This is a genomic window from Mesorhizobium sp. CNPSo 4671 (assembly GCF_057784245.1).
The window spans coordinates 222654-278160 of record NZ_JBWLUW010000006.1; the positions used below are offsets into that span (position 1 = coordinate 222654).

The 55507-nt window shown below is 61.8% G+C and carries 58 protein-coding genes, 1 tRNA gene and 1 pseudogene (2 of these 60 only partly in view); 22 read left to right on the plus strand and 38 right to left on the minus strand.

Translation table 11 applies throughout. The features are described from left to right. A protein-coding gene (gene dprA / locus AC04SF_RS19170) for a DNA-processing protein DprA (protein ID WP_488479185.1) crosses the window boundary here: on the plus strand, positions 1 to 960 show its 3' portion. It extends 129 nt beyond the left edge of the window; 960 of the gene's 1089 nt are visible here — the last part of the coding sequence; its start codon lies off the left edge, out of view; the stop codon is at positions 958 to 960. A 9-nt stretch (positions 961 to 969) separates the two neighbouring features. On the opposite strand, the gene AC04SF_RS19175 is transcribed toward dprA, so the two are convergent. From AC04SF_RS19175 to AC04SF_RS19195, 5 genes are all read right to left on the minus strand, one after another. Further along, positions 970 to 1182, minus strand: a complete 213-nt coding sequence (locus AC04SF_RS19175) for a hypothetical protein (RefSeq protein ID WP_488479098.1) — start codon at positions 1180 to 1182, stop codon at positions 970 to 972. Between the two features lie 53 nt (positions 1183 to 1235). After that, positions 1236 to 2024, minus strand: coding sequence for a trehalose-phosphatase (gene otsB / locus AC04SF_RS19180; protein WP_488479099.1), 789 nt, complete (start codon positions 2022 to 2024; stop codon positions 1236 to 1238). Continuing rightward, positions 2024 to 3793: an alpha,alpha-trehalose-phosphate synthase (UDP-forming) gene (locus AC04SF_RS19185; protein WP_488479100.1), complete on the minus strand. Its 1770-nt coding sequence runs from the start codon at positions 3791 to 3793 to the stop codon at positions 2024 to 2026. Before AC04SF_RS19185 ends, otsB begins: the two co-directional genes overlap by 1 nt. Before the next feature lie 108 nt (positions 3794 to 3901). Continuing rightward, positions 3902 to 6064, minus strand: a complete 2163-nt coding sequence (locus AC04SF_RS19190) for an amylo-alpha-1,6-glucosidase (protein WP_488479186.1) — start codon at positions 6062 to 6064, stop codon at positions 3902 to 3904. Positions 6065 to 6109: 45 nt separating this feature from the next. After that, on the minus strand, positions 6110 to 7171 hold the full coding sequence (locus AC04SF_RS19195) for a glycosyltransferase family 4 protein (protein WP_488479101.1): 1062 nt from the start codon (positions 7169 to 7171) through the stop codon (positions 6110 to 6112). 169 nt (positions 7172 to 7340) lie between these two features. Between AC04SF_RS19195 and AC04SF_RS19200 the strand changes: the two genes are divergently transcribed. The 3 genes from AC04SF_RS19200 (at position 7341) to AC04SF_RS19210 (ending at position 8572) form a co-directional block, all read left to right on the plus strand. After that, positions 7341 to 7838: a hypothetical protein gene (locus tag AC04SF_RS19200; protein WP_488479102.1), complete on the plus strand. Its 498-nt coding sequence runs from the start codon at positions 7341 to 7343 to the stop codon at positions 7836 to 7838. A 258-nt stretch (positions 7839 to 8096) separates the two neighbouring features. Further along, a complete protein-coding gene (locus tag AC04SF_RS19205) occupies positions 8097 to 8285 on the plus strand; it encodes a hypothetical protein (protein WP_488479190.1) in 189 nt (62 codons plus the stop codon). A 77-nt stretch (positions 8286 to 8362) separates the two neighbouring features. Continuing rightward, entirely contained in the window at positions 8363 to 8572 is a 210-nt protein-coding gene (locus tag AC04SF_RS19210) for a TOBE domain-containing protein (protein ID WP_488479187.1), read from the plus strand. Here the strand turns inward: AC04SF_RS19210 and AC04SF_RS19215 are convergent. The 3 genes from AC04SF_RS19215 to AC04SF_RS19225 all read right to left on the minus strand — a co-directional run bounded on the left by AC04SF_RS19215 (position 8471) and on the right by AC04SF_RS19225 (position 11958). Continuing rightward, positions 8471 to 8854 carry a hypothetical protein gene (locus tag AC04SF_RS19215; protein ID WP_488479191.1) on the minus strand — a complete coding sequence of 128 codons (384 nt, stop codon included), beginning with the start codon at positions 8852 to 8854 and terminating at the stop codon, positions 8471 to 8473. The genes AC04SF_RS19210 and AC04SF_RS19215 overlap by 102 nt on opposite strands. Positions 8855 to 8935: 81 nt before the next feature. Beyond that, the gene (locus tag AC04SF_RS19220; RefSeq protein WP_488479103.1) at positions 8936 to 10543 is read right to left on the minus strand and encodes an MBL fold metallo-hydrolase RNA specificity domain-containing protein; all 1608 of its coding nucleotides are present in this window, start codon (positions 10541 to 10543) and stop codon (positions 8936 to 8938) included. A gap of 389 nt (positions 10544 to 10932) precedes the next feature. Next, complete coding sequence (locus AC04SF_RS19225; RefSeq protein WP_488479104.1) at positions 10933 to 11958, minus strand: ABC transporter ATP-binding protein; 1026 nt, start codon at positions 11956 to 11958, stop codon at positions 10933 to 10935. A gap of 249 nt (positions 11959 to 12207) precedes the next feature. On the opposite strand from AC04SF_RS19225, the gene AC04SF_RS19230 reads away from it, so the two are divergent. After that, positions 12208 to 12486, plus strand: a complete 279-nt coding sequence (locus AC04SF_RS19230; protein ID WP_488479105.1) for a hypothetical protein — start codon at positions 12208 to 12210, stop codon at positions 12484 to 12486. 127 nt (positions 12487 to 12613) lie between these two features. On the opposite strand, the gene AC04SF_RS19235 is transcribed toward AC04SF_RS19230, so the two are convergent. Beyond that, positions 12614 to 12689, minus strand: a tRNA-Lys gene (locus AC04SF_RS19235). Between the two features lie 306 nt (positions 12690 to 12995). Between AC04SF_RS19235 and AC04SF_RS19240 the strand changes: the two genes are divergently transcribed. Continuing rightward, positions 12996 to 13502, plus strand: coding sequence for a BA14K family protein (locus tag AC04SF_RS19240; RefSeq protein ID WP_488479106.1), 507 nt, complete (start codon positions 12996 to 12998; stop codon positions 13500 to 13502). A 112-nt stretch (positions 13503 to 13614) separates the two neighbouring features. Here the strand turns inward: AC04SF_RS19240 and AC04SF_RS19245 are convergent. From AC04SF_RS19245 to AC04SF_RS19325, 17 genes and pseudogenes are all read right to left on the minus strand, one after another. Beyond that, a pseudogene (locus AC04SF_RS19245) lies at positions 13615 to 14091 on the minus strand (DUF6882 domain-containing protein). Between the two features lie 34 nt (positions 14092 to 14125). Next, a complete protein-coding gene (glpK, locus tag AC04SF_RS19250) occupies positions 14126 to 15619 on the minus strand; it encodes a glycerol kinase GlpK (RefSeq protein ID WP_488479107.1) in 1494 nt (497 codons plus the stop codon). Positions 15620 to 15630: 11 nt separating this feature from the next. Further along, positions 15631 to 16155: a hypothetical protein gene (locus tag AC04SF_RS19255; RefSeq protein ID WP_488479108.1), complete on the minus strand. Its 525-nt coding sequence runs from the start codon at positions 16153 to 16155 to the stop codon at positions 15631 to 15633. Positions 16156 to 16213: 58 nt separating this feature from the next. After that, positions 16214 to 17938: an ABC transporter substrate-binding protein gene (locus AC04SF_RS19260; protein WP_096446342.1), complete on the minus strand. Its 1725-nt coding sequence runs from the start codon at positions 17936 to 17938 to the stop codon at positions 16214 to 16216. Positions 17939 to 18017: 79 nt separating this feature from the next. After that, complete coding sequence (locus AC04SF_RS19265; RefSeq protein ID WP_432421219.1) at positions 18018 to 18305, minus strand: DUF2160 domain-containing protein; 288 nt, start codon at positions 18303 to 18305, stop codon at positions 18018 to 18020. Positions 18306 to 18307: 2 nt separating this feature from the next. After that, positions 18308 to 19228 carry a carbohydrate ABC transporter permease gene (locus AC04SF_RS19270; protein ID WP_096446344.1) on the minus strand — a complete coding sequence of 307 codons (921 nt, stop codon included), beginning with the start codon at positions 19226 to 19228 and terminating at the stop codon, positions 18308 to 18310. 1 nt (position 19229) lies between these two features. Next, on the minus strand, positions 19230 to 20096 hold the full coding sequence (locus AC04SF_RS19275) for a carbohydrate ABC transporter permease (RefSeq protein ID WP_488479109.1): 867 nt from the start codon (positions 20094 to 20096) through the stop codon (positions 19230 to 19232). Continuing rightward, positions 20097 to 21161 (minus strand): ABC transporter ATP-binding protein, encoded by a 1065-nt coding sequence (locus AC04SF_RS19280; RefSeq protein ID WP_488479110.1) that lies wholly within the window; start codon positions 21159 to 21161, stop codon positions 20097 to 20099. It lies immediately after the preceding gene. A 10-nt stretch (positions 21162 to 21171) separates the two neighbouring features. Then, the gene (locus tag AC04SF_RS19285; protein WP_488479111.1) at positions 21172 to 22251 is read right to left on the minus strand and encodes an ABC transporter ATP-binding protein; all 1080 of its coding nucleotides are present in this window, start codon (positions 22249 to 22251) and stop codon (positions 21172 to 21174) included. A 42-nt stretch (positions 22252 to 22293) separates the two neighbouring features. Next, complete coding sequence (glpD, locus tag AC04SF_RS19290) at positions 22294 to 23820, minus strand: glycerol-3-phosphate dehydrogenase (RefSeq protein WP_488479112.1); 1527 nt, start codon at positions 23818 to 23820, stop codon at positions 22294 to 22296. A gap of 127 nt (positions 23821 to 23947) precedes the next feature. After that, on the minus strand, positions 23948 to 24715 hold the full coding sequence (locus tag AC04SF_RS19295; protein ID WP_010909603.1) for a DeoR/GlpR family DNA-binding transcription regulator: 768 nt from the start codon (positions 24713 to 24715) through the stop codon (positions 23948 to 23950). A 126-nt stretch (positions 24716 to 24841) separates the two neighbouring features. Next, the gene (locus AC04SF_RS19300; RefSeq protein ID WP_488479113.1) at positions 24842 to 26254 is read right to left on the minus strand and encodes a pyridoxal phosphate-dependent decarboxylase family protein; all 1413 of its coding nucleotides are present in this window, start codon (positions 26252 to 26254) and stop codon (positions 24842 to 24844) included. 110 nt (positions 26255 to 26364) lie between these two features. Continuing rightward, entirely contained in the window at positions 26365 to 27096 is a 732-nt protein-coding gene (locus AC04SF_RS19305) for a proteasome-type protease (RefSeq protein ID WP_095200110.1), read from the minus strand. A 30-nt stretch (positions 27097 to 27126) separates the two neighbouring features. Further along, positions 27127 to 27918: a transglutaminase family protein gene (locus AC04SF_RS19310; RefSeq protein WP_095200109.1), complete on the minus strand. Its 792-nt coding sequence runs from the start codon at positions 27916 to 27918 to the stop codon at positions 27127 to 27129. 7 nt (positions 27919 to 27925) lie between these two features. Continuing rightward, positions 27926 to 28867: an alpha-E domain-containing protein gene (locus AC04SF_RS19315; protein WP_038646939.1), complete on the minus strand. Its 942-nt coding sequence runs from the start codon at positions 28865 to 28867 to the stop codon at positions 27926 to 27928. Between the two features lie 21 nt (positions 28868 to 28888). Continuing rightward, positions 28889 to 30301: a circularly permuted type 2 ATP-grasp protein gene (locus AC04SF_RS19320; RefSeq protein ID WP_032933458.1), complete on the minus strand. Its 1413-nt coding sequence runs from the start codon at positions 30299 to 30301 to the stop codon at positions 28889 to 28891. A gap of 170 nt (positions 30302 to 30471) precedes the next feature. Continuing rightward, complete coding sequence (locus tag AC04SF_RS19325) at positions 30472 to 30708, minus strand: Lrp/AsnC family transcriptional regulator (RefSeq protein ID WP_488479114.1); 237 nt, start codon at positions 30706 to 30708, stop codon at positions 30472 to 30474. Between the two features lie 254 nt (positions 30709 to 30962). Here AC04SF_RS19325 and AC04SF_RS19330 point away from each other — a divergent pair, with 254 nt between their 5' ends. Then, positions 30963 to 31382, plus strand: a complete 420-nt coding sequence (locus tag AC04SF_RS19330) for a DUF4864 domain-containing protein (RefSeq protein ID WP_488479115.1) — start codon at positions 30963 to 30965, stop codon at positions 31380 to 31382. 4 nt (positions 31383 to 31386) lie between these two features. Here the strand turns inward: AC04SF_RS19330 and tgt are convergent, their stop codons facing one another. The 7 genes from tgt to coaD are packed head-to-tail and all read right to left on the minus strand — an operon-like array spanning position 31387 to position 35967. Further along, positions 31387 to 32517, minus strand: coding sequence for a tRNA guanosine(34) transglycosylase Tgt (gene tgt / locus AC04SF_RS19335; protein ID WP_488479116.1), 1131 nt, complete (start codon positions 32515 to 32517; stop codon positions 31387 to 31389). Further along, the gene (locus AC04SF_RS19340) at positions 32510 to 32779 is read right to left on the minus strand and encodes a hypothetical protein (RefSeq protein WP_488479117.1); all 270 of its coding nucleotides are present in this window, start codon (positions 32777 to 32779) and stop codon (positions 32510 to 32512) included. The genes tgt and AC04SF_RS19340 overlap by 8 nt, the downstream gene beginning before the upstream one ends. Next, a complete protein-coding gene (queA, locus tag AC04SF_RS19345; protein WP_488479118.1) occupies positions 32769 to 33857 on the minus strand; it encodes a tRNA preQ1(34) S-adenosylmethionine ribosyltransferase-isomerase QueA in 1089 nt (362 codons plus the stop codon). Before queA ends, AC04SF_RS19340 begins: the two co-directional genes overlap by 11 nt. Continuing rightward, positions 33857 to 34306 carry a DMT family transporter gene (locus tag AC04SF_RS19350; RefSeq protein ID WP_096446365.1) on the minus strand — a complete coding sequence of 150 codons (450 nt, stop codon included), beginning with the start codon at positions 34304 to 34306 and terminating at the stop codon, positions 33857 to 33859. Before AC04SF_RS19350 ends, queA begins: the two co-directional genes overlap by 1 nt. A 12-nt stretch (positions 34307 to 34318) precedes the next feature. Further along, positions 34319 to 34831: a peptidylprolyl isomerase gene (locus AC04SF_RS19355; protein ID WP_488479119.1), complete on the minus strand. Its 513-nt coding sequence runs from the start codon at positions 34829 to 34831 to the stop codon at positions 34319 to 34321. Positions 34832 to 34861: 30 nt separating this feature from the next. Then, a complete protein-coding gene (locus tag AC04SF_RS19360; protein ID WP_488479120.1) occupies positions 34862 to 35449 on the minus strand; it encodes a peptidylprolyl isomerase in 588 nt (195 codons plus the stop codon). A gap of 17 nt (positions 35450 to 35466) precedes the next feature. Beyond that, positions 35467 to 35967 (minus strand): pantetheine-phosphate adenylyltransferase, encoded by a 501-nt coding sequence (gene coaD / locus AC04SF_RS19365; RefSeq protein ID WP_027044617.1) that lies wholly within the window; start codon positions 35965 to 35967, stop codon positions 35467 to 35469. A 321-nt stretch (positions 35968 to 36288) separates the two neighbouring features. On the opposite strand from coaD, the gene AC04SF_RS19370 reads away from it, so the two are divergent. Further along, positions 36289 to 36441 carry a hypothetical protein gene (locus tag AC04SF_RS19370; RefSeq protein WP_019858284.1) on the plus strand — a complete coding sequence of 51 codons (153 nt, stop codon included), beginning with the start codon at positions 36289 to 36291 and terminating at the stop codon, positions 36439 to 36441. 68 nt (positions 36442 to 36509) lie between these two features. On the opposite strand, the gene gyrA is transcribed toward AC04SF_RS19370, so the two are convergent. Further along, positions 36510 to 39311 carry a DNA gyrase subunit A gene (gene gyrA, locus AC04SF_RS19375; protein ID WP_488479121.1) on the minus strand — a complete coding sequence of 934 codons (2802 nt, stop codon included), beginning with the start codon at positions 39309 to 39311 and terminating at the stop codon, positions 36510 to 36512. A gap of 24 nt (positions 39312 to 39335) precedes the next feature. Continuing rightward, positions 39336 to 39524 (minus strand): hypothetical protein, encoded by a 189-nt coding sequence (locus tag AC04SF_RS19380; RefSeq protein WP_488479122.1) that lies wholly within the window; start codon positions 39522 to 39524, stop codon positions 39336 to 39338. On the opposite strand from AC04SF_RS19380, the gene AC04SF_RS19385 reads away from it, so the two are divergent. Continuing rightward, the gene (locus tag AC04SF_RS19385) at positions 39523 to 41223 is read left to right on the plus strand and encodes a SulP family inorganic anion transporter (protein WP_488479123.1); all 1701 of its coding nucleotides are present in this window, start codon (positions 39523 to 39525) and stop codon (positions 41221 to 41223) included. The genes AC04SF_RS19380 and AC04SF_RS19385 overlap by 2 nt on opposite strands. Continuing rightward, positions 41220 to 41843, plus strand: a complete 624-nt coding sequence (locus AC04SF_RS19390; RefSeq protein WP_488479124.1) for a ParB-like protein — start codon at positions 41220 to 41222, stop codon at positions 41841 to 41843. The genes AC04SF_RS19385 and AC04SF_RS19390 overlap by 4 nt, the downstream gene beginning before the upstream one ends. Here AC04SF_RS19390 and AC04SF_RS19395 read toward each other — a convergent pair. Then, positions 41807 to 42694 carry a helix-turn-helix transcriptional regulator gene (locus AC04SF_RS19395; protein ID WP_488479125.1) on the minus strand — a complete coding sequence of 296 codons (888 nt, stop codon included), beginning with the start codon at positions 42692 to 42694 and terminating at the stop codon, positions 41807 to 41809. The two genes, AC04SF_RS19390 and AC04SF_RS19395, sit on opposite strands and share 37 nt — an antisense overlap. Positions 42695 to 42780: 86 nt before the next feature. On the opposite strand from AC04SF_RS19395, the gene AC04SF_RS19400 reads away from it, so the two are divergent. From AC04SF_RS19400 to AC04SF_RS19410, 3 genes are all read left to right on the plus strand, one after another. After that, positions 42781 to 43326 carry a hypothetical protein gene (locus AC04SF_RS19400; protein ID WP_488479126.1) on the plus strand — a complete coding sequence of 182 codons (546 nt, stop codon included), beginning with the start codon at positions 42781 to 42783 and terminating at the stop codon, positions 43324 to 43326. Between the two features lie 14 nt (positions 43327 to 43340). Continuing rightward, complete coding sequence (locus tag AC04SF_RS19405; protein ID WP_488479127.1) at positions 43341 to 43718, plus strand: VOC family protein; 378 nt, start codon at positions 43341 to 43343, stop codon at positions 43716 to 43718. 93 nt (positions 43719 to 43811) lie between these two features. After that, on the plus strand, positions 43812 to 44441 hold the full coding sequence (locus AC04SF_RS19410) for a MarC family protein (protein WP_010909625.1): 630 nt from the start codon (positions 43812 to 43814) through the stop codon (positions 44439 to 44441). Between the two features lie 34 nt (positions 44442 to 44475). Here AC04SF_RS19410 and AC04SF_RS19415 read toward each other — a convergent pair whose 3' ends face one another. Together AC04SF_RS19415 and AC04SF_RS19420 are read right to left on the minus strand one after the other, a co-directional pair. Beyond that, positions 44476 to 44901 carry an OsmC family protein gene (locus tag AC04SF_RS19415; protein ID WP_488479128.1) on the minus strand — a complete coding sequence of 142 codons (426 nt, stop codon included), beginning with the start codon at positions 44899 to 44901 and terminating at the stop codon, positions 44476 to 44478. Between the two features lie 148 nt (positions 44902 to 45049). Then, positions 45050 to 45568, minus strand: coding sequence for a single-stranded DNA-binding protein (locus tag AC04SF_RS19420; RefSeq protein ID WP_096446383.1), 519 nt, complete (start codon positions 45566 to 45568; stop codon positions 45050 to 45052). 227 nt (positions 45569 to 45795) lie between these two features. Here AC04SF_RS19420 and AC04SF_RS19425 point away from each other — a divergent pair, with 227 nt between their 5' ends. From AC04SF_RS19425 to AC04SF_RS19465, 9 genes are all read left to right on the plus strand, one after another. Beyond that, positions 45796 to 46110, plus strand: a complete 315-nt coding sequence (locus AC04SF_RS19425; RefSeq protein WP_010909628.1) for an ArsR/SmtB family transcription factor — start codon at positions 45796 to 45798, stop codon at positions 46108 to 46110. Positions 46111 to 46142: 32 nt separating this feature from the next. Next, on the plus strand, positions 46143 to 46619 hold the full coding sequence (locus AC04SF_RS19430; protein WP_488479129.1) for an SRPBCC family protein: 477 nt from the start codon (positions 46143 to 46145) through the stop codon (positions 46617 to 46619). 22 nt (positions 46620 to 46641) lie between these two features. Beyond that, positions 46642 to 47247, plus strand: a complete 606-nt coding sequence (locus AC04SF_RS19435; RefSeq protein WP_096446387.1) for an ATP-dependent Clp protease proteolytic subunit — start codon at positions 46642 to 46644, stop codon at positions 47245 to 47247. Between the two features lie 474 nt (positions 47248 to 47721). Then, complete coding sequence (locus tag AC04SF_RS19440; protein ID WP_202353892.1) at positions 47722 to 47976, plus strand: hypothetical protein; 255 nt, start codon at positions 47722 to 47724, stop codon at positions 47974 to 47976. Between the two features lie 696 nt (positions 47977 to 48672). Next, positions 48673 to 51594: an excinuclease ABC subunit UvrA gene (gene uvrA / locus AC04SF_RS19445; RefSeq protein WP_488479130.1), complete on the plus strand. Its 2922-nt coding sequence runs from the start codon at positions 48673 to 48675 to the stop codon at positions 51592 to 51594. Between the two features lie 37 nt (positions 51595 to 51631). Further along, positions 51632 to 52102, plus strand: coding sequence for a GNAT family N-acetyltransferase (locus AC04SF_RS19450; RefSeq protein WP_488479131.1), 471 nt, complete (start codon positions 51632 to 51634; stop codon positions 52100 to 52102). A gap of 126 nt (positions 52103 to 52228) precedes the next feature. Continuing rightward, positions 52229 to 53617, plus strand: a complete 1389-nt coding sequence (locus tag AC04SF_RS19455) for a hypothetical protein (RefSeq protein ID WP_488479132.1) — start codon at positions 52229 to 52231, stop codon at positions 53615 to 53617. 46 nt (positions 53618 to 53663) lie between these two features. Continuing rightward, positions 53664 to 54470: a DUF72 domain-containing protein gene (locus AC04SF_RS19460; RefSeq protein WP_488479133.1), complete on the plus strand. Its 807-nt coding sequence runs from the start codon at positions 53664 to 53666 to the stop codon at positions 54468 to 54470. A gap of 169 nt (positions 54471 to 54639) precedes the next feature. Further along, a protein-coding gene (locus AC04SF_RS19465) for a GGDEF domain-containing protein (protein ID WP_488479134.1) crosses the window boundary here: on the plus strand, positions 54640 to 55507 show its 5' portion. Its footprint extends 281 nt past the window's final position; the window shows 868 of its 1149 coding nt (coding positions 1-868); its start codon is at positions 54640 to 54642; its stop codon lies beyond the right edge, outside the window.

Here is a 55507-nt window from a genome sequence, read left to right on the forward strand (position 1 = left end):
AGCCGGATCGCCCGCATTCCGTCAATCGCCGAAGCCGAAGCAGAGTTGGAGGCAGCCCGCCGGGTTGGCGCACGTTTTGTCGGCATCGGCGAGCCCGACTATCCCCAGTTGCTGAGAAGCATGGACAATCCGCCGCCGCTGCTGGCGGTCAAGGGCAATGCCGCTGTCTTCCGGTTGCCGGGCGTCGCCATTGTCGGCGCCCGCAACGCATCGCTGGCCGGGATCAAGATGGCACGCATGCTGGCGGCCGATCTTGGCGGCGACGGCTATGGCATAGTCTCCGGCCTGGCGCGCGGCATCGACACGGCGGCGCATCAAGGGAGTCTCTCGACCGGCACGATCGGAGTGCTGGCCGGAGGGCTCGACCTGCCCTACCCGCCTGAAAATGCCGGCCTGTGCTCGGAGATCGCCGAGCGCGGCGCTGTCATCTCGGAAATGCCATTCGGCTGGCAGCCGCGCGCCCAGGATTTTCCACGCCGCAACCGTCTTGTCGCGGGCGCTGCTCTTGGGCTGGTGGTGGTCGAGGCAGCGCAGCGTTCGGGCTCGCTGATCAGCGCCAGGCTTGCCGGCGAAATGGGCCGGCTGGTCTTTGCCGTGCCAGGCTCGCCGCTGGACCCACGCGCGGCCGGCACCAACGGCCTGCTCAAGGACGGCGCCACGCTGGTCACCGAGGCGTCGGACATTTCCAGGGCGATCGCGCCGCTGACCGGCATGCGGGCGCCTGATGTGCCGCCATTCGACGACCCGCCGGATTTCTCGGCCACGCCGCCGCCGGGCGAGAGCGACCGCGCCAAGGTCATCGAGGCGCTCGGTCCGACGCCGGTGCCGGTCGACGAGATAATCCGCCACACCGCCCTGCATCCGGCCCAGGTCTTCATGGTGCTTTTGGAACTCGACCTCGCCGGCCGGCTCGAGCGCCATGCCGGCGGCAATGTTTCGCTGGTTTTCGGGGAAGGCTAGCCGCAGCCGTCAATGGCGTTTGGGTTCCTTCTCCCCGGTCTCGGCGTAGTCCGGCGTGTTGGCTCCAAACAAATCCTTCTCGACAGCCTTGCGCCAGACCGCATCGGCGTCTTCGGGACGCAACGGCTCAACTGCCGTCCTGGCATCACCGCTGTGCGGCTCGGATCGCCGCCGAAGCCAGGCGGGCATGATTTCCCCGATGAGGCTGGTCAGTTGGGTCATTGCAAACTCCTTCCATGCAGGTGAACCGGGAGCGGTTTAGAGGCAAAACCGGTTCATTTGGCCGTTGCGGCCAGCGTCGCCGCTTTCACAGTCTCCCGTCTGCTCATCTCGTCCAGCCAGGCCAGGGCCGCATCCACGCCGGCCAGCGCAAAAGGTGCCACGGTCGGCCCGTGCGGCTTTATGCGGACCGAGATGCCGTCCAATTCGTTGACGGTCTCGAAGCCGTTCTCGTCAGATGTATCGTCACCAAGGAACACCGGGCGGCGTCCCCTGAAAGCCGGAGTTTGCATGAAGCGTCGGATCGCTGCTCCCTTGGCCGCTTCCAGTGGCATCAGCTCCACACCGGCATTTCCGGCCAAGACCCGATATCCCCTGGGTAATTTGTCCAGTGCCTGTTCGACCAGCTCCGTCGCACGCTGCAGCAAATGCGGGGCCGCGCGTGTATGAATGGCCAGGATCGGTCCCTTGCGTTCGATGTAGACATCCGCATTGTCCAGTTCCGTCGCGATTTCGTTGGCAAGTGCGGCGATGTCCGCCGGTTCGACGGCCGCTTCGACCGGACCATCGCGTGCCAGCCTGTGCTCGAGGCCATAGAGCCCCGCGGCGCGCAATCTGAGGGGTTGGAAGAGATGGTCGACGGCGGCGATCGACCGTCCCGTGATGAACGCCAGCGCCCCATCCAATTGCGCTTCGAGCCGTGTCAACAGCATGCGCAACTCATCACTGACGACCACCGCATCGGGATGTGCGGCATGTTCGAGAAGCGTGCCATCGATATCGAGGAACAGGCTCCATGGCCCTTGCGGGACAACGGGTTCCGGCGGGTTTGGTAATATCGACATCACAGCGCCGCCACCCGTCTGCGATCAAGCAGCGATATCACATTGGCTGGGGCCGCTGGGGCAGCACCCACGGCACGATCGACTGCATCACGCTTGCGCAAGCGCGCAGCATCGAGAAGCATGCTGCCCGCCCACCGATAGACATTGTTTTCGCGCACGATCTCGCGCATGCGTCGCATGCGCTGGCGTTGCTCCTCCTCGGACATGGTCAAGGCCTGCAGCAAGGCGTCGCCCATCATCGCCGCGTCATAGGGATTGACGATCAGGGCTTCCAGCAGCTCCTTCGAGGCGCCGGCGAACATGCTGAGCAGCAGCACACCCTGTTCATCCTCGCGCGCCGCGACAAATTCCTTGGCAACCAGGTTCATGCCGTCATGCAGGCTGGTGACCATGCAAACGTCGGCGGCACGGTAGATTTCGTAGACCTGCTGCTGCGAGTGATGCTCCGTCACCATCAGGACGGGGGTGTAGCCTTCGCGACCATAGCGCTGATTGATATCCTCGGCATGGCTCAGGCACTCCTCGTACAATTGTTGATAGGCAGGCAGAGTGCCGCGGCTGGGCGCCGCGATCTGCAGGAACGCCACCTTGCCGATCCATTCCGGATGCAGCGTCAGCAGTTCATCGAGTGCGTTGAAGCGATCAAGGATGCCCTTGGTGTAGTCGAGACGCTCAACGCCCACGCACAGTTTGACATGTTCCGCCAGACCGAATTTCTCGCGAACCTGCCGACGGCATTGGGCGACATCTGGCAGTTTGTCCAGGTGCGGCGGCGACCACTCGATTGAAATCGGATAGGCGTGCACCAAGCTGATCTCGCCGCCATAGGAAATGGCCGAATCCTCGCGCTCGATCCGGCTTTCCAGGAAACGGTCGACGCTGTCGATGAAGTTGTTGCAATGGAACTGGGTATGAAAGCCGACTATTGAACTGCCGAGCAGGCCGTCGAGAATCTTCTCGCGCCACGGGCAGATACTGAACACTTCCGAATTCGGCCAGGGAATGTGCCAGAAGGTGATGATGATCGCCTCGGGCAGGCGCTCCCGGATCATCCGCGGCAACAGCGCGAAATGGTAATCCTGGACCAGCACGATCGGCCGCTTATTGCGGGCTTCCGCGACGACGGTGTCGGCGAATTTACGGTTGACCGCCTCATAGGCTTCCCAATCGGAGGCGCGGAATATCGGCCGGGTGAAGGCGATATGGCAAAGCGGCCACAGACCTTCATTGGCAAAGCCGAGGTAATAGCCTTGCTGTTCCTCCTCGCTCAGCCAGACACGGCGCAGTGTGTAGAAAGGATTGTCAGGCGGCACCTCGATCCGGTCGTTCTTGTCGACCACCAGCTTGTCGGCCGAACCACCGCCATAGGCGATCCACGTGCCCGCACAGGCGCGCGTGATCGGCTCCAGGGCGGAGACGAGCCCACTGGCGGGTACGACCAGCTGGATGTCATCGCCCTCGCGGTTGTGGATATACGGCTCACGATTTGAAACGACGATCACCTGGGCATCAGGCAATTCCGTTGCCAGGATATGACGCAGCGTTTCAGGCGACCACTGCACCAGCGCGGCAACGGCCGACTGCCCATTCTTCTCGAATTCCGGCAATGGGCTGTGAGCAGGGCTGGCCCCCACGACGGCAATCCGTGCGCCTCTGCGCGCCCGCACCATCATCGTCACCAGCGCGATGACCAGGACGCCGACGGCTGCAAGGGTGAAGAGCCATAATGCGAATGAAGGAACAACCAGATACGAACTGTCGTCGGGCATTGAAACCGATTACCTTTCAATGGGATACCGTAACCACTTCCTTTGGCTGGGAGTTTCGGCGCCCATGGTGGTGATCCAACGCCCGTGGCGCGAGATGGTTCCGATTTTTCAGCTCCTGACCACCAGAGGCACCAGCCCCTCTTGCGGTTCCGCAAGGAAGGCGCCGACACGATCTCCGACACGCTGGAATGTCAGATCCACCGCCGCCTGCCCAACCGAAAGATGGCGAATGACGAGGCTGTCGATGCCGATCGGCAGGCGCGGCCGGGTCACATGGATCTCGCCTGTCCAGCCATCGATCTGAAGGCCGAGGCACGATTGCATGAGCATGAAGGCCGAGCCGGCGGACCAGGCTTGCGGCAGGCAGGCCACCGGATAGGCAATCGGTGCCTCGCCGGCCGCGCGCGTAAAGCCGCAAAACAGTTCGGGCAGCCGCATGTTGAAATGAACGGCGGATTCGAAGGTCCCGCTCATCAGCCGCACCACGCTGTCGCGGATGCCGTATCGCGCCAGTCCGGCCGCGCAGATGGCGGTGTCGTGCGGCCAGATGGACCCGTTGTGATAGGACATCGGATTGAAGAAGATCGCGTCGTCCGCCAGCGTCCGCAGTCCCCAGCCGGAATGGAACGAGGCCGACAGCAGCTGGTCGGCGACCATGCGCGCGCGATCCGGGCTGGGCAGGCCGACATAAAGCAGGTGGCCGGCATTGGACGTGCGCACCTTGCAGGGCTGGCCCTCACCGTCTAGCGCCAGCGCATAGTAGCCGAGGTCTTCGATCCAGAAATGACGTTCGACTTGCTGGCGAATGGTGTCGGCGCGTATTTCCCAAGTCTCCGCCCGCTCCGTTTCGCCACGCAGCCGTGCCAGTTTCGCCAACCCTTGGAACGCCGCGAAGACGTAGCCCTGCACCTCGACCAGCGCGATCGGTCCCTTCGGAATGCGGCCATCGGCGTGAAAGACGGAATCGAAACTATCTTTCCATCCCTGGTTGGCAAGGCCGGATTCTGCCGCGCGCTGGTAAGTGAGGAATCCCGTCGAGCGGCTCGCCGTTTCGATCCACTCGGCCGCGGCGCACAGCGATGGCCACAGAGTATCGATGAAGGCCGTGTCGCCCGTGCGGTCCGCATAGGCGCAGGCAAGATGAATATAGAGCGGCGTCGTGTCGACACCGCCATAATAGCGCCCGAACGGCAGTTCGCTCAGCGCCACCATCTCGCCCTTGCGGGTCTCGTGCATGATCTTGCCGGGTTCGGAATCGCTGAAAGGCGAGGTCTCGGTCGCCTGGTGCTGGGCGAGAAACGCCAGGACGCCGCGCGCCAAGCCAGGATTGAGCCAAAGCATCTGCAAGGCCGAGATCACGCCATCCCGGCCGAAGGCGGTGGAGAACCACGGTATACCGGCATAGGGATAGGGCCCGGTCGGCAGTTCCGTCGTGAGCAGCGCGACATCAGCGCGAGCCCGCGCCATCCAGTCGTTGAAAACGCGGCCCGAACTGTGCAGCGTCGCACCATGCCGGCGTTTGGCGCGCATGCCGAAACGGGCACGGGCAGCGGCCGCGCGAAACCGGTCGCTTTCGGGACGATCATCCGTCTCGTTGCCCACTTCCACGTAAAGCGTCTGGCTGCTGCGCTTGGTGACGGCGATGACGAAATCGGCCCGCTCGGAGGTCAGTTGGTCGGGCGTCTGCGAAAAAGAAATCGCCGATGTCCGCACCACCTTGTCCAGGCCTTCGTAGCGGAGCACCACCGCGTTCCCTGCAATCTCCGCCGTATGGGCGGTTCCACGCTTCGAGCGGGTCGAGCCCCGGACCTCGAACATGTCGCGGAAATCGGCGGCAAAACGCAGCGACAGCAGGATCGTCGAATGCTCCTGGCTGTAGTTGGACAGCGTTATGCGCTCATACAGCCTTTCCTCCCACAGCAGCCTGACGCGCTCGATATGGACAGCGCCTTGCGGAATCTGACGACCCGCGGCGCTCTCGATCGGCAGATTGGTCAGATTGGTGGTGAACAGGACATTGTCCTGACTGAGCGACGCGCCGAGCAACGACGTCGACCGCCCGCCGACGGTGAGGCGAAATTCGGAAAGCACGCGCGTGTCGTCGCGAAAAAACCCGTCCCCGACGCCGCGTACATCGCCATAGGCGTCGGCGACGACAAAGCAGTCGCCATGCTTGAGAGCGAACAGCCTGTGCGGCTCCCTGGGCGCGGTTTCGTCCAGGGAAGCCAGGGCTATGGCAGGATCAAGCTTGCGCTCGTCGAGTTGGGTGATGGTCAAGAAAATTGTCCCGTGCTGGTTTTTCGAACGGGTGAAGGCCTAAGAGGCTCTGCTTTGCTCATGACTGCTGATCAGCCGGGAATAGGCCGCGACATAGTCCGTGGCCATTCTGTCGGCTGAAAACCGCCTTTCGAACACCGCTCTTACGCGCCGCCTGTCGAGCTGCAGGAGCGCCGGCATGGTGGCAACGGCATCTTCGATGGTTTCGACGACGAAGCCGGTAGCGCCATGATCGATGATCTCCGGCATGGCGCCGCAACTCCAGGCCATGACCGGGGTTCCGCAGGCCATGGCCTCGATCACGGCAAGGCCGAAGGGTTCGGGCCAATCGATCGGGAACAGCAAGGCGGCTGCATTGCCGAGAAACCCGCTCTTCTGGTCCTCGCTGATCTCGCCAACATATTCGACCCGGTCGCCATCGATCATCGGCTGAACGACTTCCTCGAAATAGGCGCGATCGCCGTCGCCGACCTTGGCCGCGAGCTTGAGTTTAAGCCCGGTACGTCGCGCGATTTCGATCGCCCGATCCGGTCGCTTGTCGCGCGACATCCTGCCGAGAAAAGCAAGATAGCCGCCATCCGAACCGGCCTCGAAATCGGGTTCGTAGAGATCGACGGGCAGGCCGTGGTGAATCGTTGCCAGCCAGTTGGCGGCAGCGAACCGTGCCCGCTGGCTGCGCGATATGGAAATCATCGGGAAGCGCGGGAACCGGTCATAGGCTTGCGCGAGGTCCGCGTAGTCCAGCCTGCCATGCGGCGTCGTCACCGTGCGCTGCGGCATGTCGCGGAAAAACGGAAAATGCAGGAAATGACTGAGGTGGAAGTGAATGACGTCGAAATCGTCGGCGCGTTTCCTCACCTCGTCGAGCATCGACAGATGCGCCGCGATTTCGGATTTCAGCGGGCGTGTATCGAGACGAAGCGCCCGCTCGCGGCATGGCACGAGCATGGCGGAGGTTTTCGTGTCGCCGCTGGCGAACAGCGTCACGTCGTGGCCAAGGTCGACGAGCGCCTCGGTAAGATAGGCAATGATGCGCTCGGTGCCGCCATAGAGCCTTGGCGGCACGGACTCGTACAGTGGCGCGACATGGGCGATCTTCATGGCCCGGCCTTCCCTCAATGAGCTGGTGATAAAAGCGAAATGCTTCAGTCGCAGGATCGTTCCTGCCTCTTTGGAAGATGCGCCGAATGATCGGGAGTGTTTGATGTTCGATCGAGCCGCCCTATTTCCTTTTGGCTGCCGAATTTGCACTCAGCTCAAGGAGGCCTAGGTGCAGGAACCCAGGGATATTGCAGCGCGACGCCTGAGCATGATCATCGAACAATATGTCGGGGCCAGAAAACGGCGTTATGACTTTGTGTCGACGGATCAGGCCGCCAGGGTGATCCGCAGGATCCTGAAACCCGCGGACCCCGCTCTCTCCGACCGCAAGCTCGACGATATGGTCGCCGCCCTCGCCGTCAAGAATGGCCTGGCGGTCGTCTTCGATCGCGGCGTCAAATCACCGACCGAGGGCACCGAGGCCGACCTGAACAGAAAGGAACCGACCATGCGAGCAGCAACGGAGACTCCCGATGTTGCCGGTGCGGTGGACGCCATTCTGGGCACCCAGACCGCCCCGCTTTCCCAAATCACTCCGCTTTCAATGAGCGCGGTGATCTCGCTGCTGCGCGAACGGACCGGCACCAAGCGGTCTGACGCGGATCTGGAAGGCCTGATCGCCAAGAAGGCCGCCGTTCTGGACGTGCATCTGTCGCGAGGGAACTAAACGGCCGCTGCGCGTGGCAAAGGCTGGGGGACTTTCAGCTTTTCGCTTGGGCAACGATTCGCTCAAAGGAAAAGCCCGCCACGGGAGCGACCCGCGGCGGGCTTTCGAAGTGGCTACATCCCGAAGGAATCGACCGCTGTGGTGGTATAGTGCACCGCGTGATCGCGTCAGCCTATGGTGTGATCGCGGAAGTCTAGCGGGCAGCGCAAGCACTACAGCAGCCAGTGAGGCAAGTGCCCTTGCCGACCAAATGTCGCTTTGCCTGTAGCCCAAGCGCGATGGCACTGGCTGAGCGGGCTTCTCGACGGCCTTGTCGAGCAGTCGGCGCGCCGCTCGACCTCTTACGACCGTCCGGCCAATCTCTTCGTCGCCTGCTTCATCGGCTCGCCCGCCATGAACTTCATTCGCCGCCGCATCGAGGGCATTTCCGCAGCACCAGCGGACTGACCCTGCCGCTGCCAGAAGGGATTCATCCAGCGCATGCTTCAGGGGGTGACCTCGTCTACGGCATCCGCCCCGAACATATCCGTTCGACCGCCCAGGGCATCCCCGCAAAGGTCACGCTGCTAGAGGCGACGGGGTCGGAAATCTTCGCCAAGGTCGATTGCGGCCACGAGGAAATCTCCTTCCTTTTACCAGAGCGGCTTGCGCCGAAGCAAGGCGAGCAAGTGCGCATCGAGATCGACCGCGCCTGCGCTCACCTGTTCGACGCCACAACCGGCCGACGGTTGTAGAGATTGCACCGGCTTGAAGTGGACCCGGAGTTCCTGCCTGTTCATGCCGAAGGCGCACCAAAGCAATGTCGAAAGGGTCTCATCATCGATGGGTTTGTCGGCGAAGAGCCGTGTCGACTGCCTGAGTGAAAGCGCCTCGACCAATGACATTCCTCCATTCTTGGCGGCGTCCGGCAGGCTGGAAGACGTGTCGGCTAGTGCAATCCGGTTGGGGAGAGCTGCCACCATGGCCGCAACTGACAGAAAAACTCGTCTCGCAGCTCCGATCAGGTCGTGGATCAAACCGCTGTCGATACGCTATCCGTTGACGGGCAGGCTTTCTCGCGTCCTTTTTGCCCTGAACCAATTTGCCGGCCTTCCACCTTATGCGTCCTTGTTCTCGAGCGCCCTACGCATGCGCCTGATAACCGCTGCGCGGCCCCTCTCGTCGGCCGCGGCGCTCACCGCCTCATTAATGTCCAGGAGGAGTTTTGAAAGATCGTTGTGCCAGTCAAGACGAGCGATCTTTTCCGGTCTCAGGCGGCGCGGCTCATTGAGTTCGACAGGCACACTGCCGCCCGGTGTCAATCGGAAGGCGTCATCCAGCCCTGGCATGAGAATCCTGTCGCCAGGGATCAGCCCTCGGAGCCGTTGGCTGAGGCCGCCGAGCCCCTCTTCCTCCCCATGCGTCAGGAAGACCCCTTGCCGCACCGGACGTCTTGCTTCGACCCAGGCGACCAGCTCACCCGCGTCGGCGTGTCCGGAATACAGGTCGAACTGACTGATGCGTGCCTTGACCTCGACTTCCTCACCTTGGATGCGCACACGCCGCGCGCCATCAAGCAGGATCCTCCCAAGCGAGCCCTGAGCCTGATATCCGGCCATCATCACTGTCGCGTTCCGGCGCCAGAGATTGGCCTTCAGATGATGGCGGATACGCCCCGCATCGCACATGCCGCTGGCGGCGATCACCACGAAGAATCCTGTCAGGCGATTGATCGCCTTGCTCTGCTCCACCGTCTCGGTGAAGCGCAGCTCTTTGGATTTGAGGGCCTCACGCAGCACGTTAGCCTGTTCGATCTCATCGGCATGCCGTTCGAAAATAGCGCTCGCGCGTGTCGCCAGCGGTGAGTCGACGAAGACCGGAGCTGTCGGCACCTCCCCCACTTGCATGAGCAAATAAAGATCGACCAACAGTTCTTGCGTCCTCTCGACTGCGAAGGACGGAATGATGAGGGGGCCGCCGGCCTCGGCGGCGCCGCGCACGATATCACCGAGCTGGGATCGCCGCTGTTGGGGCGAAACGTCCGGCCGGTCGCGGTCGCCATAGGTCGATTCGCAGATCAGATAGTCAACGCCTGCCGGGCCCTCGGGATCGGTCTGAAGCAGCTTATGGCCAGGCCCAACGTCGCCCGAGAACATGATGCGCAACGGCGCATCATGCCGGTCGATCTCAAGCTCGACTGATGCCGAACCAAGCAGATGACCTGCATTCCAGAAGCGTGCGCGAAGGCCTTGAGCAACCTCGGTCCATTCGCCGTATTCCAGGGCTCGGAACAAGGCCATGCACGCGGCGGCATCCTTCTGAATGTAGATCGGCTCGACCGGTGGGCGCCCGCGCCGCGCATTGCGTCGATTCAGCTGCTCGACCTCCATTTCCTGGATATGCGCCGCGTCGGGCAGCATGACCGAGCAAAGATCGATGGTGGCGCGGGTCGTGTGGATCGGGCCGGAAAAGCCCTGTTTGACCAGTTTCGGCAGAAGGCCGCTGTGATCGATATGCGCGTGTGTCAGAATGACGGCATCAATCGCTTCAGGTGGAAACGGGAATGCCCCATAGTTTAATTCCCGCTCGGACTTCGACCCCTGGAACAGGCCACAGTCGATGAGGATACGCGAATACGGCGTCTCGATCTCATAACAAGAGCCGGTGACGCCATGAGCCGCGCCGTGGAAACGCAGGATAGGATCCGTGTCGCGAGCGCCGCTCATGTCCACTTCCTGATGCAACAACAGGACGATGCCGCAAACTTCATCAGATTTCGCCTCCGGTGCTGCTCCAGGTGACCGGCCGCCGGACCAACCATCGAACATCCCTAGCGGCGATGGAAGGTATCAGCTTTGATCCACAGCAAAGAGCCGAGGCATAGCCATTGGCCATGGTGGCCGAGAGGCTCCAAACCGATAGCATTATGATTGGCAGGCGGCGGAACTGGCATTTCTAGCTCGCCAACTGGCCGCGCCTCGACCGCAGCGCCTAACTATTTCGGGGCGGAGCGCATCCGATCAGCTTGGACGCCTGGGACACGGGGAACGCCATCGGGCGCAGCCCAGTCGGGCTCGTGCGCCCTCCCTCCTCAACGAATGCATTGGCGTGGTCTTCAGTCGACCGAAGTCCTGTCCTTCGCCAGGGACACTTTTGGCTTTGGCGCCCCGTCTCCATCGATCATTGCGATGCCCCGCACGATCAGCTCGTACTTCACGGCCGCAACCGAGAAATTCCGCGCCCAGTCGACCACGTCGTTCCACGGATCGACGACCTTTCCCGTCGCCGAGAGAAAGGTGATCACCGTGGCGATCTCGGCTTGTCCTCGAATGACGAGCAGGCTGCCAATGCCGAGAACAAGGATGCTGCCGAATGAATAGGTAAGATTCATCAGGAAGTTCAGCGAGAATTTGAGTTTGATGACGCCTATGTCCAGTGCGAAGACCTCGTCGAGGCGCTCGACATTGCGGCCGTTGCCGATGAAAGGCACGGCAGCGAGCATGTCGTTGCCGAACTGCCGCAGCGTCTGCGTCCGGCGCGCGACGCGTCGGTTGATCGCGCGCTGCATCAACGGGACGAAGACGAATTGCGGTGCCAGCACGGCGAGGCTCAGCAGCGCCATGCGGCTTTCCAGCGCCGCGAGATAAACGAAGACGCTGATCAGGAAGCCGGCCTCGACGATGGGCTCGCTGATGCTCGACCCCACGAAGGCTCCGACATCGTCGGCCTCGGCGAAGATCATCGCCAGCCCCGTGCCGCTGTTCGGCTGGTCCTCAGTTACGTCGGTTCGCGCGAGTCGCTCCTCGACGAGCACGCGCAGCGCCCGTGTGGCGGACTCTCCGAGCCAGGCTCGATACACGTTCATCACCAGCTTGCTGAGGCCGAAGGCGACGATCAGGGCGCACTGGGCCGCGATCAGGGTCAGGATCGTCGAGGCTGTTCCGCCCTTGACCGCGGCGTCGATGATCCGGCGCTGCGTTTCAATCGGCGCTGCATCCAACAGGAAGACGGCGACGGAAATAGCCGAGACGGCGAGTTGATGCCATCCGCTCACGGCGAAGATGAACCGCACGAAAGAGCAAGGCAGCGCCTCCCCCTCGACCAGATTCTGCGATCGCTGCGATTGGGTGGAAAAGAGCATGGCGTCCAACTAACGCGCTGACGGCGCAGCGTCCTTGATCTCGCGCAATCTCCCATACATCACCGCTTCCATCAGATATGCTCCACGGTATCGATTTCGCAATTTGCGGACTTCGAAACGCCCGCCGATAGGCTACAGAAGGTGTTGCAGTGACCGGTTGAACCCACCGGCGCATTGCAGACATTCCCGGGTCTGACCGTTTACGCGCCCGGTCCTATCATGCCTTTCAGAACGGAGAAGAGCCTGCGAATGTTCTGGCAGGTCGAGTTCGCCGCCCTCCTCGATCTCCAAAAAATAACGGGCGCTGGCCAGCCGATCGACTTTCCCGCAGGACAGGCACAGATGACCAGTAGTGCCCTTTCCTCCTTTGGGCCGGCCTTGATGTTGTCGCAGCTGCGGTTGCCCTTTTCGTGGACGGCCCTTGCCGAGGTCGTTGGATGGCTACAGATCTCGGCTCGGCGGCTTCTGCCGAGAGCGTTTTTCTGCAACGGTCGAGCCGGCGACTGCGCAGCCGGAATGGAAGAGTAAAGCGCGGCGACTGATCCCGGGCAAGCTTTCTGGCTCTCATTTTTGCGGACACCGAGCGGACACAGATTTGTGGGGTGAACGAAATTGCCACCTCACCTGCTGCATCTATTTGATTTTCGTGGTGTTTTGGTGAGCGCGATGGGATTCGAACCCATGACCTACTGATTAAAAGTCAGTTGCTCTACCGGCTGAGCTACGCGCTCCCGCGGGCGCGAAAAGGCGGCCCTCGAAATTGCGCGGAACATAGGGAGAGTGCCTCGACCGGTCAACCGGAAAAAGCGCGTGCGCAGGCCATACTTCTCAAGCACCGCCACCATGCCTGCCTACCCGCGTCGGTTGCGAGCGGTGTGCTCCCGGCAAAGCAATATGGCACTGCCTCCCGTCGACACCTGTCACAGGCCGGAGAAATATTACAAATCAGCAACTTGAGATCTGGCGAGGAACCTTCCCCCACATCGCCCGTTGTCTCGTCACAAGGGACGTCAATCACCCTTTCGAAGGAGAAGATAATGAACAAGATCGTATCGGGTATACTGGCGACCACTTTGTCAGTTTCGTTCTCTGCAGCGGCTATGCCGGCCAATGCTGCTCAGATGTTCGTGCCCCAGGCATCGGGGACTTCGTCAGATATCGTGAATGTCGGGGAGACTCGCTATGACCAGTGGCGTCATGGCAATCGTCATTTCAATGGCAACCGCAATTTCGGCAACCGCAATTTCAACGGCAATCGTAGCTTTGCGCGAAACAATGACGGCGGTGGCTACTGGAACGGCCATCGCGGCTATCGCGACTATCATCGCGGTTATCGCCGTCACGGCGACTATTGGTTCCCACTCGCGGCATTTGCGACTGGTGCGCTGATAACCGGTGCGATCGTCAACAGCGAGAACAACCGCGTCTACGAAGGCAACTCGCACGTGCAGTGGTGCTATGACCACTATCGCAGCTACCGCTCTTCGGACAACACGTTCCAGCCGAATTACGGCCCGCGGCAGGAATGCCGTTCGCCCTACTGATCCAAGGATGAATCAGTAGCTGACAAGTCTGAGTACAAGGTCCGCGTCGGAAACGGTGCGGGCCTTTTCCGTATGACTTTCAGCATCCCGCACGGCGGAATGAAGTTTCCTGTCAGTTCGCCCAGTCTACGCTTTTGAGGATTAGATATAGACCGCCCCCTTCCCCGCGCGGAGAGCAGTAGGCGCCGAGTGCATCGCAGACTCGCACCATCGCTGCCGTCAGTTCCCAGCCCAATGATTCCAGATCATCTTTCGTGTCGGTCACATACGCCTGCTGAAGTTCGGCTACACCGTTCTCCTCGCCGAAGGAACGAACCCGTTTGGCGTCGCCGAGAAGATCGGTGGGCAAGTTTGAATTCGATCAAGCCCAAAGCCAGTTACCAGCTTTGGCGCTCGTCGACCCTGCAATCTGAATCTCGGCAACGACCTTGACGGTACCATTGTCCGAAAACAGAAGCCTGCCGGTAGTCAGGTCATAGTCATAGCGCGGCCAGTGACCGAGGCGGAACTCCTTCTCCAGAATGGCATTCTTGGCGGTTAGCTGTTCAAAAGCCTCGTCGCGCCAAGCAGGATACCAGTCTGGCTGCATATGCCCCCACCTTCAGCTGGTTCTGTGGTGACCGTTATGGCACGCTCAAGGTCCTGCGCACAGCATCGCGCCAGCCTGCCAGCTTGGCGGATCGTGTGGAGATATCCATCTCCGGCTTGAACCGCCGCTCGAGCGCCCAGCTTCTGGCGAATTCCTTCGCCTTCGGCCACACGCCCGCTTTCGAGCCGGCGAGCCAGGCCGCACCCAGGGCGGTCGTTTCGAGGATGGTCGGCCGATCGACCGGCGCATCGAGAATGTCGGCCAATCGCTGCATGGTCCAGTCCGACGCCACCATGCCGCCATCGACCCGGAGAACCGTTTTGGCCGAAGTGCCCTTCCAGTCCTTGCGCATGGCGTCGAGCAGGTCGCGGGTCTGGTAAGCGACGGATTCGAGTGCGGCGCGCGCGAACTCCGCCGGACCGGAATTGCGGGTCAGTCCAAAGATGGCGCCTCGCGCTTCGGCGTCCCAATGCGGCGCGCCCAATCCGACAAAGGCCGGCACCAGATAGACATTCTGCGTCGGGTCAGCCTCGGCAGCCAGTTGCCCGCTATGCTCGGCTTTGCCGATGACCTTGATGCCGTCGCGCAGCCATTGCACGGCAGCGCCTGCGATGAAGATCGAGCCCTCCAGCGCGTAGGTCGTCTTGCCGTTCAGCCGATAGGCGATGGTGGTCAAGAGCCGGTTCTTCGAACGCACCAGATCGCTGCCGGTGTTGAGCAGCGCAAAGCAGCCGGTGCCATAGGTGGATTTCATCATGCCCGGCTCGAAGCAGGCCTGGCCGATGGTCGCAGCATGCTGGTCGCCGGCAACGCCAAGGATCCTGATCTCGGCGCCAAACAGATTTTTCTCGGTCACTCCATAATCATCGGCGCAGTCCTTGACCTGCGGCAGCATTTTCGCCGGAATGTTGAGAATGGCCAAAAGCTCGTCGTCCCAGGCGTTGTCCGCGATGTTGTAGACCAGCGTGCGCGAGGCGTTGGTGGCATCGGTGGCGTGAACCTTGCCGCCGGTCAGCCGCCAGATCAGAAAACTGTCGATGGTGCCGGCCAGCAATTCGCCTTTCTCGGCGCGTTTCCTGGCGCCCTTCACCTTGTCGAGCATCCAGGCGATCTTGGTGCCGGAGAAATAGGGATCGAGCAGCAAGCCTGTCTTGCGCGTGAACTTCTTCTCCAGGCCCTGCTTCTTCAGTTTCTGGCAGAGCGGCGCGGTGCGGCGGTCCTGCCAGACAATGGCGTTGTGGATCGGCTTACCGGACGCCTTGTCCCAGATGACGACGGTCTCGCGCTGGTTGGTGATGCCGATGGCGGCGACATCAGACGCCTCGCGGCCAGCATTCTTCAAAGCGGCCTTCACGGTCGTCACGACACTTGCCCAGATCTCTTCCGGATCGTGCTCGACCCAACCGGAGGCCGGATAGTGCTGTGTGAATTCCTTCTGCCCGCTGCCGGCAACTTTCATCTCACCATCGAACAGGATCGCCCTGCTCGAAGTCGTTCCCTGGTCGATGGCGAGGATATATTTGGTCAAAGTCGACAGCCCTATTTAATTTCCAGTTTGCCCCGATGCAGGCGAATCCCGATCGGGGCGACACAAACAATCAATTCAGCCAGCTTCTCACCTGCATTCAGCGCCCTGGAAATGACGCTCGAATAGCTTGAGGCTCTCCCAACACTTTGCAAAATGAGCGTGGGAAGCAGTTCGCGAGCGAGAACGTTATAGATGGGTTGGGCAATTGGGTGCTTGTCGACCCTAAAACGATACCGTTGGCCATGCCGGTCGCTCAGCACGTATTCAAATCCCTTGGGTGCGGAGAGCCTTCTCAACACATATTCCGAGATGATTTCTGGAACCAGTTCATAGGCTAGTCGCAACTCCGGAACCTGCAGAAGTTGCTTAAGTCGATCCGAGGCAGATGCAGCCGCGGCTTCGCTTTCATCCCCATGGTCCGAAACGTGCAGCCTAGCCAATTCGAGAGCAAAATCCGAAGTGAAAAGCGGTTTGCCGTTCTCACCAACTGTAGCCGGAGCCCAGCGTTCAGCACGCCGAAAAAGCGAGAAAATCACTGGACGCTCCGAAGCGTTTGCCGGGGCACCATACCCCGGCAAACTGTAGTGCAGAATTTTATTTCTGCCAGCTCTTCACCAGTTCGTCGTAGTTGATGGTGATCGGCTTGTCCTTCTCCTGCTCGAGCTTCAGCTGAGGCGCCAGATTGCCGCCCTTGACTGCGTCGGCGTTCCAGTAGGCAAGGTCATGCTCCTCGGCCATCTTCGGTCCGATGTCGCCCTGGACACCGGATTTCTCGATACGTGCCATGACTTTTTCCTGATCGGCGCAAAGCGAATCCATGGCTTCCTGCGGTGTCTTGGCACCCGAGGATGCGTCACCGATGTTCTGCCACCAGAGCTGCGCCAGCTTCGGATAGTCCGGCACGTTGGTGCCGGTCGGCGTCCACTGCACACGGGCCGGCGAGCGATAGAACTCGATCAGACCGCCGAGCTTCGGCGCACGTTCGGTGAAGCTCTTGTCATGGATGGTGGAGTCGCGAATGAAGGTCAGGCCAACCTGGCTCTTCTTCACGTCCACGGTCTTCGAGGTGACGAACTGCGCATAAAGCCACGCGGCCTTGGCGCGGTCGGTCGGCGTCGACTTCATCAGCGTCCAGGAACCGACGTCCTGATAGCCGAGCTTCATGCCGTCCTTCCAGTATGAGCCGTGCGGAGACGGCGCCATGCGCCACTTCGGCGTGCCGTCGTCGTTCATGACCGGCAGGCCGGGCTTGACCATGTCGGCGGTGAACGCGGTGTACCAGAAGATCTGCTGGGCAACATTGCCTTGCGACGGCACGGGGCCGGATTCGGAGAAGGTCATGCCCTGGGCTTCCGGCGGCGCATAGGCCTTCAGCCAATCAAGATATTTCTGGATGGCATAGACCGATGCCGGTCCATTGGTGTCGCCGCCGCGTGCGGTGCAAGAGCCGACAGGCCGCGAATTCGCATCGACCTTGATGCCCCATTCGTCGACCGGCACACCGTTCGGCAGGCCCTTGTCGCCATTGCCGGCCATGGACAGCCAGGCGTCGGTGAACCGCCAGCCGAGCGACGGGTCCTTCTTGCCGTAGTCCATGTGGCCATAGACCTTCTTGCCGTTGACGTCGCGGCCAGTGAAGAATTCGGCGATGTCCTCATAGGCCGACCAGTTGACCGGCACGCCGAGATCGTAGCCGTACTTGGCCTTGAAGTCGGCCTTGTTCTTCTCGTCATTGAACCAGTCGTAACGGAACCAGTAGAGGTTGGCGAACTGCTGGTCGGGCAGCTGGTAGAGCTTTTTGTCCGGCGCGGTGGTGAACTTCGTGCCGATGAAGTCGTCGACGTCGAGCATCGGATCGGTAACGTCCTTGCCTTCGCCCGCCATCCAGTCGGTCAGGTTGCGCACCTGCTGGTAACGCCAGTGCGTGCCGATCAGGTCCGAATCGTTGACCCAGCCGTCATAGATGTTCTGGCCGGTCTGCATCTGGGTCTGGATCTTCTCGACGACGTCGCCTTCCTGGATGACGTCATGCGTGACCTTGATGCCGGTGATGGCGGTAAAGGCCGGTGCCAGCACCTCTGACTCATACTTGTGGGTCGTCAGGGTTTCCGAAACCACCTTGATGTCCATGCCGGCGAAGGGCTTGGCCGCGTCGATAAACCACTGCATTTGCTTTTCCTGGTCGGCACGGGAAAGCGTCGACACGCCGCCTATCTCCTTGTCCAGAAAGGCTTTTGCCTCATCCATCCCGGCATAGGCATTGCCCACGCCGAGCAACAGGACAAGGGCCGTTGTTGATGTTAAAAATTGCCGTCGCATGTGTTTCCTCCACTGTTTCAGGTTTCAAGTGCGATCTGGAGCGGCGGCCGGCACGCTGCCGCTCCAACAGTTTCCCCCTCTATACGTAACGGAACACGCCGATGGCGTAGACCACGGAGAGAGCGAGAGCCCACCAGAGGCTCGGTCCGACAAGACCCAGCCAAGCGAGATGGATAAAGGCGCTGCCGAGCAGCGATAGGAACAGGCGGTCGCCGCGCGTCGTCTCGAAGCGCAGCAGGCCGACGCGCGGATTGCCGCCCGGCGAGGCGTATTCCCAGGCGCCCATGCCAACCAGCAGCAGGGCGATGACGCCAAAAAAAGCGGCCGTCGGCCAGGTCCATGCCATCCAGGAGAAGTCGAAGTTCATGATCATACCCTCCCTAGGGCGAAGCCCTTGGCGATGTAGTTGCGCACGAACCAGATGACGAGCGCGCCGGGGATCAGCGTCAAGACGCCGGCAGCGGCGAGAAGTCCCCAATCCATGCCCGACGCCGAAACCGTTCGGGTCATGGTGGCGGCAATCGGCTTGGCATCTGTCGTCGTCAGCGTGCGGGCGATCAGCAGCTCGACCCAGGAGAACATGAAGCAGAAGAAGCAGGCGACGCCGATGCCGCTGGCGATCAGCGGCATGAAGATTTTTACGAAGAAGCGCGGGAAGGAATAGCCGTCAATGTAGGCGGTCTCGTCGATTTCCTTCGGCACGCCCGACATGAAGCCCTCGAGAATCCACACCGCCAGCGGAACATTGAACAGGCAATGCGCCAGTGCCACCGCTATGTGCGTGTCGATCAACCCGAAGGCCGAGTAGAGTTGGAAGAACGGCAGCGCGAACACCGCCGGCGGCGCCATGCGGTTGGTCAAAAGCCAGAAGAACAGATGCTTGTCGCCTAGGAAGCGGTAGCGCGAGAAGGCGTAAGCCGCCGGCAGCGCCACCGACACCGAAATCACCATGTTCATGACGACATAGGTGATCGAATTGATGTAGCCGGAGTACCAGACCTTCTCGGTAAAGATCGTATAGTAGTTGGCCAGCGTCGGCGCATGCGGATAGAGCGTCAGCGAGTTGACGATCTCCGCATTGGTCTTGAAGCTCATGTTGATGAGCCAGTAGATCGGCAGCAGAAGGACAATGATGTAGAGCGTCGGCACGATCCACCACCAGCGCGATTCCTCGCCACGCCGGCGCATGCGCCTGTCGAGTTCGCTCTGCGACAGCGAACTGGCCAGGCCTTCCGCAGCGGAGGTCCCGTTCATCGCATTGCGCTCGGTTCGTTCATTGGCGCCAGCCATCTCAGCGCTCCGCGTCGTAATTGGTCATCACGGTGTAGAACACCCATGACAACAACAGGATGATGAGGAAGTAGACCAGCGACATGGCGGCCGCCGGGCCAAGGTCGAACTGGCCGAGCGCCGTCTTGACGAGGTCGATCGACAGGAACGTCGTCGAATTGCCCGGACCGCCGCCGGTGACGACGAAGGGCTCCGTGTAGATCATGAAACTGTCCATGAAGCGCAGCAGAATGGCGATCAAAAGCACACGCTGCATCTTCGGCAACTGGATGTACCGGAACACCGCCCAGCGCGAGGCGCCGTCGATCTTGGCCGCCTGGTAGAAGGCATCGGGGATCGAGACCAGTCCGGCATAGCAGAGCAGCACGACGAGGCTGGTCCAGTGCCAGACATCCATGACGATGATGGTCACCCAGGCATCGAACGGATCCTGCACGTAATTGTAGTCGATGCCGATCGCGTTGAGGTAATAGCCCAGGAGGCCGATGTCGTTGCGCCCGAACACCTGCCAGATGGTGCCGACGACGTTCCACGGGATCAGCAGCGGCAGTGACATCAGCACCAGGCAGACCGGCACGCCCCAGCCCTTCTTCGGCATGTTAAGCGCGATGAAGATGCCGAGCGGCACCTCGATCGCCAGGATGATGAAGGAAAAGATCAGGTTGCGGACCATCGCTTCCCAGAAGCGGCTGGACGACAGCAGGTCCTCGAACCATTCGGTCCCGGCCCAGGTGAAGACATTGTTGCCGAACGTGTCCTGCACCGAATAGTTGACGACCGTCATCAGCGGGATGACGGCGGTGAAGGCCACCAGCACCAGCACCGGCAGCACGAGGAACCAAGCCTTGTTGTTCCAGGTCTTGTCCATCTATGCCCCCATCTCGACGCGCCAGGAATTGGCATAGATGTTGATGCCGGCCGGATCGAACCGTACCTTCGGTTCGGCTGGAACGGTCTCGTCCTCGCCGATGACGGCCGCGATGTCGCGACCCTCCAGCTTGGCGCGCACCACCTTGTGGCGGCCGACATCCTCGACCTTGCTGATGGATACAGCCATGCCGTCGCGGCCGAGCCTCACATATTCGGGGCGGATACCGAGTTCGACAGCGCCGGCGGCTTTGGGTGCGCCCGGCAATTCGATCCGCTGTGATCCAAGCGTCGCTGTCTTGCCGTCGATCGCCACCGGCATGACATTCATGCCTGGCGAACCGATGAAATAGCCGACGAAAGTATGGCGCGGCCGCTCGAACAGCTCCGCCGGCGTGCCGATCTGCACGATGCCGCCATCATACATGACCACGACCTGGTCGGCGAAAGTGAGCGCCTCGGTCTGGTCGTGGGTGACATAGACCATGGTATAGCCGAAGCGCCGGTGAAGCTGCTTCAACTGCGAACGCAGCACCCATTTCATGTGCGGGTCGATGACGGTCAGCGGCTCGTCGAACAGGATGGCGTTGACATCGGAGCGCACCAGGCCGCGGCCGAGCGAGATCTTCTGCTTCTGGTCGGCGGTCAGGCCCCTCGCCTTCTTCCTGGCCCAGGACGCGAGATCGATCATCTCCAGCGTCTCGCGCACCTTGCGGTCGACATCGGCCTCCGGCACACCGCGATTGCGCAGCGGGAAGGCCAGATTGTCGTAGACGGTCATGGTGTCGTAGATGACCGGGAACTGGAACACTTGCGCGATGTTGCGTTCCTGCGTCGACAGATTGGTCACGTCCCTCCCGTTGAACAGCAACTGGCCGTGCGAGGGATGCAGCAGCCCCGAAATGATGTTGAGCAGCGTGGTCTTGCCGCAGCCCGACGGCCCGAGCAACGCATAGGCGCCGCCATCCTCGAACGTGTGATGCACTTCGCGCAGTGCGAAATCGACATCCTTCTGCGGATTCGGCAGGTAGGAATGCCTGACATGGTTGACGTCGATGCGCGCCATATCGCCCTCCTCAAGCCGCCAGCTTCGGCGCGGTCACGGCACGGCCGTGCTGGTCGAAAACCATGATGTGACGCGGATCGATGAACACCTCGACCACTTCGTCGGTTTCGAAATCCCTGATTCCATGGGTCAGCATGACCCAGCGCACATCGGCGAAATCGAGATGGATGAAGCTTTCCGACCCGGTGATCTCGGTGATGGTCACCTTTGCCCGTACCGGCACGCCGCCAGCATTGGGCCGTTCGAGCGACAAATGGTGCGGCTGGAAGCCGATCGTGTAATTGCCGTCGGTAATGCCGACGAGTTCTGATGGCACCGGCAGCTTCACCCCGCCTTCGAGCAGGAAATCGGCGCCCTTCTTGGCCAGCACGATGGTGTTGAGAGGCGGATCGGCGAAGGTTCTCGCCGTCACCAGGTCGACCGGCTTGCGGAAGACATCGATGGTCGGTCCGAACTGGGTGATACGGCCTTCCGACAGCGTCGCCGTGTTGCCGCCTAGCAGCAGCGCTTCGTGCGGCTCGGTGGTGGCGTAGACGAAGATGGTGCCGGCGGCGGCAAAAATCCTCGGCAGTTCGGCGCGCAATTCCTCGCGCAATTTGTAGTCGAGATTGGCCAGCGGCTCGTCGAGCAGCACCAGGCTGGCATTCTTGACGATGGCGCGTGCCAGTGCGGTGCGCTGCTGCTGGCCGCCGGACAGGCTGAGCGGCGTGCGGTCGAGATAGGGGGTCAGCTTGAGCAGCGCCGCGGCTTCGCGCACCTGGCTGTCGATCTTGGCCTGCTCGACCCCGGCGACCCTGAGCGGCGAAGCGATGTTCTCATAGACGGTCATCGCCGGATAGTTGATGAACTGCTGGTAGACCATGGCGATCTTGCGCTTCTGCACCGGCATGCCGGTCACATCATGGCCGTCGAACCAGACCGAGCCGGAGGTCGGCACATCGAGGCCGGCCATCAGCCTCATCAGGCTGGTCTTGCCGGAAAGCGTCGGCCCGAGCAGAACGTTGAGCGAGCCATGCTGAAGTGTCAGTGACACATCGTGTATGTGTTCGACTGCACCGACCGTCTTGGTGACGTTCCTCAGTTCCAGCATGACGCCTCCTCCCAGGCTTGCAGCATCAGCTCAAGACCCTCTTCATTCGGCGGCCGCGACGTGCCGCCGGCTTATGCCGTGCATGAATTCATCGAGTGCCGCGACCTGCTCGCGGCTGAGATGCAGGCCGCGTTTGGTGCGGCGCCACAGCACGTCTTCCGCCGTGAGAGCCCATTCGTTTTCAACGAGATAGCGCACTTCGGCCTCATACAGATCGCCGCCGAAATTACGGCCGAGCTCGGCATTCGACTTGGCAAGGCCAAGCAGAAGCTGAGCGCGCGTCCCGTAGAGCCGGGTCAGCCGGCGGGCGAGGCGCGCATCGAGGAACGGATAGGCCTCCTTCAGCTTCGCCACCTGAGCATCGAACCCAGTTGCCGGGAAATCGCCGCCCGGCAGCGGCGCATCCGACGTCCACGGCTTGCCGCGCTTGCCGAGAAAGCCTTCGATCTTCTCCAGCATCGATTCCGATAGCCGACGATAGGTGGTGATCTTGCCGCCGAAGGCATTGACGATCGGGGCAGCACCCTCACCGCCATCGGCCTTCAGCACATAGTCGCGTGTCGCTTCCTGCGCCTTGGAGGCGCCGTCATCATAGAGCGGACGCACCGCCGAATAGGTCCAGACGATGTCGGAACGCTTGACGGGTTGCGCGAAATACTCGCTGGCCGCAGCGCAGAGATAATCGATCTCGGTGTCGCTGATCTTCACCTCGTGCGGATCGCCGGGATAATCCTGGTCGGTGGTGCCGATCAGCGTGAACTCGTCCTCATAGGGAATGGCGAAGATGATGCGGCCATCCTTGTTCTGGAAGAAATAGGCGCGCGGATCGTCGAATTTCTTGGCGATGACGATATGGCTGCCCTGCACCAGGCGGACATTGTGCACATCGTTCAGGCCGACGACGCCGGAGAGCACGTGGTCGACCCACGGCCCGGCGGCATTGACCAGCAGGCGCGCCTTGACCTCTTCGGTTTCGCCGCTCCGCAGGTTCTCGATCTTGATTGTCCAGAGGCCGTTTTCGCGGCGTGCGCCGACCACCTTCGTGCGCGTCCGGATCGTGGCACCCCGGTCGGCGGCATCGCGTGCATTGAGCGCCACAAGGCGCGCATCGTTGACCCAGCCGTCGGAATACTCGAACGCCTTTTTGAACAACGGCTTCAAAGGCTTGCCCGCCGGGTCGCTTGCCATGTCGAGCGTCCTGGTCGCCGGCAGCAATTTGCGCCCACCAATATGGTCGTAAAGGAACAGGCCGAGCCTGATCAGCCAGGCCGGACGCAGGCCCTTGGCATAGGGCAGCACGAAGCGCATCGGCCAGATGATATGCGGCGCGTTCTTCCACAGAACCTCGCGCTCCATCAGCGCCTCGCGCACCAGGCGGAATTCGTAGAACTCAAGATAGCGCAGTCCGCCATGGATCAGCTTGGTCGATCCGGAGGAGGTTCCGCTGGCGAGATCGTTCATCTCGGCGAGAAAAACCGAAAACCCGCGCCCAACGGCATCGCGGGCGATGCCGCAACCGTTGATACCGCCACCTATGACGAAAATGTCCCGGACTGAAGACGTGTCCACTTAACTCCTCCACGATTTCGCATTGCACCATTTTTGGTCTTTTGCGAAACCGTGTCGGAATTATTTCGAACTCATAACGAATGTCAAACGAAATATCGCAGGCCCGTGAGACGATCGTGAAAAGGCCTCACCCCAGCGAGGTCTCGATCAGTTGAACCTCGGCCTCCTGGCAGATCTTGCGCACCGAGGGGATGTCGCAGCGGTCGGTGATAAAGGTGTTGACCTGCGACAGGTGACCGATGCGCACCGGCGCCGTGCGCTCGAACTTGGTCTGATCGGAGACCAGAATCACATGCCTGGCATTGGCGATGATCGCCTGCGCCACCTTGACCTCGCGAAAATCGAAGTCGAGCAAGGCGCCGTCATGGTCGATGGCCGAAGCGCCGATAACGGCGTAGTCGACCTTGAACTGCCTGATGAAATCGACCGCCGCCTCGCCGACGACGCCGCCGTCCGAACCTCGCACCACCCCGCCCGCGATCACCACCTCGATCGACGGATAGATGCGCATCCTATTGGCAACATTGATATTATTGGTGATGACCATCAGGCCGTTGTGGTCGAGCAGCGCCTTGCTGACTGCCTCCGTCGTGGTGCCGATGTTGATGAACAGCGAGGCGTTGTCCGGGATCAGCCTGGCCGCCGCGCGGCCAATCGCTTCCTTCTCGTCCGCGGCGATCTTGCGCCTGGCCTCATACTCCATGTTCTCGATACCGGACGGGAACAATGCCCCGCCATGGATGCGCGAAAGCAGCCGCTGGTCGCAGAGATCGTTGAGATCCTTGCGGATGGTCTGCGGCGTCACGTTGAAATGTGTGGCCAGATCGTCGACCAGCACGCGGCCATGGTCCTTGGCCATCTGGATGATCTCGGCATGGCGCGGCGACAGATACATTGCAAGCTCCCGTTTTTCGTTTTTCTTGTCTATAGCTGAAAACGAAAGCAATGAAAAGGTATAAGCCGGCTAAGGGAAATCACCTGATTGCAAAGGAAAACTCCAGCGCAATCCAATTTTGGCCTTTCAGACCATGCTGCGCGCGATTTCGGTGATGACCGCAAAAGCCGTATCAACATCGCTTGCCGTCGCTTCGAACTGGCCGACCTGGAAGCGGATGGCCACCTGCCCGTCGACCCTCGTCTGCGTCAGGTAAATGCGGCCATCGTCGTTGATCGCATTGACCAGCAGCAGATTGTGCGCGTCGGCATCAGCGCTTGAGGCCGCCTTGTGCCGGAACGAAAACAGCGACAGCATCGGTTCGCTGACGATCTCGAAATCGGGCTCCTCGGCCAGTCGCGCGGCAAGGCCCTCGCTCCAGGCGACATGGTTGCGGATCATCGCCCGCAGGTTCTCCAGCCCGTGGGCGCGCAGAAGGAACCACAGTTTCAGGGCGCGGAAGCGGCGGCCGAGCGGCACCGACCATTCGGAATAATTGATGATGCCGTCATGACCGTGGGTTTTCAGATAGTCCGGCTTGATCGCCAGCGTCCTGACATGGCTTTCGGGGTCGCGCAGGAACTGGATCGAGCAATCGAACTGTGCGCCCAGCCATTTGTGTGGGTTGAAGACGATCGAATCGGCGCCTTCGACGCCAGTCCAGAAATGCCGGTATTCCGGGCAGATCATTGCCGACCCGGCCCACGCCGCATCGACATGGAGGTAGAGCCCATGCCGCTTGGCGACCGCGGCGACCGCCGCGATGTCATCCGTGCCGCCCGTGCTGGTGCCACCGACGCAAGCGATGATGCCCGCCGGCAGCATGCCGGCTTGCCGGTCGGCCACGATGGCTGCCTCCAGTGCGGTAGTGTCCATGGCGCGAAAACGGCCGGAGACCGGAATGCGCACCAGATTGTCTTCGCCGATGCCCGAGACCCAGATCGCCCGGTCGATCGAAGTGTGCACCTGATCCGAGGAATAGATGCGCAACCGCCCCTGCCCGGCCATGCCCTTTTTGTTGCCCTGCCAGTCCAGCGCCCGCTCGCGCATGGTCAGCACTGCATTGAGTGTCGCCGACGAGGCCGAATCCTGGATGACGCCGGAAAATCCTTCGGGCAGGCCGAGTGCCTGCCGCATCCAGTCGACGGTGCGGGTCTCGAGTTCGGTCGCCGCCGGCGACGTTTGCCAAAGCATGCATTGCGCGGCCATTGCCGAGACGAGATACTCAGCCACCACCGAGACCGGCGCCGCATTGGCTGGGAAATAAGCGAAGAAGCGTGGATGCTGCCAATGCGTCATCCCCGGCACGATCTTCTCCTCGAAATCGGCGAAGATCCTGTCCATCGGTTCGGCGTCTTCCGGCGGCGACGCTTCTATGCTCCTGAAAATGTCACCCGGTTCGACCAGCGGCCGCACCGGCCGCTCGCGCAAAGTGTCGCGATAGTCAGCGCCCCAGTCGGCGGCACGCTGCGACCATTGCCGGAACTCGTTGTTGTCCATCCTGTCCTCCCGACACGATCGCAATGCCGGCGCGCTTCGCCCGGCTCTCAAATTCCATCAATAATTAACATGTGAACTATATGCAAGCGCCAGCAGCTGCCGTCCGCGCCCTACCCCGGAAAATCCGGCAGGCTGGCAAAAGCCGCCTTCAGCGCATTCGACCAGCCATCGGAGATCGTGCGGTAATACTGGTCGTCCTGGCCGATGCGCTTCTTCAGGCCGACCTTGAAAGAATCCTTTTCCATGAACAGCAGATCGAGCGGTAGGCCGACCGACAGGTTCGACTTGAGCGTCGAATCGAACGACACCAGCAGCAGCTTCACCGTCTCGGCCAGGCTCATCGTGCGCTCATAGGCGCGGATGATGATCGGCTTGCCGTATTTGGTCTCGCCGATCTGGAAGAATGGCGTGTCGTCGGTCGATTCAATGAAATTGCCCTCGGGATAGATCATGAACAGCCGCGGCGGACTGCCCTTGATCTGCCCGCCGAGGATGAAGGAGGCGTTGAAATAGGAATCGGCCTTCTCGCCGGCGGGAGACGCCTGTGCGATCACCTCTTTCACCGTATCGCCGACCAGCCGCACCGTCTGGTACATGGATGGCGTTTCGAGCAGCTTCTCGTGGCGGTCGGTCACTGCCTTGGTGCGTTCGTCAAGCAGGCTGACCACGGCCTGCGTGGTCGCCAGATTGCCGGCCGACATCAAGACGATAACGCGCTCGCCGGGCTGCTCCCAGACATGCATCTTCTTGAAGGTCGAGATCGAATCCATGCCGGCATTGGTGCGCGTGTCCGACATGAACACGAGCCCGCGATCGATCTTCAAGCCGACGCAATAGGTCATGGAATCTCTTTTGGCACTAATCCTTGCGGATTACTGCTCTACCGTGACGGTGACCGCAAGCCGTTCTTCCGCCTGTCCCAGTCGAATTCCCGACACCGGCGAGGCGTCACGGTAGTCGCGGCCGGTGGCCACCTTCACATAGCGTTCGTCGGGAGAAATACCGTTGGCTGGATCAAAGGCAACCCAGCCGAGGCCCGGAACATGCGCTTCAGCCCAGGCATGGCTTGCCGCCTGCTCGACGGCATCCATCATCAGATAGCCGCTGATGTAGCGCGACGGAAATCCCATGGCGCGCGCAGCGGCGGCAAAGATATGGCTATGGTCCTGGCAAACCCCGGTTTTCAACGCCAGAGCCTCTTCGGCCGGGGTCGTCGCATTGGTGGTGCCCGGCGTATAGGCGACACGCTCGCCGATCATGGCCATCAGCCGGTGCAGCCTTTCGATATCGGTGCCCGTGCCCACCGCCTCGGCAAGATCACGGATGCCGCTGCCTATGGTGGTCAGCTGTGTCTCCTGCGCGAACAACCACAGCGGCGCGAAGCCCTGATGTGGCCCGCAAACGCCTGTTGTGTCGCGCGTCACCACTTCGCCCGATGCCTCCACCGTGATGAAGTCGTGGTCGCCCTCGACGCTCAGCAGTCTTGTGTCGTTGCCGTAGTGGTCGGTAAACCGCACTTCCTCGCGCGCGCCTTCGACCTTCAGCGCCCAGGACAGCACCGTCTGTGTCTGCCCGCTCACCGGCAACAGCCGTAGCCGCTGCAGCAGATATTGCACCGGTGCGTCGTAGCGGTATTCGGTCCGGTGCGTGATCTTGAGTCGCATGGAGCCCTCAATAGAACCTGTAGTCCTGCGCGATCTCGTCGCCGAGCCTGGTGTTGTCGCGAATGAAGCCGGCGAGGAACTCGTGCAGACCCGCGTCGAATATATCCTTGATCGACCCGGCCCTCAGCATGGCTTGCGTCTTTTCCGCCGTCGCGTGGCAGGCGTGGCGCTCGCCATAGTCGTCGCCGAGGAATTTCAGGTGTTCGGACAGGAAGCGATAGCAGAAGGTCAATGAACGCGGCATGCGCACGTTGAGAATCAGGTAGTCGGCGATGTTGGTCGGCTTGTAGTCCGCGTCATAGACCCAGCGGTAGGAGCGATGCGCCGACACCGAGCGCAGGATCGATTCCCACTGATAGTTGTCGAGTGTCGAGCCGACCCAGGAGATCGACGGTAACAGAACGTAATATTTCACGTCGAGGATACGCGCCGTGTTGTCGGCACGCTCGACGTAGGTGCCGAGCTGCGAGAAGTCGAAAATCTCGTTGCGCAGCATGGTGCCGTAGAACGAGCCGCGGATCAGCGCCGTCTCGCGCTTGATGGCATCGAGCACGCTTGGCAGGTCGCGCTCGTCGATCGGCCTCGCCAGCATCCGCTTCAGCGACATCCAGGCTTCGTTGATGCTTTCCCAGGTCTCGCGCGTCAGCGCGGTGCGCACCATGCGGGCATTGTTGCGGGCCGTCTCGATCGACGACATCGTGCTCGACGGGTTCGAGGTGTCGCGCAGCAGGAAATCGGCGACATCGGCCGCCGTATAGTCCGAATACTTCTGCTTGAAGGCGACGTCGGAGCCGGCACTGAGCAGCACCGAGTTCCATTCCTCCGACGCGCTTTGCGTGCGGGTCAGCGCCATGCGCAACCCGGCATCGACCAGCCGCGCCATGTTTTCAGCCCGCTCAATGTAGCGGTTCATCCAGTACAGTCCGTTGGCGGTCCGGCCTAAAAGCATCCAAAAACCTTCACGTGAAAATCAATCATCCAGCACCCAGGTATCCTTGGTACCGCCGCCCTGCGAGGAATTGACCACCAGCGAACCTTCCTTCAGCGCAACGCGCGTCAGGCCACCGGGCACGATCTGGATGCGATCGGACACCAGCACGTAGGGTCGGAGATCGACGTGGCGTGGCGCCAGTCCCTTGTCGGTCAGGATCGGACAGGTCGACAGAGCCAGTGTCGGCTGGGCGATATAGTTCGAAGGCTTCGCAGCCAGCTTCTTGGCGAAGGCCTCGCACTCCTTCTTGGTCGCCGCCGGGCCGACCAGCATGCCGTAGCCGCCGGAGCCGTGCACTTCCTTGATCACCAGTTCATGGATGTGCTCGAGCACATATTTCAGGCTGTCCGGCTCCGAACAGCGCCAGGTCGGGATGTTGCCGAGGATCGCCTTGCGGCCGGTGTAGAATTCGACGATCTCGGGCATGTAAGAATAGATCGCCTTGTCGTCGGCGATGCCGGTGCCCGGCGCATTGGCGATGGTGATGTTGCCGGCGCGGTAGACATCCATGATGCCGGGTATGCCAAGGGCCGAATCCGGCCGGAAGGTCAGCGGGTCGAGGAAGGAATCATCGACGCGGCGGTAGAGCACGTCGATCTGCTTGTAGCCTTCGGTCGTGCGCATCGCGACATGGCCGTCGACGACGCGCAGATCCTGGCCCTCGACCAATTGCACGCCCATCTGGTCGGCAAGGAAGGCGTGCTCGAAATAGGCGGAGTTGAAACTGCCTGGCGTCAGCACAGCGATGGTCGGCGCGCCCTTGGTGCTTTGCGGACGAACGGCCGCCAGCGACTGGCGCAGCAGTTGCGGGTAGTTCTCCACCGGCCGCACCTTGATCTTCTGGAACAGCTCGGGGAACAGCTGCATCATCGTCTCGCGGTTCTCCAGCATGTAGGAGACGCCCGACGGCGTGCGTGCATTGTCTTCCAATACGTAGAACTCGTCCTCGCTGATGCGCACAATATCGACGCCGATGATGTGGGTGTAGACGCCGGCCGGCGGCCGCACCCCGATCATCTCCGGCAGGAACGCCTCGTTTTTGGCGATCAGGTCCCTGGGAACCCGGCCCGCGCGCAGAATCTCCTGGCGGTGATAGATATCGTCGAGGAAGGCGTTCAGCGCCTGCACACGCTGTTCGATGCCTTGCGTCAGGCGACGCCACTCATTGCCTGAAATGATGCGTGGGACGATATCGAACGGGATCAGCCGTTCGGACGCCTCCTGCTCGCCATAGACGGCGAAGGTGATGCCGGTCTTGCGGAAGACGCGTTCGGCGTCCTGCATCTTCTCGGTAAGTCTGGCTGGATCCTGCTCCTTCAGCCAGCGGTCATAAGCCGAATACGGTCTTCTCAATCCGGAGACTTCCGGAAGCATTTCATCGAACGCTGCCAATCGCATACTCCCCTGTGACGCCATTTCACTGGCGTCGCCGGAGAAAATCAAGCGCAATCGGTGATTTGGGGGATCCGGACGATCAGTATGTTGCGGCTGCCTAAAATTGAGGCAGCTGAAATATGACCTTGATCAGGCTTTGCCTCGTGCCCGGGCAGATACCTTCCCGCCTAGAAGGCGCGGAAGGTGACGACCGTAAACGTGTCCTTGATGCCGGGGAGAATCTGCACCTTCTCGTTGACGAAATGGCCGACGTCTTCCTCGTCATCGACATAGAATTTGGCGAGCAAATCGTAATTGCCGGCGATGGAGTAGATCTCCGAGGCGATCTCGGCATCGGCAAGCGCGCTGGCAACCTCATAGGATTTGCCGAGCTCGCATTTGATCTGCACGAAAAACGCCTTCATGGCTTCGTCCCGCTAAACGTCCAAGTCCAAGCGGCCCTTCTGGCAGACTGGAGGCGGCCTTTCAAGCACTGGAATGCGCACTTAGCCGGCGCAGCCCCCGGCCACGGCCTCGCGCAGCTCCACAACCGGCATGACATTCCGGTGGCGAATATTCGCAATCGGTGAAACCAGGATGCACCGCCAAGCGTATGTTATCGTGCATCTTCGGACATCATTTTTTGAGGGACTATTCCGAGGGACAACGGAGACAGGCCATGCGCCGCGCTTTTTTCGCATTCGCAGTCATTCCATTCCTCTTCATATCCTCGGCCTTTGCCGGCGATGCCGATGTCAAAGCCGGCCAGGCTGTCATCGATGGTCAGTTGAAGGCGCTGCTGGCCGATGACGGCGCCAAAGCCTACAGCTTCGCCGCCCCGAACGTGAAGCAGGTGTTCCCGACCGTCGACGCTTTCATGAACATGGTGACCAATGGCTACCCGCCCGTGCGAAAGCCACGATCCTACGCCTTCGGCAAGGTCGAGCAGACAGGCCCGGGTTCGCTTATCCAGCAAGTGCTGATCGTCGGCCCCGACGGCAAGGATTATGAGGCGGTCTACACGCTGCAGCAGCAACCCGACGGCACCTTCCAGATCACCGGCTGCAGCCTGCGGGCGTCGAACTCGCTCAGCACCTGAGGTTTTACAGGACGGGAATGTCGCCCCTCGCCCAGCCTTCTGATATCTCAGCCGCACGCGCGTCGAAGCTACCGATTTCGATCGCGGCGCGGATATCCTGCATAAGCTTTTGATAATACGAAAGATTGTTCCAGGTCAGCAGCATGGCGCCGAGCGCCTCCTGCGAGCGCACCAGATGATGCAGATAGGCGCGCGAATAATCGCGCGCCGCCGGGCAGTCGCTTTCTTCATCGAGCGGGCGCGGATCGTCGGCATGGCGGGCGTTGCGCAGATTGACCTTGCCGCGCCTGGTGTAGGCAAGGCCATGCCGGCCGGCCCGTGTCGGCATCACGCAGTCGAACATGTCGATGCCGCGCGCCACCGATTTCAGGATATCGTCGGGCGTGCCGACGCCCATGAGATAGCGCGGCTTGTCAGCAGGCAGTTCCGGACAGGTGATGTCGAGCATTTCGAGCATCACCGCTTGCGGTTCGCCGACCGCGAGGCCACCAACCGCATAGCCCTTCAAGCCCATCGCGCTCAGCGCCTGCGCCGAACGCATCCTGAGCGCTGCATTATCGCCGCCCTGCACAATGCCGAACATCGCCTTGCCCGGTTGGTCGCCAAACGCTGTCTTGCAGCGCTCGGCCCAGCGCAGCGACAGCTCCATGGCGCGCTCGATCTCCTTCAACTCGGCCGGCAGCGCCGTACATTCGTCAAGCTGCATCTGGATGTCGGAATCGAGCAGGCCCTGGATCTCGATCGAACGCTCCGGCGACATTTCGTAGGGCGCGCCATCGATATGCGAGCGGAAAGTGACGCCTTTCTCGGTCAGTTTCCTGAGCTTCGACAGCGACATCACCTGAAAGCCGCCGCTGTCAGTCAGGATTGGATGCGGCCAGCGGGCGAATTCATGCAATCCGCCAAGCCGCGCCACGCGCTCCGCACCGGGCCGCAGCATCAGATGATAGGTGTTGCCCAGGATGATGTCGGCGCCGACGCCACGTACCTGGTCCATATACATGGTCTTGACGGTGCCGCCGGTGCCGACCGGCATGAAGGCCGGCGTACGGATCTCGCCGCGCGGCATGTCGATCAGACCGCGCCGCGCCTTGCCGTCGGTGGCGAGGACCTTGAAGGTGAACGGCTTAGCCATTGAATTCCTTGTCGTGAACTGGTGCGTCGGGCGCCTGTCTGTCGAGCGACTGACGGCATTGGATGCAGCCGCGCATGAATTTGGGCCAGGGCGGCACGGCGATCGACGGCTCGGTCTTCTCCGGCAGCAGCTCCCACAGATCGGGGTGGTGCCAGCACAGATCATGGCCCGACGTATCGCGATGCGCGCGAATGCCGGCGCGCAGTTTCTTCACCTCGGCGATCAGTGCATCGCGATCAAGGGTTTGCAGGTCATCGTCCATCGCTCATCTCCGCTCGATAAAGCAGGCTTGCGTCTCCATAGGAATAGAACCGGTAGCGGTTCGCAATGGCATGCGCATAGGCCGCACGCATCGTGCCGAGGCCGCTGAAGGCCGAAACCAGCATGAACAGCGTCGAACGCGGCAGATGGAAATTGGTCATCAGCATGTCGGCCGTGCGAAAGCGGTAGCCGGGCGTGATGAAGATATCGGTCGGCCCAGACCACGCAGGCACCGTACCGTCTTCACGCGCGGCACTCTCCAGCAGCCGCAGCGAGGTCGTGCCGACGGCGATGATGCGCCCGCCCCTCGCTTTGGCCGCGTTCAGCGCGTCGGCTGTTTCCCGGCCGACCGAACCGGTCTCGGCATGCATCTTGTGGTCGGCTGTGTCGTCCGCCTTGACCGGCAGGAACGTGCCTGCGCCGACATGCAAGGTGACGAAGTGGCGTTCGACACCCTTGGCGTCGAGCGCTGCAAACAGCTCCGGCGTGAAATGCAGGCCGGCAGTGGGCGCAGCAACGGCGCCTTCCTCCCTTGCATAAATGGTCTGGTAGTCGGCCCGGTCGCGCTCGTCGTCGTCGCGCTTCGAGGCGATGTAGGGGGGCAGCGGAATGTGGCCGACCGTGTGCAGAGCCTCGTCGAGGAATGGTCCCGACAGGTCGAAGCCAAGCAGCGCCTCGCCGCCCTCGCCCTTCTCGATCACCGTGGCATCGAGCTGGCCGAGGAAGCAGGAATTGCCGTCATGGCCGAAATGGATGCGGTCGCCGGCGGCAATGCGCTTGCCCGGCCGCATGAACGCCAGCCACCGGTCCGGCGCAACGCGCATGTGCAGTGTCGCCTCGACTTGCGCCTGCGCTTCGCCCCGCCGCCTTATGCCTTTCAATTGCGCCGGAATGACCTTGGTATCGTTGAAAACCAGCACGTCGCCGGCCCTGAGCAAGGATGGCAGGTCGCCAACCCTGCGGTCGTCGAGTGCCTCGCCTGGTTTGACCAGGAGCATTTTGGCGCTGTCGCGCGGCTCCGCCGGGCGAAGCGCGATGCGCTCCTCCGGCAGGTCGAAGTCAAAGAGATCGACGCGCATCAGTAGAGCCGGATAAGCAGCGCTCCGGCCAAGAGCAGCACCGCGCCGGCGACGCGGCCGAGCGAGATTTCACGCACCGCGACGCCAAGGAAGCCGACGCGGTCGACGAGCATGCCGGCCAGCAGCTGGCCGGCCACCAGGAACGCCATCAGCGCTGCGGCGCCGATGCGGGGCGTCAGGATTGTCGAGAGCGTGACGTAGAAGCCGCCAAGCATGCCGCCGGCGACGAACAGCCAGGGCGCCGGCGCCTTCCAGTCAAGCGAAAGGTCCTGCAGCCTGACCACCGCGAAGGCGATGATACCGAGCACGACAGCGCCCGACAGGAACGAAAACGCAGCCGCCGCGACCGGGAGACCCAGGCCGCGCGCGAGTTGCGAATTGATCGGGGCCTGAATGGCAATGAAGGCGCCGGACAGGATGCCGAGAAGCGACCAGACGACGCCCATCATTGTCGTTTTGCCTTACTTGACGTCGGCCGCGACCTTCAGCGACACGATCTTGTCGGGATCGACCACCGGCTCGCCGCGCTTGATCTTGTCGACATTGTCCATGCCTTCGATGACCTGGCCCCAGACCGTGTACTGGCGGTTGAGGAAGGCGGCATCGTCGAAGCAGATGAAGAACTGCGAATTGGCCGAGTTCGGGTTCTGCGCACGCGCCATCGAGCAGGTGCCGCGGCCATGGTTGGCGTTGGAGAACTCAGCCTTCAGATCCGGCTTGTCGGAACCGCCCATGCCGGCGCGGGAAGGCGCAAAGGTCGCCTTGTTCGAATTGCCGAACTTCACATCGCCGGTCTGCGCCATGAAGCCGTCGATGACACGGTGGAAGACCACGCCGTCATAGGCGCCTTCCCTGGCCAGTTCCTTGATGCGGGCGACATGGCCGGGCGCCAGGTCGGGGAAAAGTTCGATGACGACCTTGCCCTTGGTCGTTTCCAGGATGAGCGCGTTTTCGCGGTCCTTGATCTCAGCCATGTCAGATATCCTTTTGTTCAAAAACAGAAACTATTTGTCGGCGGCGATGCGCACCTTGATCATCCGGTCAGGGTCGGAGACCGTACCGTTGTCCGCCTCATCGCCCTTCTTGATTTTGTCCACCAGGTCCATGCCGCTGACGACATTGCCGACGATGGTGTACTGGCCATCGAGCGGCGGCGCCGGTGCGAACATGATGAAGAACTGCGAATTGGCGGAGTTCGGGTCCTGCGAGCGGGCCATGCCGACCACGCCGCGCTTGTAATGCTCGGTCTGCGAGAATTCAGCCGGCAGGTCGGGCAGGTCCGAACCGCCAGTGCCGACGGCCTGGGCGTCAAAACCCTTGTTCATGTTGCCGAACTTGACGTCGCCGGTCTGCGCCATGAAGCCGTCGATGACGCGGTGGAAAGCGACATTGTCGTAGGCATGGTCACGCACGAGCTTCTTGATCTGCGCGACATGCTTGGGCGCCATATCAGGCCGCAGCGCGATGGTGACGTCACCATCCTTCAGCGTGATGATCATGGTGTTTTCCGGGTCGGCGGCATAGGCCGAGACAGACGCGGTCACGAGACCGGCAAGCACGACAAAGAACGAGGCGAGCCTTTTGAGCTGCATGAGGATTTTCTCCGGGCTTATTTCGCGAATTTGGCGGTGAGCGCGCCGGCAACAGCGGCCGGCACGAAGGGGCGGATGTCGCCTCCCATCGAAGCTATCTGGCGCACAAGTGTGGCGGTAATGGTGCGCACGGAAGGGCTGGCGGGCAGAAAAACCGTCTGCAGCTCGGGCGCCATGGTTTCGTTCATGCCGGCCATCTGCATCTCGTAGTCGAGATCGGTGCCGTCGCGCAGGCCGCGGATCATGATCGAAGCGCCCTGCTTCCTGGCAGCATCGATGACCAATCCGTCGAAGGCGACGACCTTGATGCGGGCGCCATCGCGGCCGAATTCGGCTTTCGTGGCGGCTTCGATGAGTTGCACCCGCTCCTCGAAGGAGAACAACGGCTTCTTGCCGGGATGAATGCCGATCGCGGCATAGACGATGTCGGCCACGGCCAGCGAGGCTTTCAGCACATCGAGATGGCCGTTGGTCAGCGGGTCGAAGGAGCCGGCGTAAAGGGCGGTGCGTTCAGTCATGGCTGGTGCTTCTAATGCATGATCCCAAAAAGTGGAAACCGGTTTTTGCGGACAAACGCTTTTCGTTTGTCCCAGAGATCATGCTCAAATCAAAGCCAGAGCCTGTTCCATCATCGGTCCATCCAGATGGAACAGGCTCTAGCGAGCCTCTGTCGCAAAGGCAAATCCGATCGGCGCGAAGGCCGTGAACCTTTTCCGGCGCATGAACGACAGATGAACACGCTGATCACGAAGCCTTCACGCAGCGTTCACTAGGTTGCACCTTAATAAGATGAAACCAAAATCCCATCTATCCGTTGTAAGGCGCAGGAGAACACGCAAATGCTGATCTACATGCTCGCCACCGCAATGACAGTCGCCATGCTGATCGCCACCGTATTCGGGCTGCATCAGGAGGCACAACGCATCCGCGTCAAGGCAACCACGAAGCGCTTCGAAGGCTTCGGCCCCCGCAAACCATATCGTCACTACTAAGTCTGTTCCGACTTGCCGCCGCGCCGGCCAAGGGGCCGGCGTTGCTATATCAAAGCTTGGTCCAGGGCTTACTCAGCGCCGTCCGGACCAGCATCGCTCTCTGGAGCAGACTCAGCGCCCCCTTCGACGATCTCTTCGCTTCCCTCGTCAGCTTGCGGCTCCGAGATGCGCTCGACCGAAACCACCTTCTCACCTTCAGCCGTATTGAAGATGGTCACACCCTTGGTGGCGCGGCTGGCGAAGCGGATGCCGTTGACCGGCACCCGGATGACGGTGCCGCCGTCCGACACCAGCATGATCTGGTCGTCATTGCCGACCGGGAAGGTTGCCACCAGACGGCCGATCTCCGCCACTTTCGACACATCGGTAGCGCGAATACCCTTGCCGCCGCGGCCGGTCAGGCGGAAGTCATAGGACGACGAGCGCTTGCCGTAGCCATATTCGGTCACCGTCAGCACGAATTGCTCATGCGCCTTGAGGGTTTCGTACTGATCGTCGGAAAGCTCGGCCTCCTCGCCGATCTCCTCGTTGGTCAGCGAAATCTCTTCTTCCTCACCTGCAGCCCCGGCGGCAAGCCGCCGCTCCGCCGCCGCGCGCTTGAGATAAGCGGCGCGCTGCGCCGGTGAAGCGTCGACATGCTCGATCACCGACATGGAGATAATGCGGTCGGTCTCAGCCATGGTGATGCCGCGTACGCCAACGGAATTGCGGCTCTGGAAGACGCGGACGTCACCAACAGAGAAGCGGATGCACTGACCGGAGCTGGCGGTCAAAAGCACGTCGTCATCGTCGGTGCAGGTCTCGACGCCGAGGATCTCGTCGCCTTCCTCCTCCAGCTTCATGGCGATCTTGCCATTGCGGTTGACCTGGACGAAGTCCGACAGCTTGTTTCGGCGCACGGTGCCGCGCGTGGTGGCGAACATCACGTCGAGTTCGCCCCAGCTCGTCTCGTCCTCGGGCAACGGCATGATGGTGGTGATGCGCTCGCCCTGCTCGAGCGGCAGCATGTTGATCAGCGCCTTGCCGCGTGACTGCGGGTTGCCGATCGGCAGCCGCCAGACCTTTTCCTTGTAGACGATGCCGCGCGAGGAGAAGAACAGCACCGGCGTGTGCGTGTTGGCCACGAACAGCCGGGTAACAAAATCCTCTTCCTTGGTCGACATGCCCGAGCGGCCCTTGCCGCCGCGGCGCTGCGCCCGGTAGAGCGACAGCGGCACGCGCTTGATGTAGCCGGAATGGCTCACCGTCACGACCATGTCCTCGCGCTGGATCAGGTCCTCGTCTTCCATATCCGCGCCACCGTCGGTGAGCTCGGTGCGGCGTGGCGTGCCGAACTCGTCGCGCACGGCGGCAAGCTCGTCCTTGACGATCTGCTGGACGCGCGCTCGTGACGACAGGATGTCGAGGTAGTCCTTGATCTCGTCGCCGATCGTGTTCAACTCGTCGGCGATCTCGTCGCGGCCGAGCGCAGTCAGGCGCTGCAGACGCAGTTCGAGGATGGCGCGCGCCTGTTCCTCGGACAGATTGTAGGTGCCGTCCTCATTGATGCGATGGCGCGGATCGTCGATCAGAAGGATCAGCGATTCGACATCGCCGGCCGGCCAACGCCGCTCCATCAACTGCTCGCGCGCCGTCTGCGGGTCCGGCGCCGTGCGGATCAGCTTGATGACCTCGTCGATATTGGCGACGGCGATGGCCAGACCCACCAGCACATGGGCGCGGTCGCGCGCCTTGCGCAGCAGGAATTTCGTCCGCCTTGTGATAACCTCTTCGCGGAAGGTGACGAACGCCTTCAGCATGTCCGTCAGGGTCAGCAGTTCCGGCTTGCCGCCATTCAGTGCCACCATATTGGCGCCGAAAGAGGTCTGCAGCGGCGTGAAGCGGTAAAGCTGGTTGAGGATGACGTCGGCGACGGCATCGCGCTTCAGCTCGATGACGACGCGATAGCCCTGGCGGTCGCTTTCGTCACGGATGTCGGAAATGCCTTCGATGCGCTTGTCGCGCACCAATTCGGCCATCTTCTCGATCATCGACGCCTTGTTCACCTGATAGGGAACCTCGGTGATGATGATCGATTCACGGTCATTGCCGCGCTGCTCGATGTTGACCTTGCCGCGCATGACAATGGAGCCACGGCCGGTCGAATACGCGCTATAGATGCCGGAACGGCCAAGCACGATGCCGCCGGTCGGGAAATCAGGGCCTGGAATGATCTCCATCAATGCCGGCAGGTCGATCGCCGGATTGTCGATGACGGCGATGGCGCCGTTGCAGACTTCGCCGAGATTGTGCGGCGGGATGTTGGTGGCCATGCCGACGGCGATGCCGCCGGAGCCATTGACCAGCAGATTGGGAAAGCGCGCCGGCAGAACCTTCGGTTCGGTGTCCGAGGCATCATAAGTGTCCTGGAAATCGACGGTGTCCTTGTCGATATCCTCCAGAAGCTCATGCGCGACCTTGGTCAGCCGCGATTCGGTATAGCGCATCGCCGCCGGCGGATCGCCGTCGATCGAGCCGAAATTGCCCTGCCCGTCGATCAGCGGCACGCGCAGCGACCAGTCCTGCGCCATGCGCACCAAGGCGTCATAGATCGAGGCGTCGCCATGCGGATGGTATTTACCCATCACGTCGGCGACCGGGCGGGCCGACTTCACATATTTGCGGTTCCAGTGGTAGCCGCTCTCATGCGCCGCGTAGAGGATGCGGCGATGCACCGGCTTCAGGCCGTCGCGCACATCGGGCAGCGCACGGCTGACGATCACGCTCATGGCGTAAGAGAGATAGGAGCTCTGCATCTCCTCGATGATGGAGATGGGCTCGATGCCGGTGGGGCCGCCGTCGGCGCCGCGCGGTGTCTTTTGGTCGGTCAAATCGGATCACAATCTAATCAGGAATCACTGACCGCTTATATAGGAAGCGCGGTCGAAACTCCAATGTTCGCGGCACTTTTCCAGTGTCATTTTTGGTGGTAATTTCAAAAGGATACCGCTCATTGCGACGATATGGCCACAACGCTTTTCGCCGCCACCAAGGCAAAAGCCTGCAATGGACCAATCTCCCCAGGCAAAAGCCGCGAGCACCATGAATTGGCGCCAGTGGCTGCCTTTGCAGGCGCTGAGCGGTTGGCAGTTCCGAGATCTCAGTGGCGATCTGATCGCCGGCCTGACGCTGGCAGCGATCGCCATTCCCGAGCAGATGGCAACCGCCCGGCTCGGCGGCTTTGCCCCCGAGATCGGTTTCTTCGCTTTTGTCGCCGGTTCGGTGGCCTTTGCCCTGTTCGGCGCCAATCGTCACCTCTCGGCCGGCGCGGATTCGACCATCACGCCGCTGTTCGCAGGCAGCCTGGCGCTGCTCGCCACATCAGGCTCGCCGCATTATTTGGCCCTGGCGGCCATGCTGGCATTGATGGTCGGCTTGATCGTGAGCTTGAGCGGCGTCTTTCGCCTCGGCTGGATTGCCGATCTCCTGTCAGTGCCGGTCACGACAGGGTTTCTGGCCGGCATCGCCGTCCACATTATCGTCTCGCAGATGCCAGAGATGCTCGGCCTGCATGCCGAGAGCGGCGAAACCTTGCGCCGTATCGGCGAGATTGCCGGCAGTCTCCATCTCACCAATCCCTGGAGCCTCGGGCTCGGCCTTGGCGTGTTCGCGATCGTGCTTGGCGCCGAGCGCATCAGCGCTCGCATCCCCGGCGCCTTGATCGGCATGGTGCTTGCCACGCTTGCGGTCATCGTTTTCGACCTCAGGAATCGCGGCGTCGAGGTGCTGGGCATCTTGCCAAATGGCCTGCCGCGGGCCGGCCTGCCCCTTGTCAGCCTTAACGATGTGCAGGCGCTGGTGCCGCTGGCACTGCTGATCGCCATCGTCGTCATGGTGCAGACGGCGGCGACCTCGCGTTCCTTCGTGCCGCAACAAGGCGAGCCCGACGTCAATCGCGATTTCGTCGGCGTCGGCGCCGGCAGCATCGCGTCCGGCCTGTTCGGCGCCTTTGCCGTCAATGCCAGCCCGCCACGCACGGCAATCGTCTCCCAGTCGGGCGGCCGCTCGCAACTGTCTGCCCTCATTGCCGCGGCCATCGTGCTGGCGCTCGGCGCCTTCGGCGGCGGCCTGCTCGCCAATGTTCCGCAAGCCGCGCTCGCCGGTGTCCTGATGTTCGTTGCCCAGCACATACTGCGCTGGAAGGTGTTCGCCGGCGTCTATCGGCAGGCTCCAGTCGAATTCCTGTTGATCCTGGTCACCATGGCCGCCATCGTCGTGCTGCCGATCGCAACCGGCGTGGCAGTCGGCATCGGCCTGTCGCTGCTGCACGGCATCTGGAGCGCAACGCGCACCGAGCCGATCGAACTGGAACACGTGCCGGGCACGTCCGTCTGGTGGCCGCCGGCCAAGCCGAGTGCCGGCGAGCAGCTCCCAGGCGTGCTGGTCGCGGCCTTCCAGGCACCGCTGTCCTTCGTCAATGCCGACCGCTTCAAGCGCGGCGTTTGCGACCTTGTCGATACCAGGCGCGAAACCGTGAAACTGGTCGTACTGGAGGCCAGCAACATCGTCGAAATCGACTACACCGCCGCGCAAGCCCTGATCGACACCATCCTGCATTGCCGCAAGGCGGGCGCGGTCTTTGCCATAGCGCGGCTGGAATCGCTGCGCGCCCAGGCCGCGCTGGCCCGGTTCGGCATTGCCGAAATGGTCGGCACGCAGCGCATATTCCACAGCGTCGACGCGGCGATCAAATCACTTGGTCCGGGGAAACAGCAGCAGCAAGAACAGGATGGAGTGCCATGATTGACCCGCGAGAACCCATTGTCACCCCGGTTCCCGTCGAGGAATTGAGGCCGACACAGATAACGGTCGGCATGAGGGAAGTTGCGTTGAAGCGCCAGATGATCCGGGAACAGGACGCCAAGAAGAAGACCGGCGCGTTTCTCGGCAAACACATGGTCCCCGTCGTATTGGGTCCCAAGAATCGCAACTACGTCACCGATCACCATCACCTTGCTCGCGCTTTGCTCGATGAGGGCGTCAAGGACGTGCTGGTGACCGTGATCAGCGACCTGTCCGCGCTCGACAAGGACGCGTTTCTTGTCGTGCTCGACAGCAGAGGCTGGATGCATCCGTTCGATGAGAACGGCCGGCGCCGCGATTACTCGGCAATTCCAAAGACGATCGGTGCACTGATCGATGATCCCTACAGGAGCATGGCCGGCGAGTTGCGTCGGCAAGGCGGCTTCGCCAAGGACACGACGCCGTTCAGCGAATTCATCTGGGCGGATTTCCTGCGTCGGCGCATCGACCGCAACGCGGTTGCGAAGAACTTCGACAAGGCGATGAAGGAGGCGTTGACGCTCGCCAAGGGCAAGGAAGCTGACTATCTGCCCGGCTGGTGCGGCCCGACCTCCGATTGACCACGTCTCGGCCGAGGCGCGTGCATAGCGGTGCCGCCCGACCGGCGATAATCGCCTGGCGTCTCGCCCATGACACGCCGGAACCGGCGGTTGAACGTCGACAGATCGTTGAAGCCGGCGTCGAAGGCGATCGCCGAGATCGCATCGTCCGACAGGCGCAGCCGCACCGCCGCCCGGTGCAGCCGGGTCTTGAGCAGGAACTGGTAGGGCGTCATCCCGGCAACCTGCCGGAAAATGCGCAGGAAATGATAGGGGCTGGTTGCCGTCTCATCCGCCAGCGCCGATAGCGAAACCGGCCCGTCGGCATCCAGTTCGATGCGTCTCACCGCTTCCGCCACGCGTTTCTGATCGCGGCGGCTCGGCGTGCGCAGGACAGGCGTGGCGCCGCAAGCGGTGGTCACAGCCGCGCCCGCAATGCGCAGGGAAAGCTCCTCGAAGGCGCCCCTGTCGGCCGTTTCGCGGGCGGCTTCCGCCTCCGCAAGCAGCGGCGCCAGGGCCGGCAAGGGCGGCAAGCGCGGCGCCTCGAAGCTGAGTGTTCGGGCGCCCGGCACGCCGGCGACGATCCGTTCCATGTAGGCCGGCTTGAAATGGAACGAGAGGCAGCGGTCGCCGCTGCCATGCTCGTGTCCGCATTCATAGCACGTGCCGGAATTGCCGAGCAGGAGTGCGCCCGGCGCCAGCATCGCGGTGCCTTGCTGCGCGCGGTAGCGGAACGTGCCGCTGGTGACCGCCGCGACGCAGAAATCCTGATGGGCTTCCTCGAACGGCCGGTCGCCCACACCGGCGGCGCAGATCACATCGGCGACTTGCCAGCCGGGTGCGGATGCGAGAGTGCGGGTCGTCGCTGTCATGGCCGGAATATAGCAATTTTTCCCAAGCCCAGAACCCCCGTGAGCGCCTACTCTTCCCGGTCTCCTGACAGAAAGAGACCGCAGCCATGTTCGACCCCTTTGCCGAAGCGTTGCACAGTCCCGGACCGATCAGCGGGCTTGCCGAAAAACTGAACCTTTACGGCCGCTTTGTCGGCGCCTGGACGTTTGACGCCTCACGTCACCTCGAGGATGGCACCGTGCTGACCGGGCGTGGCGAGGTGCATTTCGGCTGGGTGCTCGAAGGCCGCGCCATCCAGGACGTCTGGATCCTGCCCGCGCGGGACGCCGGCCCCTCGCCGTCCCTTGGCAAATGGACGTTCTACGGCACGACGCTGCGCGTCTATGATCCCGGCGCGGACGCTTGGCACATTTTCTGGAGCGATCCGCGCAACCAGTATTTCAGTCGCCAGCTCGGCCGCGCCGAAGACAACACGATCGTGCAGGTCGGCGCCGATGGCACCGGCTCGTCGGTGCGCTGGAGTTTTTCGCGGATCACCAAAAATTCCTTCCGCTGGCTCGGCGAGCGCTCGCACGACGGCGCGGACTGGCACCTCGAAGTCGAGTTCCTGGCGCGCCGTCAATCTGCAAGACGACATCACAACCCCTTGTAACGATGGAGAAAACCATGTTCGATCATATCTCGGTTGGCGTCCGCGACGCCAACGCCTCGAAGCGATTCTATGACGCTGCGCTGAAGCCGCTCGGCTATGCCTGTCTCAGCCAGTCGCCAGGCTCACTGGGTTACGGCGCCCAGAGTGTCGCGCTATGGGTCAACGCGGCGGCGCGGCCGGTGCCAGCGGACGAAAAATCCGGTATGCATTTCTGCTTTGCCGCGCCGACACGAGACAGCGTCGATGCGTTCCATGCCGCTGCCCTGCGCGAAGGCGGCAGCGACAATGGCGCGCCGGGCCTGCGCGCCGACTATGGCGACAATTATTACGCCGCCTTTGTCATCGATCCGGACGGCTACCGCCTCGAGGCCTATTGCGGCGCTGCCGGCTAGGTCATCAGTTTCGCTGTCCCGACAGTTCCCACCGACCGGGCTTTGCTCTACCAATATCGGAGCACGGGCTCGGCCCGGCGGGAGGGGTCAGCGATGCCGAGTTTCGACAGCCTGTTCAATGCCTTCGTCACCATTCTCGTAACCATTGATCCGCCCGGCCTGGCGCCGCTGTTCCTTGCCGTGACACGCGGCATGAACCGCGAGGAGCGCCAGCAGGTCTCGGTGCGTGCCTCGGTCATCGGCTTCTTGGTGATGGCGCTGTTCGCGGTGGCCGGTGCCTCGATCCTGTCGGTGTTCGGCATCACCCTGCCGGCCTTCCGCGTCGCCGGCGGCTTTCTGCTGTTCTTTATCGCCTTCGAAATGGTGTTCGAGCGCCGCCAGGACCGCAAGGAGAAGATCGGCGACGTCGCCATCACCAAGGACATGATTCACAACATCGCCGCCTTCCCGCTGGCGATCCCGCTGATCGCCGGTCCCGGCGCGATTTCAGCGACAGTGCTGCTTTCCGGCTCGTTTCAGGGTTTTGCCGCGCAGGCCGCACTGGTCGGCATCATCTTCGTCTGCCTCGCCATCACCTATCTGGTCTTCGTGCTGTCGGAACGCATCGACCGCATCCTCGGCCAGACCGGCCGCTCGATACTGACCCGCCTGCTCGGCGTCATCCTGGCGGCTCTGGCGGTACAGTTCGTCGCCGACGGCATCAAGGCGCTGATGGCCGGGTGAACGGCAGTCCCTACTGCCCTACTGCCCTACTGCCCTACTGTGCCGCCGTATCGATCACTTCAAAATCATGCGTGATCGTGGCCGTCTTGGCCATCATGGCGGAGGCCGAGCAATATTTTTCGATCGACAGGTCGATCGCCCGCTTGACCTTGTCGGGCGACAGCGCCCTACCTTTGACGATGAAATGCATATGGATGCGCGTGAACACCTTTGGCTCAGTCTCGGCCCGGTCGGCATCAAGCTCAACCACGCAGTCCTCGACCGCCTCGCGGCCTTTCTCCAGGATATGCACGACATCATAGGCCGAACAGCCGCCAGTGCCGATCAGCACCAGTTCCATCGGGCTCGGCCCAGGCGTCTTGCCTTCCGGCTTGGCCGCGGTTCCAAGCACCAGTTTATGGCCGCTGCCGGACTCGCCGACGAACGTCCGTTCCTCGACCCATTTTACGCGTGCCTTCACTGCTTTGTCCTTTCAGTCCCAGATCGCGCCTGTTGTCAGGCCATATCAACAACGCAAAACCCCGAAAGTCCATGCAGGACCCTCGGGGTGTATCAATCACGTGACGTCAGTCATCTGGCGACGTCAGCCGTTTGGATGTTGCTCTCGATCAGAACGGGATTTCGTCGTCCAGCTCGCGCGACGAACCGCCGCCACCGCCGCCCCTGGGAGCGCCGCCGCCACGATTAAAGCTCTCGTTCGGGCTGGACTGGCCGAAATCGGAACCGCGGCTGCTGCCGCCGGAATAACCGCCGACCTGGCCGCCCTCGCCCTGGCCGCGTGCGTCGAGCATCTGCAACTCGCCGCGGAATTTCTGCAGCACGACTTCCGTCGTGTACTTGTCGGCGCCGGTCTGGTCCTGCCATTTGCGCGTCTGCAGCTGGCCCTCGACATACACCTTCATGCCCTTCTTCAGGTACTGCTCGGCCACCTTGGCGATGCCTTCATTGAAGATGACGACATTGTGCCATTCGGTCTTCTCCTTGCGCTCGCCGGAATTCTTGTCGCGCCAGCTTTCCGACGTGGCGATACGGATGTTGACGACCGGCTCGCCCGAGTTCAAGCGGCGGATTTCCGGATCCGCGCCGAGATTGCCGACCAGAATGACCTTGTTGACGCTACCCGCCATGATTTTTCTCCGCGCTCATCCGAAAACAAATTTTTGTCGCAGCACCTTACAGGCTGCGCACGTCTGCCGCCTGCTAAGGCTGGCTTTTCCCACAAGGTTTTTGTTCCCTTTTCGTTCCTATATGCACTGCTGCTGATTGTCAAGGAATGGCAGCAATGCCCGAGCCCATCATATGGGTCTCAAAACAGCGCTTGCCAAATCAATAAGTATCGACTTATGCTTTTGTCATGATCGAAGCAGAGATTTTCCGCGCCCTGGCCGACCCGACGCGCCGCGCCGTCTTCGAGCGTCTCGCGGCAGCTGAGATGAGCGTGTCGGAACTGCGCAGCGGCCTGACGGTATCGCAGCCGGCGGTGTCGCAGCATCTGGCGGTGCTGCGTGGCGCCGGCCTGGTGGTTGAGCGGCGTGCCGGTCGCAACGCCTATTACCGTGCCGATCCGCAAGGGCTTGCCCCCCTGCTCTCCTGGATCGAGCGCTACCGGACCTTCTGGCCCGAGCGCATCGAAAGGCTGAAGACGGTTTTGAAGGACATGGACCAGTGAAGAACGTGGGACCAGTGAAGGATTTGGGATCAATGAACGCCAATACCCAAAGCAAAGCCGCCCCTGATGCGCTCGAGTTCGAGTACGATCTCGCCGAACCGCCGGAAAAAGTGTGGCGGGCGCTGACCGTGCCGGAATTGCTCGCCGCCTGGATGATGCCGAACGACATCAGGCCGCAGACCGGGAGCAATTTTACCTTTGCCGGGCCGGACGCCGCGATCGAATGCGAAATCCTCGACGCCGAGCCCGAACGCCTGCTGCGCTATTCCTGGCGGGAGCAGCCGGGCGACGCCGCGCGGCAGGATCCGCTCGACAGTGTCGTCACCTTCACGCTCGCCCGCACCGTTTCCGGCGGCACGCATCTCCGCATCGTCCATGATGGTTTTGCCGGGAAAGCGATGCCCGCCGTCGCCATGGCGGGTGGCGGCTGCCGGCTTTCGCTCGGGGCGCGCGGCGCCGGAAAGCCCATCGCCGCGAATACGCCGCGCCTCCTGCTGCGCGCAGCCTGAACACGGGAATCGGAGACGAAAAATGAGCGGTATTGCCAGTCTGGTGCCAATGGTGATCGAGCAATCGAGCCGCGGCGAACGCGCTTTCGACATTTTCTCGCGGCTGCTGCGCGAGCGCATCATCTTCATCAATGGCGAGATCAACGACGACGTCTCGGCGCTGGTCTGTGCGCAGCTCCTGTCGCTGGAATCGGACAATCCCGACAAGGAGATCTCGCTCTACATCAACTCGCCGGGCGGCGTGGTGACCAGCGGCTTCGCCATCTACGACACGATGCAATATGTCAGCTGCCCGGTATCGACCGTCTGCATGGGGTTTGCCGCCTCGATGGGCTCATTCCTGCTGATGGCGGGCACGCCGGGGCGCCGCATCGCGCTGCCGAACGCCACCGTCCTCTTGCACCAGCCGCTCGGCGGCTTTCAGGGCCAGGCTTCCGATATCCAGCGCCATGCCGAACGGATCGGCAAGACCAAACAGCGCATGGCCGAACTCTATGCCCAGCATTGCGGCCGCAGCTATGAGGAGGTCGAACGCACGCTGGACCGAGACCATTTCATGACCGCCCGGGAAGCACAGGCATGGGGCATCGTCGACCACGTCTTCGACACGCGCAAGAAAGCGGCATAGGCAGATTTTGGTCGGCATCCACACACATCAATTAAATGCAGATGTACCTGAAAATGATTTTCATCACCTATCAATAAATTCGGCGTCAATTGAATCCATTGAATTATGAACAGAGGCATAAATGCCGAAGCCTACCGATCCAAACAAACGAGCATTCCGCGCTATATTAGCCATAGCAGGAATATGCCTGGCATTTTTATTGCTAGTTAATGTTCCCGGCGGGTTTGAATGTCTGGCGCGTGGCGGCGACGTGCGAATGGAAGGTATATCCATTCGCTGCTACATGGATTTTAGCAACTGGCAACCAGGCGAGCCAGCACGTCCTGCGTTAGACTAATATGGAAATTTGAAGAACTTGAAGCCTGATCACCACATTGGAGGCTGACGGCGTCGCGCCCATTTCGCCGCCGCCGTCTGGCTTCGTATTGAGCGCGGCACTATAGTCGTGCCATGCGCCACCGCCTGAACAGACTGATGACAGCCATTGCGATTACCGCCGCGACGTCCGGCGGGGCTTTTGCCGGGGACAGTACCTCCCAGTCGCCGAAAGGCGCCCTGCCCGGCGTGAGCGGCGATTATCGCATCGCCAAGCCGGCTCCCCAGCCCGAACCCGACAACGCATTCCCCAGCGACGGGAACGGCACGTTCAAGATCGGCGATACCGATGTCAGGATTTCCGGTAGCATCACCGTCGATATGGCCACGGGCGGGATCAAGCCGCCGAGATAACCAGCGCCATTTCTGGCGAAGCTTCGCTGCAAAAGAACAGCCCCGCCGTGCCCTAGGGCAAACAGACGGGGCTTTTCTGGATCTCAAATCCATATTTTGCCGGGAGTGTACTGCCGGCGTTTGATTTCGGATGCCACGCGGCGTCAGCCGACGATCCGACTAGCAGTCTCTGATTGTTGGGGATACGGCAAGTCACGGTTTGTCGGGTGGCGCAAACGCTAAACCCTGGCACTTATGCCTGCCGCGGCTCCAACGAGGCGTGGAGCCCTTGGGGACTGTCCGGTGGCGTCATGCTCCGCTCCTGTGTCCGTTGCGACATTGCCGTCGCGAAGCGCAAATCGCAAATGCCTGCGGCGTCTCGCAGGCCGCCTTTGGGCGGCGAGGCCATCGAAAGACGGCCGGCTTCGCTGACTTTTGGAGACTGCTCCCGTGAGCCGGCCGCGTCAACCATCAATAGCCGGTTACCGAAAAACGTGATCGCTGGGAGGTTACGTACAAGTCAGATTTTACACAGCTTTGTCAGGAGCGTGTTCGGCCTTTGTTCTTTCTGCTTGCCCCTTCGCGCGAAAGGCGGTTAAACGACTTCTGTCGGGAATTGTGGCGTCTCTCGACGTGGCGGCAAAAACACCTACATAGGGGATGGCCGGGACAATCCCGCCAATCCCACGAATTCCAGATCTGAGGCGGCGACCGGCGATGGCCGACCATAAATTCCTTTCCATTCGCGGGGCGCGCGAACACAATCTGAAGAATGTCGATCTCGACCTGCCGCGTGACAGTTTGATCGTCATGACCGGCCTGTCCGGTTCAGGCAAATCCTCGCTCGCCTTCGACACCATCTATGCCGAAGGCCAGCGTCGCTATGTCGAGAGCCTGTCGGCCTATGCCCGGCAATTCCTCGAAATGATGCAGAAGCCTGACGTTGACCAGATCGACGGCCTGTCGCCTGCCATTTCGATCGAGCAGAAGACCACGTCGAAGAATCCGCGTTCGACGGTCGGCACCGTCACCGAGATCTATGACTATATGCGCCTGCTGTTTGCCCGTGTCGGCGTGCCCTATTCGCCGGCCACCGGCCTGCCGATCGAGAGCCAGACGGTCAGCCAGATGGTCGACCGCGTGCTGGCGCTGGAGGAAGGCACGCGCCTGTTCCTGCTGGCGCCGATCGTGCGCGGCCGCAAGGGCGAGTACCGCAAGGAACTGCTGGAACTGCAGAAGAAGGGTTTTCAGCGCGTCAAGGTCGATGGCGTCTTCTATGAGATCGCAGATGTTCCGGCGCTCGACAAGAAGTACAAGCACGACATCGACGTCGTCGTCGACCGCATCGTCGTGCGCGGCGATCTTGCCACGCGTCTCGCCGACTCCATCGAGACGGCGCTGAAGCTCGCCGAGGGGCTGGCGGTGGCCGAGTTTGCCGACAAGCCGCTCGATTCCAGCCAGACCGGCGAGGATTCGGTCAACAAGTCGAAGAACGAGACGCATGAGCGCATCCTGTTCTCCGAAAAATTCGCCTGCCCGGTGTCCGGCTTCACCATTCCGGAGATCGAGCCGCGGCTGTTCTCGTTCAACAATCCGTTCGGCGCCTGCCCGACCTGCGACGGTCTCGGCAGCCAGCGCGCCATCGATCCCAATCTCGTCGTGCCCGACGAGAACGTGTCGCTGCGCGACGGCGCCGTCAGCCCGTGGGCGAAATCGACCTCGCCCTATTACGTGCAGACGCTCGAGGCACTGGGCAAGGCATACAACTTCAAGCTCGGCGACAAGTTCAAGGATTTGAGCACCGAGGCCCAGGACGCGATCCTGCGCGGCACCGGCGAGCGCGAAGTCACTTTCCAGTATGATGATGGGCTGCGCTCCTACAAGACGACCAAGACTTTTGAGGGCGTCATCCCCAATCTCGAACGGCGCTGGAAGGAAACCGAATCCGCCTGGATGCGCGAGGAGATTGAGCGCTTCATGTCGGCGACGCCCTGCCCGGTCTGCAAAGGCTATCGGCTGAAGCCGGAAGCGCTGGCGGTGAAGATCGGCGGCAAGCATATCGGCGAGGTCACCGAGCAGTCGATCCGCAAGGCCGACCAGTGGTTCACCGACCTGCCCGCCCAGCTCAACGACAAGCAGAACGAGATCGCGGTCAGGGTGCTCAAGGAAATCCGCGAACGCCTGCGCTTCCTCAACGATGTCGGGCTCGACTATCTGACGCTGTCGCGCAATTCCGGCACGCTGTCGGGCGGCGAGAGCCAGCGCATCCGGCTGGCGTCGCAGATCGGCTCGGGCCTGACTGGCGTGCTCTACGTGCTGGACGAGCCGTCGATCGGCTTGCACCAGCGCGACAACACGCGCCTGCTCGATACGCTCAAGCATCTTCGCGACATCGGCAACACCGTGATCGTCGTCGAGCATGACGAGGACGCCATCCTGCATGCCGACTATGTCGTCGACATGGGGCCGGCCGCCGGCATCCATGGCGGCGAAATCATCGCCCAGGGCACGCCGCAGCAGGTGATGGCCAATCCCAATTCGATCACCGGCAAATATCTGTCGGGCGCGCTCGAAGTCGCCACCCCTGGTGCCCGGCGTGAGGCGAAAAAGAACCGGCGCCTGAAGATCGTCGGCGCGCGCGGCAACAATCTGAAGAACGTCACCGCCGAAATCCCGCTCGGCACCTTCACCGCCGTCACCGGCGTGTCGGGCGGCGGCAAGTCGACCTTCCTGATCGAGACGCTGTTCAAAGCGGCGTCGCGCCGCATCATGGGGTCGCGCGAGCATCCTGCCGAGCATGACCGCATCGAGGGCCTGGAATTCCTCGACAAGGTCATCGACATCGACCAGTCGCCCATTGGACGGACCCCGCGTTCGAACCCCGCCACCTATACCGGCGCCTTCACGCCGATCCGCGACTGGTTCGCCGGCCTGCCCGAAGCCAAGGCGCGCGGCTATCAGCCGGGACGTTTCTCCTTCAACGTCAAGGGCGGCCGTTGCGAGGCCTGCCAGGGCGACGGCGTCATCAAGATCGAGATGCACTTCCTGCCCGACGTCTACGTCACCTGCGACGTCTGCCACGGCAAGCGCTACAACCGCGAAACGCTCGACGTCCTGTTCAAGGGCAAGTCGATCGCTGACGTACTCGACATGACAGTCGAGGAAGGCGTCGACTTCTTCGCCGCGGTGCCCGGCGTGCGCGACAAGCTCGACACGCTGAAACAGGTCGGCCTCGGCTACATCCATATCGGCCAGCAGGCGACGACGCTTTCGGGCGGCGAAGCGCAGCGCATCAAACTCGCCAAGGAACTGTCGCGCAAGGCGACAGGCAAGACGCTCTACATCCTCGACGAGCCGACCACCGGCCTGCATTTCCACGACGTCGCCAAGCTGCTGGAAGTGCTGCACGAACTGGTCGACCAGGGCAACACGGTGGTGGTCATCGAGCACAATCTCGAAGTGATCAAGACCGCCGACTGGGTGCTCGACCTCGGCCCCGAAGGCGGTGACGGCGGCGGTGAACTTGTCGCCCAAGGCACGCCGGAAGCGATTGTGCGCGAAAAGCGCAGCTACACCGGCCAGTTCCTCAAGGAGCTGCTGGAGCGTCGCCCCGGAGGCAAGCGCGAAGCGGCCGAGTGATGGTCGGACCCGCTTGGCGCCCGCCGGAGGGCTTTGAATGACCATTAGAAAAGCGGTGGTCGGTGACCTCCAGGCTGTCGTCTCGCTGACCACGGCAGCTTATGCGCCCTACACCAGCCTGCTCGACGCGCCGCCGATTCCGGTGACTGAAGACTACGCGCCACGCATCGCGCGCGGCGAGGTCTGGCTGCTGGAGAGCGGCGGCGAACTTGCCGGCGTGCTCACACTGGAGCGGCATGTGGATCACGCGATGATCTTCTCCGTCGCGGTGTCGCCCGCCTTCCAGGGCAAGGGTTTCGGCATAAAGCTGCTCAGTCACGCGGATCAGCAGACGCGCTCGTGGGGCCTGCCGGAGATACGGCTCTACACCAATGCGAAAATGGAACGAAACATCGCGCTCTATCTCGCTTACGGCTATCGCGAAACGGGTCGTCGGCCCAATCCCTACCGGCCAGGCTGGACGCTCGTCGACATGGCGAAGGCGGTCGACAAAAACCCTGCTTCGTGATCGCTTGTTGACAATTGGGAGGGCGACAATGAGCAATCATAGGAATATCCGCTCCGGCATGGGTGGCTGGAGCTTCGGTCTTTTGATCGCGCTCCCAGAGGGAACTGCGTGACCGCACGGATTCTCATGATCGCGCTCGACGGGGCGGATGGAGCCTTGCTCGACAGGGCGAGTCGGGACGGTATGCTGCCCTGTCTCGCCGCGTTGCGGGCGCGAGGCAGGGTCAAATATCTCACCGCACATGCGGGCGCGACGGACGACGCGCTGTGGGCCTCGTTCCAATACGCGGCCGGCATGGGTGAACACGGTCGCTATCACTATGAGCAACGGCTGCGCAGCGGCCAGTTCGGCATGGTCTGCACCGATGAAATCGACCGCGAAACCTTCTGGGAAACAGCGCCGGAACTCAGGATAGGCGTCTTCGACATTCCAAAATGCCGCCTCCCGCGACAGTTCAATGGCATCCATCTTGCAGACTGGCTTGTCCATGGGCGCTATTTCCGCGAGCCCAAAAGCTATCCGGCAGCGCTTGCCGGTGACGTGGTCACGCGCTTCGGCGCAGCGCCGCCGAGCAGATGCGACCATGAAGGCCGATTGAACGACACCGAGGCTACAGCGGTTGTGGCCAATCTGCGCCTTGCAGTCGCCAGCAAACATGCCGCCGCCCTGCACTATCTCGGCAGCGAGTCCTGGGATCTGTTCATCGTCGGGTTCAAGGAGGCGCACTGCGCCAGCCATGCGCTTTGGGATCTCGTCGACGGGGCGGACCCGAAGTTCGACCCGGCCCGCAACAGTCGGCTCGGCGCCCCGATCGACGTGATTCTTGGCGACATTGATCGCGCGATTGGCGATCTCGTGGCCTCAGCCGGCCCAGACACTGAGATCGTGGTGTTCTCGACGACGGAAATGCGGCCGAATGCTACGCTTGCTCACCTGATGCCGGAAATTGTCGACCGTATGAACCGCATCCTCGGTGAGTCGCATTGGACGCGGTTTGTGCGCCATGTCGTGAAAGCCAGGGACCGGCGCTGGTGTCCGCTTTGCGAAATGCTGCCTTACAACGAGAACTGCGCGGCTCTTCGCATCAATCCATCCGTGGTCTTCAAGGATGGTGGCATTGAGGTCGAGCGATCAAGACTGCTCGATCAGGTTGAATCCCTCCTGATGGAACTGAGGGAAGACCAGACCGGCCAGCCGGTGATCACGATGATCGACAGGGCGGCTCGACAGCATGCCGGCGCGCGCGCGGCCGAATTGCCTGATCTCCTGGTGCATTATCGCGCTGGCCTGTGCCCAGGCGCGGTGTGCTCATCCAGACTTGGACGCATTGAAGCCAAGCCGCCGGGATTAAGACCTGGCAATCACGCCCCGGGCGGTTTCCTCATTGTCGTCGGGGACAAGCTCGATGCCTCGAAGGTCACCGGCATGCAGAACCTGGGGCCGATGGCAATGCGTGTACTGAATGGTTCTGGTGGCTTGCCAACGGATAAGAGCGGGTTTGCCCGGTTTTCTTGATCCTCATGATATGACCGCACACATAAAAGCGACAGGGAGAACGACAGTGAGTAAATCGGGAACAATCCGCTCAGGCATGGGCGGCTGGACCTTCGAGCCCTGGGACACGTCCTTCTATCCGGACAAACTGTCGAAGGCCAAGCAGCTGCAATATGCCAGCCGGCAGGTGCCGAGCATCGAGGTCAACGGCACCTACTACTCCAGCTTCAAGGAGCCGACCTTCGTCAAATGGGCTGGCGAGGCGCCGGACGGTTTCGTCTATTCGCTGAAGGGCAACCGCTTCGTCACCAACCGCCGTGTGCTGGGCGAGGCCGGTGAATCGATGATGCGCTTCCTCGGTTCCGGCGTTGCCGCGCTCGGCGACAAGCTCGGCCCGATCCTGTGGCAGTTCGCGCCGACAAAGAAATTCGACCCGGACGATTTCGAAGCCTTTTTGAAACTGCTGCCGGAAAAGCAGGATGGGGTCGCGCTGCGCCACGCGCTTGAAGTGCGCAACGACAGTTTCATCGTGCCGGAATTCGCGGCACTTGCCCGCAAATACAAGGCGGCGATCGTCTATGCCGACCATGCCAAATATCCTGATATCGCCGATGTCACCGCCGATTTCATTTACGCCCGCCTCCAAACGGGCTCTGATGACAATCCCGACTGCTACACGCCGAAGGGCCTCGACGAGTGGGCGGCGCGGGTAAAGACCTGGGCGGAAGGCAAGCAGCCGGCTGATTTGCGGCGCGCCGATCCCGCGACGGATGCGCCGGTGCAGCCGCGCGACGTCTTCGTCTACTTCATCACCGAGGGCAAGGTGCGCGCGCCCTTCGGGGCGATGGCGCTGATGAAACGCCTAGCCGGCTGACGAGCATCAGTCGGTATCCGCAGGCCATCATCTACGCGTTTTGCGCGTGCCAAACGCCTACTCGTGGCATCTTCGCCGCGATCGTAACCTTATCGACACTTCCTTGCTGCATGAATGCGATGACGCCAAGCCGCAGAGCTGGAGCCGCCGCCGGCAGGGAAAGAGGGGCATGTCGCTCGACTATACTTCACTTCTGCTGGCTGTTGGTTTCTCCGCCGCTTGCCTGAGCCTGACATTGTTCGGCATGTGGCTGACCGCCCGCACGGAAAGGTTCCTGCTGACATGGGCGATCAGCCTGGTGTTCGTGGTCGGTGACATCTTCGTCTATGACGCCTATATCGACATGCCCGGGCGCCTGCTCGGCATCGCCACCCTTGCCCTGTTGTTGCTCGGTTTCTCGACCATGCTGGGTGCCGCCTACCAGTTCAGAACCGGTGGCTCGCCGTTGCCGCGGGCGCTCTGGGGTTGCGCCTCGCTGGCGATGGCGCTGCCTGCCATGGCTCTCGGCTACGACGGCCTCGGTTTCATGTTTGAGAACCTGTTCGCCGCCTTGCTGCTGTTCGCGACGGCGATCGAATATTGGAGAGGCCGCGACGAAGCCCCTGCCCTGACGATCGGCATCACCACGCTCTACTCGGCCACCGCCATTTCCTTCATGCTGTGCGCGGGGGTTTTGGCATGGGACGGCAAGCTGGTTCTCGGGCATGCACCAAGCAACTGGGCCGAAGAACTGAGCCTCATCATCGTTATAGCCAGCATGACGGGTATTGGCGCCCTGTCGCTTGCTCTCAATCAGGGGCGTCTGGCCAGGCACCACCGACGCAATGCGCTGACCGATCCCTTGACCGGCTTGCTCAACCGGCGCGCACTGTTCGACATGCACGGCAATGTCCCGGTCGGCGCCTTCACCGCGGTGGTTGTCTTCGACCTCGACAATTTCAAAGCCATCAACGACGAATTCGGCCACGCGGCGGGCGACGAGGTGCTGAAGGTGTTTGCCAGCGAACTCGCCGGCAACCTTCGCCAGACCGACGTTG

What these genes read in the sequence shown, in the direction of transcription:
- AC04SF_RS19410 (WP_010909625.1), top strand. Translation starts at nt 43,812, where the DNA reads ATGCCGAGTTTCGACAGCCTGTTCAATGCCTTCGTCACCATTCTCGTA.
- AC04SF_RS19340 (WP_488479117.1), bottom strand. Translation starts at nt 32,779, where the DNA reads ATGGACGATGACCTGCAAACCCTTGATCGCGATGCACTGATCGCCGAG.
- AC04SF_RS19315 (WP_038646939.1), bottom strand. Translation starts at nt 28,867, where the DNA reads ATGCTTTTAGGCCGGACCGCCAACGGACTGTACTGGATGAACCGCTAC.
- AC04SF_RS19280 (WP_488479110.1), bottom strand. Translation starts at nt 21,161, where the DNA reads ATGGCGCGCATCGACGTCAACCATGTCAGGCATTCCTACCTGCCGAAT.
- AC04SF_RS19385 (WP_488479123.1), top strand. Translation starts at nt 39,523, where the DNA reads ATGAATTGGCGCCAGTGGCTGCCTTTGCAGGCGCTGAGCGGTTGGCAG.
- coaD (WP_027044617.1), bottom strand. Translation starts at nt 35,967, where the DNA reads ATGACTGAACGCACCGCCCTTTACGCCGGCTCCTTCGACCCGCTGACC.
- AC04SF_RS19195 (WP_488479101.1), bottom strand. Translation starts at nt 7,171, where the DNA reads ATGAAGATCGCCCATGTCGCGCCACTGTACGAGTCCGTGCCGCCAAGG.
- AC04SF_RS19310 (WP_095200109.1), bottom strand. Translation starts at nt 27,918, where the DNA reads ATGCGACTCAAGATCACGCACCGGACCGAATACCGCTACGACGCACCG.
- AC04SF_RS19350 (WP_096446365.1), bottom strand. Translation starts at nt 34,306, where the DNA reads ATGATGGGCGTCGTCTGGTCGCTTCTCGGCATCCTGTCCGGCGCCTTC.
- AC04SF_RS19430 (WP_488479129.1), top strand. Translation starts at nt 46,143, where the DNA reads ATGAACGCCAATACCCAAAGCAAAGCCGCCCCTGATGCGCTCGAGTTC.
- AC04SF_RS19370 (WP_019858284.1), top strand. Translation starts at nt 36,289, where the DNA reads ATGCTGATCTACATGCTCGCCACCGCAATGACAGTCGCCATGCTGATC.
- AC04SF_RS19380 (WP_488479122.1), bottom strand. Translation starts at nt 39,524, where the DNA reads ATGGTGCTCGCGGCTTTTGCCTGGGGAGATTGGTCCATTGCAGGCTTT.
- AC04SF_RS19230 (WP_488479105.1), top strand. Translation starts at nt 12,208, where the DNA reads ATGTTCTGGCAGGTCGAGTTCGCCGCCCTCCTCGATCTCCAAAAAATA.
- AC04SF_RS19175 (WP_488479098.1), bottom strand. Translation starts at nt 1,182, where the DNA reads ATGACCCAACTGACCAGCCTCATCGGGGAAATCATGCCCGCCTGGCTT.
- AC04SF_RS19225 (WP_488479104.1), bottom strand. Translation starts at nt 11,958, where the DNA reads ATGCTCTTTTCCACCCAATCGCAGCGATCGCAGAATCTGGTCGAGGGG.
- tgt (WP_488479116.1), bottom strand. Translation starts at nt 32,517, where the DNA reads ATGGCTAAGCCGTTCACCTTCAAGGTCCTCGCCACCGACGGCAAGGCG.
- queA (WP_488479118.1), bottom strand. Translation starts at nt 33,857, where the DNA reads ATGCGCGTCGATCTCTTTGACTTCGACCTGCCGGAGGAGCGCATCGCG.
- AC04SF_RS19260 (WP_096446342.1), bottom strand. Translation starts at nt 17,938, where the DNA reads ATGCGACGGCAATTTTTAACATCAACAACGGCCCTTGTCCTGTTGCTC.
- AC04SF_RS19300 (WP_488479113.1), bottom strand. Translation starts at nt 26,254, where the DNA reads ATGGACAACAACGAGTTCCGGCAATGGTCGCAGCGTGCCGCCGACTGG.
- AC04SF_RS19390 (WP_488479124.1), top strand. Translation starts at nt 41,220, where the DNA reads ATGATTGACCCGCGAGAACCCATTGTCACCCCGGTTCCCGTCGAGGAA.
- AC04SF_RS19400 (WP_488479126.1), top strand. Translation starts at nt 42,781, where the DNA reads ATGTTCGACCCCTTTGCCGAAGCGTTGCACAGTCCCGGACCGATCAGC.
- AC04SF_RS19185 (WP_488479100.1), bottom strand. Translation starts at nt 3,793, where the DNA reads ATGCCCGACGACAGTTCGTATCTGGTTGTTCCTTCATTCGCATTATGG.
- AC04SF_RS19455 (WP_488479132.1), top strand. Translation starts at nt 52,229, where the DNA reads ATGATCGCGCTCGACGGGGCGGATGGAGCCTTGCTCGACAGGGCGAGT.
- AC04SF_RS19330 (WP_488479115.1), top strand. Translation starts at nt 30,963, where the DNA reads ATGCGCCGCGCTTTTTTCGCATTCGCAGTCATTCCATTCCTCTTCATA.
- AC04SF_RS19270 (WP_096446344.1), bottom strand. Translation starts at nt 19,228, where the DNA reads ATGGCTGGCGCCAATGAACGAACCGAGCGCAATGCGATGAACGGGACC.
- AC04SF_RS19240 (WP_488479106.1), top strand. Translation starts at nt 12,996, where the DNA reads ATGAACAAGATCGTATCGGGTATACTGGCGACCACTTTGTCAGTTTCG.
- AC04SF_RS19440 (WP_202353892.1), top strand. Translation starts at nt 47,722, where the DNA reads ATGACAGCCATTGCGATTACCGCCGCGACGTCCGGCGGGGCTTTTGCC.
- AC04SF_RS19425 (WP_010909628.1), top strand. Translation starts at nt 45,796, where the DNA reads ATGATCGAAGCAGAGATTTTCCGCGCCCTGGCCGACCCGACGCGCCGC.
- AC04SF_RS19305 (WP_095200110.1), bottom strand. Translation starts at nt 27,096, where the DNA reads ATGACCTATTGCGTCGGCTTGAAGATCGATCGCGGGCTCGTGTTCATG.
- AC04SF_RS19395 (WP_488479125.1), bottom strand. Translation starts at nt 42,694, where the DNA reads ATGACAGCGACGACCCGCACTCTCGCATCCGCACCCGGCTGGCAAGTC.
- AC04SF_RS19405 (WP_488479127.1), top strand. Translation starts at nt 43,341, where the DNA reads ATGTTCGATCATATCTCGGTTGGCGTCCGCGACGCCAACGCCTCGAAG.
- AC04SF_RS19295 (WP_010909603.1), bottom strand. Translation starts at nt 24,715, where the DNA reads ATGTATCTGTCGCCGCGCCATGCCGAGATCATCCAGATGGCCAAGGAC.
- AC04SF_RS19285 (WP_488479111.1), bottom strand. Translation starts at nt 22,251, where the DNA reads ATGCTGGAACTGAGGAACGTCACCAAGACGGTCGGTGCAGTCGAACAC.
- AC04SF_RS19435 (WP_096446387.1), top strand. Translation starts at nt 46,642, where the DNA reads ATGAGCGGTATTGCCAGTCTGGTGCCAATGGTGATCGAGCAATCGAGC.
- uvrA (WP_488479130.1), top strand. Translation starts at nt 48,673, where the DNA reads ATGGCCGACCATAAATTCCTTTCCATTCGCGGGGCGCGCGAACACAAT.
- AC04SF_RS19450 (WP_488479131.1), top strand. Translation starts at nt 51,632, where the DNA reads ATGACCATTAGAAAAGCGGTGGTCGGTGACCTCCAGGCTGTCGTCTCG.
- AC04SF_RS19265 (WP_432421219.1), bottom strand. Translation starts at nt 18,305, where the DNA reads ATGAACTTCGACTTCTCCTGGATGGCATGGACCTGGCCGACGGCCGCT.
- AC04SF_RS19420 (WP_096446383.1), bottom strand. Translation starts at nt 45,568, where the DNA reads ATGGCGGGTAGCGTCAACAAGGTCATTCTGGTCGGCAATCTCGGCGCG.
- otsB (WP_488479099.1), bottom strand. Translation starts at nt 2,024, where the DNA reads ATGTCGATATTACCAAACCCGCCGGAACCCGTTGTCCCGCAAGGGCCA.
- AC04SF_RS19355 (WP_488479119.1), bottom strand. Translation starts at nt 34,831, where the DNA reads ATGGCTGAGATCAAGGACCGCGAAAACGCGCTCATCCTGGAAACGACC.
- AC04SF_RS19275 (WP_488479109.1), bottom strand. Translation starts at nt 20,096, where the DNA reads ATGGACAAGACCTGGAACAACAAGGCTTGGTTCCTCGTGCTGCCGGTG.
- AC04SF_RS19325 (WP_488479114.1), bottom strand. Translation starts at nt 30,708, where the DNA reads ATGAAGGCGTTTTTCGTGCAGATCAAATGCGAGCTCGGCAAATCCTAT.
- AC04SF_RS19360 (WP_488479120.1), bottom strand. Translation starts at nt 35,449, where the DNA reads ATGCAGCTCAAAAGGCTCGCCTCGTTCTTTGTCGTGCTTGCCGGTCTC.
- AC04SF_RS19220 (WP_488479103.1), bottom strand. Translation starts at nt 10,543, where the DNA reads ATGAGCGGCGCTCGCGACACGGATCCTATCCTGCGTTTCCACGGCGCG.